General features: G+C 66.2%; 33 protein-coding genes and 1 tRNA gene. 24 read left to right on the top strand and 10 right to left on the bottom strand.

The window, feature by feature from the left end; genetic code table 11:
- Positions 1-243: 243 nt before the first annotated feature.
- The 5 genes from B1991_RS01925 to B1991_RS01905 all read right to left on the bottom strand — a co-directional run bounded on the left by B1991_RS01925 (position 244) and on the right by B1991_RS01905 (position 5,946).
- Positions 244-696: an RES family NAD+ phosphorylase gene (locus B1991_RS01925; protein WP_136257022.1), complete on the bottom strand. Its 453-nt coding sequence runs from the start codon at positions 694-696 to the stop codon at positions 244-246.
- The gene (locus B1991_RS01920; protein WP_136257021.1) at positions 693-1,313 is read right to left on the bottom strand and encodes an antitoxin Xre/MbcA/ParS toxin-binding domain-containing protein; all 621 of its coding nucleotides are present in this window, start codon (positions 1,311-1,313) and stop codon (positions 693-695) included. Before B1991_RS01920 ends, B1991_RS01925 begins: the two co-directional genes overlap by 4 nt.
- A 339-nt stretch (positions 1,314-1,652) precedes the next feature.
- A complete protein-coding gene (locus tag B1991_RS01915; protein WP_210772075.1) occupies positions 1,653-2,837 on the bottom strand; it encodes a YncE family protein in 1,185 nt (394 codons plus the stop codon).
- Between the two features lie 37 nt (positions 2,838-2,874).
- Positions 2,875-3,696 carry a creatininase family protein gene (locus B1991_RS01910; RefSeq protein ID WP_246031028.1) on the bottom strand — a complete coding sequence of 274 codons (822 nt, stop codon included), beginning with the start codon at positions 3,694-3,696 and terminating at the stop codon, positions 2,875-2,877.
- A 252-nt stretch (positions 3,697-3,948) separates the two neighbouring features.
- Positions 3,949-5,946 (bottom strand): bifunctional 2',3'-cyclic-nucleotide 2'-phosphodiesterase/3'-nucleotidase, encoded by a 1,998-nt coding sequence (locus tag B1991_RS01905; protein WP_136257019.1) that lies wholly within the window; start codon positions 5,944-5,946, stop codon positions 3,949-3,951.
- 125 nt (positions 5,947-6,071) lie between these two features.
- Between B1991_RS01905 and B1991_RS01900 the strand changes: the two genes are divergently transcribed.
- The 6 genes from B1991_RS01900 (at position 6,072) to B1991_RS01875 (ending at position 13,134) form a co-directional block, all read left to right on the top strand.
- Entirely contained in the window at positions 6,072-7,784 is a 1,713-nt protein-coding gene (locus B1991_RS01900) for an LTA synthase family protein (RefSeq protein ID WP_136257018.1), read from the top strand.
- 213 nt (positions 7,785-7,997) lie between these two features.
- Positions 7,998-8,225, top strand: coding sequence for a hypothetical protein (locus B1991_RS01895; protein WP_136257017.1), 228 nt, complete (start codon positions 7,998-8,000; stop codon positions 8,223-8,225).
- A gap of 59 nt (positions 8,226-8,284) precedes the next feature.
- Positions 8,285-9,358, top strand: a complete 1,074-nt coding sequence (locus B1991_RS01890; protein WP_136257024.1) for a glycerophosphodiester phosphodiesterase — start codon at positions 8,285-8,287, stop codon at positions 9,356-9,358.
- A 29-nt stretch (positions 9,359-9,387) separates the two neighbouring features.
- Positions 9,388-10,119, top strand: coding sequence for a lysoplasmalogenase (locus B1991_RS01885; RefSeq protein WP_136257016.1), 732 nt, complete (start codon positions 9,388-9,390; stop codon positions 10,117-10,119).
- Positions 10,116-11,381 carry a sterol desaturase family protein gene (locus B1991_RS01880; protein ID WP_136257015.1) on the top strand — a complete coding sequence of 422 codons (1,266 nt, stop codon included), beginning with the start codon at positions 10,116-10,118 and terminating at the stop codon, positions 11,379-11,381. Before B1991_RS01885 ends, B1991_RS01880 begins: the two co-directional genes overlap by 4 nt.
- Before the next feature lie 208 nt (positions 11,382-11,589).
- Positions 11,590-13,134 (top strand): amino acid permease, encoded by a 1,545-nt coding sequence (locus B1991_RS01875; RefSeq protein WP_136257014.1) that lies wholly within the window; start codon positions 11,590-11,592, stop codon positions 13,132-13,134.
- A 205-nt stretch (positions 13,135-13,339) separates the two neighbouring features.
- Here B1991_RS01875 and B1991_RS01870 read toward each other — a convergent pair whose 3' ends face one another.
- The gene (locus B1991_RS01870; protein WP_136257013.1) at positions 13,340-14,422 is read right to left on the bottom strand and encodes a GGDEF domain-containing protein; all 1,083 of its coding nucleotides are present in this window, start codon (positions 14,420-14,422) and stop codon (positions 13,340-13,342) included.
- 240 nt (positions 14,423-14,662) lie between these two features.
- Here B1991_RS01870 and B1991_RS01865 point away from each other — a divergent pair, with 240 nt between their 5' ends.
- From B1991_RS01865 to B1991_RS01815, 11 genes are all read left to right on the top strand, one after another.
- Positions 14,663-16,561 carry a M61 family metallopeptidase gene (locus B1991_RS01865; protein WP_136257012.1) on the top strand — a complete coding sequence of 633 codons (1,899 nt, stop codon included), beginning with the start codon at positions 14,663-14,665 and terminating at the stop codon, positions 16,559-16,561.
- Positions 16,562-16,804: 243 nt separating this feature from the next.
- A tRNA-Arg gene (locus B1991_RS01860) sits at positions 16,805-16,881 on the top strand.
- A gap of 228 nt (positions 16,882-17,109) precedes the next feature.
- On the top strand, positions 17,110-19,362 hold the full coding sequence (locus B1991_RS01855) for a type I restriction endonuclease subunit R (RefSeq protein ID WP_136257011.1): 2,253 nt from the start codon (positions 17,110-17,112) through the stop codon (positions 19,360-19,362).
- Positions 19,363-19,378: 16 nt separating this feature from the next.
- Positions 19,379-21,025 (top strand): type I restriction-modification system subunit M, encoded by a 1,647-nt coding sequence (locus tag B1991_RS01850; protein ID WP_136257010.1) that lies wholly within the window; start codon positions 19,379-19,381, stop codon positions 21,023-21,025.
- On the top strand, positions 21,022-22,230 hold the full coding sequence (locus B1991_RS01845) for a restriction endonuclease subunit S (RefSeq protein ID WP_136257009.1): 1,209 nt from the start codon (positions 21,022-21,024) through the stop codon (positions 22,228-22,230). Before B1991_RS01850 ends, B1991_RS01845 begins: the two co-directional genes overlap by 4 nt.
- A 33-nt stretch (positions 22,231-22,263) precedes the next feature.
- The gene (locus B1991_RS01840) at positions 22,264-22,485 is read left to right on the top strand and encodes an addiction module protein (RefSeq protein WP_136257008.1); all 222 of its coding nucleotides are present in this window, start codon (positions 22,264-22,266) and stop codon (positions 22,483-22,485) included.
- A complete protein-coding gene (locus B1991_RS01835; protein WP_136257007.1) occupies positions 22,482-22,787 on the top strand; it encodes a type II toxin-antitoxin system RelE/ParE family toxin in 306 nt (101 codons plus the stop codon). Before B1991_RS01840 ends, B1991_RS01835 begins: the two co-directional genes overlap by 4 nt.
- Entirely contained in the window at positions 22,784-24,769 is a 1,986-nt protein-coding gene (locus B1991_RS01830; RefSeq protein ID WP_136257006.1) for an AAA family ATPase, read from the top strand. Before B1991_RS01835 ends, B1991_RS01830 begins: the two co-directional genes overlap by 4 nt.
- Positions 24,769-25,656, top strand: coding sequence for a hypothetical protein (locus B1991_RS01825; RefSeq protein WP_136257005.1), 888 nt, complete (start codon positions 24,769-24,771; stop codon positions 25,654-25,656). The genes B1991_RS01830 and B1991_RS01825 overlap by 1 nt, the downstream gene beginning before the upstream one ends.
- Positions 25,657-25,734: 78 nt before the next feature.
- Positions 25,735-27,831 (top strand): ATP-dependent DNA helicase, encoded by a 2,097-nt coding sequence (locus B1991_RS01820; protein ID WP_136257004.1) that lies wholly within the window; start codon positions 25,735-25,737, stop codon positions 27,829-27,831.
- On the top strand, positions 27,831-29,246 hold the full coding sequence (locus B1991_RS01815) for a DUF7017 domain-containing protein (protein WP_136257003.1): 1,416 nt from the start codon (positions 27,831-27,833) through the stop codon (positions 29,244-29,246). The genes B1991_RS01820 and B1991_RS01815 overlap by 1 nt, the downstream gene beginning before the upstream one ends.
- A gap of 64 nt (positions 29,247-29,310) precedes the next feature.
- On the opposite strand, the gene B1991_RS01810 is transcribed toward B1991_RS01815, so the two are convergent.
- From B1991_RS01810 to B1991_RS01795, 4 genes are all read right to left on the bottom strand, one after another.
- The gene (locus B1991_RS01810) at positions 29,311-32,607 is read right to left on the bottom strand and encodes a S41 family peptidase (protein ID WP_136257002.1); all 3,297 of its coding nucleotides are present in this window, start codon (positions 32,605-32,607) and stop codon (positions 29,311-29,313) included.
- Positions 32,608-32,712: 105 nt separating this feature from the next.
- A complete protein-coding gene (locus B1991_RS01805) occupies positions 32,713-33,300 on the bottom strand; it encodes a hypothetical protein (RefSeq protein WP_136257001.1) in 588 nt (195 codons plus the stop codon).
- A gap of 130 nt (positions 33,301-33,430) precedes the next feature.
- A complete protein-coding gene (gene queF, locus B1991_RS01800; protein WP_136257000.1) occupies positions 33,431-34,255 on the bottom strand; it encodes an NADPH-dependent 7-cyano-7-deazaguanine reductase QueF in 825 nt (274 codons plus the stop codon).
- 119 nt (positions 34,256-34,374) lie between these two features.
- A complete protein-coding gene (locus B1991_RS01795; RefSeq protein WP_136256999.1) occupies positions 34,375-35,364 on the bottom strand; it encodes an aldo/keto reductase in 990 nt (329 codons plus the stop codon).
- 104 nt (positions 35,365-35,468) lie between these two features.
- Between B1991_RS01795 and B1991_RS01790 the strand changes: the two genes are divergently transcribed.
- The 7 genes from B1991_RS01790 (at position 35,469) to cas2 (ending at position 47,233) form a co-directional block, all read left to right on the top strand.
- The gene (locus B1991_RS01790; RefSeq protein ID WP_136256998.1) at positions 35,469-36,368 is read left to right on the top strand and encodes a LysR family transcriptional regulator; all 900 of its coding nucleotides are present in this window, start codon (positions 35,469-35,471) and stop codon (positions 36,366-36,368) included.
- Positions 36,369-36,489: 121 nt separating this feature from the next.
- Complete coding sequence (locus B1991_RS01785) at positions 36,490-38,475, top strand: glycoside hydrolase family 3 protein (protein WP_136256997.1); 1,986 nt, start codon at positions 36,490-36,492, stop codon at positions 38,473-38,475.
- Between the two features lie 54 nt (positions 38,476-38,529).
- Positions 38,530-40,098, top strand: a complete 1,569-nt coding sequence (locus tag B1991_RS01780; protein WP_136256996.1) for a glycoside hydrolase family 30 protein — start codon at positions 38,530-38,532, stop codon at positions 40,096-40,098.
- A gap of 78 nt (positions 40,099-40,176) precedes the next feature.
- The gene (locus B1991_RS01775; RefSeq protein WP_136256995.1) at positions 40,177-42,513 is read left to right on the top strand and encodes a S9 family peptidase; all 2,337 of its coding nucleotides are present in this window, start codon (positions 40,177-40,179) and stop codon (positions 42,511-42,513) included.
- A gap of 239 nt (positions 42,514-42,752) precedes the next feature.
- Positions 42,753-45,941, top strand: coding sequence for a type II CRISPR RNA-guided endonuclease Cas9 (gene cas9, locus B1991_RS01770; RefSeq protein WP_136256994.1), 3,189 nt, complete (start codon positions 42,753-42,755; stop codon positions 45,939-45,941).
- A 1-nt stretch (position 45,942) separates the two neighbouring features.
- Positions 45,943-46,890 (top strand): type II CRISPR-associated endonuclease Cas1, encoded by a 948-nt coding sequence (gene cas1 / locus B1991_RS01765; protein ID WP_136256993.1) that lies wholly within the window; start codon positions 45,943-45,945, stop codon positions 46,888-46,890.
- Positions 46,850-47,233 (top strand): CRISPR-associated endonuclease Cas2, encoded by a 384-nt coding sequence (cas2, locus tag B1991_RS01760; protein WP_342773757.1) that lies wholly within the window; start codon positions 46,850-46,852, stop codon positions 47,231-47,233. The genes cas1 and cas2 overlap by 41 nt, the downstream gene beginning before the upstream one ends.
- Positions 47,234-47,445 lie beyond the last annotated feature (212 nt).

The raw sequence follows: 47,445 nt of genomic DNA, 5'->3' as shown, positions 1-47,445 counted from the left end.
GTGGAAACGGGGTAGAACCCCTTTTCCCGCAATGTCGGGGGAGAGGGAGCAGAGTCGGTGCGAAGCCGAAGACGCGACGCTTTTTGATCTGGCTCCACTGAAGAGTGCGGGCCTCGATGGCCAGCTGTTCTGCCCGGGGACCCTGTGCGGCGGTGAGTTGAGGACCGCAAAGGGCTCAGGTTCATTTTCCTTCAGCAAAACAAAGGATCTGACGAATCTGAGTCTTTTGTTTCAGCGCCTCGATTACTCAACGACCCCAAGCAGCCGTCCGTCGAAGGTGAACGGCTCATCGATACTGAGGACCACTTTCGTCATGTCAGGGTGAGCGGGGTTGATGAGCACGTTGTCCGTGTGAGAAATGATCGCGCTGGGAACACGGCAAAGGAGGCTGTCGCAGCCGCGCAGCCAAGCGTCACCCAAGGCCCGCGACCCGTCCAAGTTGGGCGACCTGCCAACCATGGGCTCGCCACGTGCGTCATTCATCGCGTCATCAGGTACGTCGACGCCGAGAAGGCGGTAGCCATCCGGGATCTCCTGTGGCTCCACGTCTAGATGGACGAGCACCTCGACGAGTGCGCCGGACGGCGAGGTAGCGGTGTACAGCACGGGTCGTCCCTGGCTGTGCCATCGACCCGCCGCAAACAGGCCGCCGCGACCATCCAGACTGGCATGACGGCTCAGTCGCCAGAGCCTCAAGCGAAGATCCCGTGTTCGATCTGCAGCAATCGCTCGGTCACTACCTGGGTACCACCATCGGTATCAAGCAGGGACAACGGGGATTCACCGCGTGGCAGCCGGGACGACGGCCGTTCCATCCAATGCCGTGCCTTCTCTGCGTTGCCGAAGACCGCCTCAGCCTTGGCGATGATTCTGCTCAATCGGGCCAGGCGATCACTCTCCTGCAGGTCCAGGCGGATACTTCCACTGAGCTTGCGCTCGATAGTACTGCGCGGGCCGACAAGTCTCACGAGCTCGGCACGCGCATACCCTCGTTCAATCAGGATATTGAGTTCTTGGGGCAGCAGGCCGGAGCGCACCGCTTCAAGAGCCTCGACGTGACGTAATGGCTTGAGGATGCGCCTGGTCACCGTCTTGACGACCATTTTTCGCACGGCTGAATTCTTGCTCTTTATGCCACCCTTCATCTTGCGAGCCTGCAGGCGCATTTCCTGCAACTCGCGTCCATGCACGGGATTCCTGCCGGTCCCGCCTGCCTTCAAGGTGGACGCGGTCACGCGCTTGACTTTCGTGGTGACTTTCTTCCTAGGGCGACCGCCCTCAAGTGGGCCGGCACCTTTCTTCGGATCACCCATGACGCGCCTCCGTATTTCCAAGATGGACACATTGTATGCCCATTTGGGCACTTGACGCTGAACATCTTGGCAAGCAGGTTAATCGCATCCAAAAATGGTCTGAGCAGAATGGCACTTACATTGAGGTCGCCGACCCATGTCCCACCGCCGTTCCCGCTGAGCGTAGCCCGCGCAGCGGGTGCAGTCGAAGCGCCCCCCGTGGCCCTCTTCCGGTGCCGGCGTGCCCTTCGACTTCGGCCTTAGGTCTACGCTCAGGACGAACAGCCTTAAGCGGGCGTCATTGGGGGCTGAACGCACGTACTTTAGAAGGCTGCTTCTGACCGAAATCGGGCCATCGCCCTACCGCATGATCCCCGTATGCCCCAACGAATACCGCCCCGGCTGCGGCCACACGGTGAGGCCATGCGGTTCCATGCCGACCTTGATCTTGCGCACCTTGCCGGTGGTGGTGTCGATGGCGTAGACGACGTCGTCGAAGCGGCCGGAGAGCCACAGCATGCGGCCGTCGGCGCTGACGTTGCCCATGTCGGGGCTGCCGCCGTGGGGGATCGGCCAGGTGGCGACGACCTGGCGGGTGGCGAAGTCGATCACCGAGACGCTGCCCTTGCCGTGGGGGCCGCCATGGATCTTGTGCGTGCCGCGGTTGGCCACGTACAGGCGCGTGCCGTCGCGGCTGGGGTAGAGGCCGTGGGTGCCGGTGCCGGTGTGGATGAAGCCGATTTTCGTGAAGCTGTCGCCGTCGACCAGGTAGACACCGTCGGCCATCATGTCGGCCACGTAGAACACCTTGCCGTCGGGCGAGACGCGGATGTCCTGCGGCATGCCGTGGCGTTTCAGCCGCAGGTAGCCGAGCACCTTGTGTTCCACCATGTCGATCTTGGCCAGCTTGCCGCCGAATTCGCAGGTGAAGATCGCGTAGCGTCCGTCGATGGAAAAGTCGGCGTGATTGATGCCCTTGCAGCCGGGCACGGACAGGCGGAATTGCAGCGCCATGGTGTGCGGGTCGCGGAAGTCGAGCCGGGCGTCTTCCTCGGCGACCACGATGGCGTACTTGCCGTCGGGGCTGAAGTACATGTTGTACGGGTCGTCGACCGCCACTGCCTGGCCGGGCTTGCCGGTGGTCGGGTCGATCGGGGTCAGGCTGCCGTCGGGGCGGTCCTCGGCGTTGTTGGTGACCCACAGCGTGCGCAGGTCGTAGGCCGGCACCACGTGCTGCGGGCTGCGGCCGACCTTGAAGGTGTCGACCACCTTGAACGTCGCCGGGTCGATCACGCTGACGCTGTCCGAGCGCAGGTTGGGCACGTAGACGCGCGGCAGTGCGCCGGCCTCTGCGGGACTGAGCATGTGGGCGCCGGCGTCGCCGTAGAGGTTGGCCGGATCGGTCACCGGCGGCATGCCGGCGACGGTCGGCACGCCGCCGGCGAACGCCGCGCCGCTGGCGAGCCAGGCGAGCAGGGCGAAGCCGGCGCGGCGGCGCGGCGGGTGAGAGGTGTGTGCGTTGATGGTGAAAGTCCTCGGCAGCATGTCCGGTCCACGGGTATCGGTTGGGGGTGCGGGCAGCTCAGTGTCCGGCGACATCCTTGCGGATCGCCTCGACCGTCTGCGCCACGATCAGGTCCACGCCGAGCTGGCCCAGCGCGGCGGTGGCGCGACGCGGATCGCCGCCGTAGACGCCGTCGGCCGCGCCCGGCGCGCTCGCGTGGCGCAGTGTATCGGCGCGCACCATCGAGGGCGCGACCGCCAGCTGAAGCGAGGTGTCGGCCAGCGCCGCATGGCTGCCGATCTCGTCGTCGCGGTAGCCGTGCCGGCGCAGCAGCGCGGCGTAGCCGGTGGAGCTGGCGGCGTAGTACGCCGGCGGCGCGAACGCGCGCTTCGGCGAACCGGCCCAGTGCTGGTTGAGCCGGTCCACCACGCGGCGCAGGTCGCGCTGATAGCCGCCGTGGTCGCCGAGCAGCACGACGTGGCGAAAGCCGTGCGCCGCCAGGCTTTCGGCCGCCGAGGCCAGCACCTGCTCGAACGCGGCATCAGGCACGCTGATGGTGCCGGGGAAACGCATGTGCCCGCTCGGTGGCGCGATGCTGCCCTCGGGCACGTAGGTGACCACCGGCGCCACCAGCGCGTTGCCCAGCGCGCGCGCGATCCGCTCGGCCAGCGCCGCGGCGCGCGCGTTGTGCTTGCCCAGCGCGATATACGGCCCGCTCTGCTCGGTGCCGCCGATCGGGATGATGACGGTGGTGCTGCCGGCGTCGATGCGCGCGCGCAGCTCGGTCCAGGTCAGCTCCTGCAACTGCACCGTGGGCGGTTGCGCACACGCCGCCTGCGCCAGCATCAGCAGCAGGGCGAGGCCGAGGAGCTTGCGGTGATTCAGCAGGAACTTGCGCACGCGGGCGGGGAGGGCTGATCGATCATCCGCGCACATTGGAACAGCGTTGCGCGGTGCGCAAGTCTGTTGCTGCGCGGTGGGTGAGGAGCAAGAGCAAAGGCGTTACCCCCTTCCCGCCTCCCCCTGCGAGCAGGGGGAGGAGAAGTGTGGTCCGCGGTCTGTTTGCAGAAGAGCAGGTTGGTCGAGACGCGCCGCTCGTGCCCCCTCCCCTGCATCGCAGGGGAGGGTTGGGGTGGGGTCGCTCTTGCCGCTTCAGTGCGACAGGTCGATCGCGTAGACCGCGGTGCCGTCGCCGTTGTCCTTCAGCTGGCGGATGTGTTCCAGTCCCGCCGCCTTCGCCACGTCGAGCTTGTTCGCCGCGCCGGTGAACACCACCGGGCCGCGCGTCTTCAGCGGCGCGAAACGCCACGAGGTGGCTTCGAGGTCGGCTGCGCCGAGGTGCTGCCTGTGCTCGATCCAGTGGGCCAGGATCTCGCGCGTGCCGTCGGGCGCGGCCAGCACGATGTTGCTGCCGTCCAGGCCGGGGAAGTGGCCGCCGCCGCTGGCGCGGTAGTTGTTGGTGACCACGATGAACGGTTGCGTCGGCGCGACCGGCTTGCCCCGGAAGGTGAGCGTGGTGATGCGCTCGCCGGCCGGTTTGGACACGTCGATCACGTAGTGGATGCCGCCCTGGATCTGGTCGAAGTTGTAGCCGGTGTAGCGGCTGTTGATCAGCGCCTGCTCGCCGGTCTGCTCGGGGTCGATGCGGTTGAAGCGCCGCGCCGATTGCTCCAGCCAGGCCTTGAGGCCGGCGCCGTCGATCTTCACCGCGGCCAGGGTGTTGGGATAGAAGTACAGGTCGGCGGCGTTGCGCAGGGTCAGCGGTCCGGCGGCCACGTCGGTGTAGTCGGCGGGACCACCGAAGCCAGTGCGGAACGCGGCGGCGGCGGCGAGCACCGGCACGTCGGCCAGTTCGGGGTGGGTGAGCGGCAGTTCGCGGCGCACGTAGTCGATCTGCGCGGCGTTGACCGGCGCCAGCGCGGTCATGTTGCCCTCGTCGGCGAAGTAGCTGCTCATGCGCAGCGCGCTCGTACCGATCGGCGTGTTGACGTAGGCGACTGCGGCCTGCTGCACCTTCGCCACCAGCGGTGCGATCGCCGGGTCCGCCGGCACGCAGTCGCGCTTGTCCTTGCAGATCGGCCGCACCTCGCTGTGGCTGTTGTCCAGGTCGACCACCCAGCGGCCGTCCCGGCGGCTCAGTACCAGCGCGACCACGCCGAGATCCTTGCCGAAGAAGCCGCCCATCACCGCCGGCACGTTGCGCACGAAACCGCGGCGGGCGTCGACGTCCTTCATGCCGGCATAGCGCGGGCCGGGGAATTCGGTGTGCGAGTGGCCGAGCAGCAGCACGTCGATGCCGGGCACGCCGGCCAGGTACCAGCCGGCGTTTTCCATCTCGCTGGTGTAGGGGTGGGTGTCGAGGCCGCCGTGCAGCAGCGCCACGATCAGGTCCGGGTGTTGCGCCTGCAGCTCGGGCAGGTATTTGTGCGCGGCCTCGACCACGCCGGCGACGGTGACCTTGCCGGCCAGGTGGTGCTGGTCCCACTGCATGATCGGCGGCGGCGTGAAGCCGATGATGCCGACCTTCAGCGGCACCCGGATGTGGCTGCCATCGGGCGTGTACGCGTCGATGGTCTTCTGCACGATCGTCCACGGCTTGAAGATCGGCGCACCGTCGCGCGCGCTGTAGACGTTGGCCAGCACCAGCGGGAAATGTGGCCCGACGCAATGCGTGTGGCGGCCGCCGTCGACGTTCATCGGCGTGCCGGTGACCTGCGAGAGATAGCCCAGGCCATAGTTGAACTCGTGGTTGCCGGGGGTGCCGCCGTCGTAGCCGATCGCGTCCATGGCGCGGTACACCGCCAGTTCCTGGTCGCAGGCCACCGGCTTGACCAGTGCCTGGTAGTCGGCCAGCACGCTGCCCTGGATGGTGTCGCCCGAATCGAACAGGAAGTGGTTCGGGTATTCGGCGCGGGCGCGCTGGATCAGCGTGGCGGTGCGCTCGAAACCGACCGTGGGATCGTCCTTCGACTGGTAGTAGTCGTAGCTGAGCACGTTGGCGTGGATGTCGGTGGTTTCCAGGATCGCCACCTTGGCGCTCGCGCCGTCGGGCACGCGGCCAGAGCGCCACGGCAGCGCGGAGCAGCCGGCCAGCGCCAGCGCGGCCAGCGCCAGCAGGGGGAGGGCGAACGGGGTGGATCGGACAGACATGAAGGTTCCGGGAACGGACGCTGAGGGACAGCCAACGCTAGCAGATCGGACGGCTGCCGCGGCGCCTGGCGAGGTCGTAAGATGCCGGTCGCAGGCTCGGTCCTGCCGGGGGGGTGGTTCAGCTCATGCGTTCGATTCGATGGCGCCGCATCCGCGGCCCGGCGGTGTGCGCAGGGGCCGTGCTGCTGTTCGTGCTGTGCGTGGCCGGCACGGCCTGGCGCGAGCCGCTGCCGCTGCAGCGCGTGTTCGTCACCTCGCTGATGCTGTGCAGCGCCGTGGTGCTGATGGCCGTGCTGGCGCGCTTCGCCAGTGCGCTGCTGCTTGCCGGCGGCTTGTTCGTCGCGCTGAAGTTCATCGCGGTGATGAAGCTGCGCTACCTCGACGAGCAGCTGATGCCGGCGGATTTCGTCTATTACGTGCGCAGCAGCCTGCTTGACACCTTGCGCCATTATCCGCACCTGTACCTGCTCGGCATCGGCCTGCTGGTGTTGTTGCCGCCGCTGCTCTACCTCACCTGGCGCTGGGACTGGCGCGTGTTCTCCGCCTGGCGGGCACGACCGGCGTGGTTGCTGCGCGGGGCGGGCCTGCTGCTGGGCGTGCTGGCGTGGTGGTGGTGCATGTGGCCGGGCGGTCCGTTTGCCGAGGTGCACGCGCGCAACACCTGGGAAAAGCTCTCCGACGACGCGCACCTGACCAACTTCTTCGTCAGCTTCCGCGACGCGGCGGTGCGATTGCCGCCGATGAGCGGCGACGGCGAGGCGCAGCGCGTGTGGGGTGCGGCCGCGCAAGGGGTGCCATCCAGCCGTCCGCCACCGTACCCGGACATCGTGCAGGTGCTGGAAGAGAGCACGTTCGATCCGGCCAATTTCACCGACTGCCGCGTGCCGGCCTGCCGCGCGGCGATGTTCAGGACCGATGCGCGCACCCGCGGCAGCGGCGTGCTGCGCACCCATACCTTCGGCGGCGGCACCTGGGTCAGCGAGTTCGCCAGCCTGACCGGCATGCCGCAGGACGTCTTCGGCCCGGGGGGCATGTACGCGCCCTACGTGCTGGCGCCGCACGTGCGCGACTCGCTGCCGCAACTGCTGCGCCGGCTGGGTTACCGCACCATCGCGATCTATCCCACCGTCGGCAGTTTCATCAACGGCCGCAACGCGTATCGCGACTACGGTTTCGATCACCTGTACGACGTCAACGAGCTGGGCCTGGTCGAGTGGGAGGAGAGCGACCGGCAGATGTTCGCCGCGGCCCGGCGCATCTACGACAAGGTGAAGCGGCCGGGGCAACCGGTGTTCATCATGATCCTCACCCTGAACCAGCACGGCCCGCACGACGAGGACCCGATGTCGTCGCTGCCGCCGGCGTTCCGCAACCTGCTGCCGGGGCTGAAGCCGGCGGTGGCGCTCAACTTCGACACCTACCTGGCGCGGCTGCACGACTCGGACCTGGCCATGCGCGCGCTGGAGCACGACTTCCTCGATCGCCCGCAGCCGACCGTGCTGATGCATTTCGGCGACCACCAGCCGTCCTTCGGCGGCATGATCCGCGACCTGCCGCGCACGCTGCCGCCGGCGCTGCAACCGTATCGCGACTACCTCACCTACTACATGGTCAAGAGCAATTTCGCCGGGCCGGCGCTGCCGCAGTATCCGATGCTCGACATCGCGTTCCTGCCCGGCATGGTGCTGCAGGCGGCGGGCCTGCCGCAGGATGCGTACTTCGCCGCCTCCCACCGCCTGCGCGATCGTTGCGATGGCCGCTACGACGACTGCACGGTGCCGGGGCTGCTGCCGTCCTATTACGCGTGGGTGTTCGACCGGCTGCACGTGTACGAGTGAGCGGTCGCGTTCAGCTTCGTGATGACCGTGCGCGGCACGCATGGCCTGGTGACTGTCGCCCCGGGGCAGTTGCGGGCGGCGGCGACGGGTGGCCGTGCAGCGCGCCAGGCCCGTGCTGGCGCGGCTGGCGCCCGGTCGGCCCGTTCGGGCGAGGCCGCTGGCAAGTGTCTTGCTTCGCCTGTCCGCATGACCCGCCGCATTCCCGACCCCGCCATGTCCGCCACGCCCCCTCCGGGCGAGGGCGGGGCCGTGGCCGACAAGGCCGCCGCGCTGGAGCGGCAGATGGAAGAGCTCGGGTTGTCGGCGGAGGAGCGGGTATTCCTGCGCGCGCTGCACCAGAGCGAGCGGCAGATCAACGACGCCTTCGACGAGGCGCGGCAACCCGGCGACCTGCAGCAGCAGGTGAGCCGCGTCTATCGCCAGATGTATCGGCCCGACTGAGGTTCCCCGCGCGCGGGGCTATGCTGGCCTCCTGATCTGCCGCGGAGTGCGCCGTGCCGATGGTCTCCACGCCTCGTGAAAAGCCGCTGGCCGCGCGCGTCGGCGTGATCGGCCATCGCGGCGCGCCGGCGTGGCAGCCGGAGCACACGCTGGCGTCGTACGCGCGGGCGATCGCCGACGGCGCGGATTTCATCGAGCCGGACCTGGTGATGAGCCGCGACGGCGTGCTGGTGGTGCGCCACGAGAACGAGATCGGCAGCACCACCGACGTGGGCGAGCGGCACGAGTTCGCCGCGCGCCGCGCGATCCGGCACATCGATGGCGTGGCGGCGAGTGGCTGGTTCACCGAGGACTTCACCCTGGCCGAGCTGAAGACCCTGCGCACGCGCGAACGCCTGCCGCAGTTGCGCGGCACCGCGCACGACGGCCAGCTGCCGATCGCCACGCTGGAGGAAGTGATCGAGCTCGCCGCCGCCGAATCGGCTGCCTGCGGACGGCTCATCGGCATCGTGCCGGAGATCAAGCACGGCACCCATTTCCGCCAGCTCGGCCTGCCGATGGAAGACCTGCTGCTGGCCACGCTCGCCGGGCATGCGCACACGCGCACGGCGACGGTGGAGATCCAGTCCTTCGAGATCGGCAACCTGCGCTACCTGCGCGAACGGCTCGGCAGCGCGCACCCGAACATCCGTTTGCTGCAACTGCTCGACGTGCCGCCGGCGCAACCCTACGACGTGGCCGTCGCCGGCGGCACGCTCGATTACGCACGGATGATGACCGCGGAGGGCTTGCGCGAGGTCGCCGGCTACGCCGATGCGATCGGCCCGGAGCTGCGCGCGATCATCCCGTGGAATGCCGACGGCCATCTCGATCCGCCGACGCGCCTGGTGCGCGACGCGCATGCGGTCGGGCTGGAAGTGCATCCGTGGACGTTCCGCCCGGAGAACACGTTCCTCGCCCCGGTGTTCCGCCGCGGCGACGCTCCGCAGGCGCGCCACCGCGCCGGCCTGGTCGCGCAGATCGACGCCTACCTCGACGCCGGCATCGATGCGTTCTTCACCGACGATCCGGCCAGCGGGCGGCAGGCAGTCGACGCGCACGTGCGGGCCGGCGAGGGCGAAAGCTCGCTATGATCGTGTCGTTGCCACGACGCCCGTCGCCCATGTCCACTGTCGCCAGCACGTCTCCCGCATTCCGCCGCGCCCTCGCGCCGATGGTGGCGTGCGCGGCGCTCGCCGCCATGCTCGGCGGCGTGCTGGGCGAGGGCGCCGACGCATGGCAATGGCTGCACTGGATCGCCAAGCCGCTGGCTACCGTGCTGGTGATCGCCACGGCGCTGGCGTGGCCGCCGATCACCTCGCGCTATCGGCGCCGGATCGTGGTCGGGCTGGTCTGTTCGCTGTTCGGCGACGTGTTGCTGATGTGGCCGGCGGATCTGTTCGTGGCCGGCCTGGTGGCCTTTCTCATCGGGCATCTGTACTTCATCAGCGGCTTCCTCGGCGACAGCCGCCCGGGCACGCGTCCGCTGGCCTGGCTCGGCTGCCTGCTGCTGGCGGCACTGAACCTGGCCTGGCTTTGGCCGTCCATACCGCCCGCGCTGCGCGGCGCGGTGGTGGTCTATGCGCTGGTGCTGGCGGCGATGGCGGCGCAGGCGCTGGGACGCGCGTGGTCGCACGCCGGCGATGCGCTGGCACGACCGGCGCGGCGTGCGGCGATCGGCGGCCTGCTGTTCATGCTCGGCGACAGCCTGCTGGCGTGGGACCGCTTCCACGGCGCCTTGCCGCTGGCCGCGGTGTGGGTGCTCGGCAGCTACTACGCGGCGGTGTGGTTCATCGCCCGCTCGGTGGCGCGGGACGATGGCGCGGTGGGCGCGATGCAGGCATCGCTGGCATGAATACCTCCGAGCTCATCATCACCTGGGCGACGCCGTTCTTCTTTGCGCTGATCGCGCTGGAGTTCGTCGTCGCGCGCGTACGCGGCCAGCGCGTCTATCGCGGCAACGACACCGTCAACAGCATCGGCCTGGGCGTGATGTCGCAGATCGCGGGGGTGTTCACCAAGCTGCTCACGCTGGGCATCTATGCGTGGTGCGTCGAACATCTGGCGCTGTTCGCGCTGCCGGCAAACAGCCTGTGGGTGTGGATCAGCGCGCTGCTGCTGTACGACCTGCTCTATTACTGGCTGCACCGGATGGGGCACGAGGTGAACATCCTGTGGGCGGCGCACGTGGTGCACCACCAGAGCGAGCAGTACAACCTCTCCACCGCGCTGCGCCAGACCAGCACCGGCGGCCTGCTCGGCTGGATCTTCTACCTGCCGATGGCGCTGCTCGGCTACCCGCTGGAAGTGTTCATGGCCGTCGCCCTGATCGACCTGCTGTACCAGTTCTGGGTGCACACCGAGCAGGTCGGCAAGCTCGGCTGGTTCGACCGCGTGTTCTGTTCGCCGTCCAACCATCGCGCGCACCACGCCACCAACGATCGTTACCTCGACCACAACTACGGCGGCATCCTGATCCTGTGGGATCGCCTGTTCGGCACCTTCGTGGAAGAGGACGATGCCGACAAGCCGGTCTACGGAACCCGCGCACCGCTGCGCAGCTGGAACCCGCTGTGGGCGAACGCCGAGGTGTACTGGGCGACGGCGGTGGACGCATGGCATGCGCGACGCTGGCGCGACAAGTTGCAGGTGTGGTTCCGCCCGCCGGGCTGGCGCCCGGCCGACGTGGCGGCACGCTTCCCCAAGCCCGCGTACGACATCCGTCGCGCCGTCTACGACCCGCCGATGGCGCCGGCGATGGTCGCGTACTGCCTGTTGCAGTTCGCCCTGCTGCTGGGCATGGCCACGCATTTCCTGGGGCTTACCGCGCACGCGGATTTCGCCACCTTGCTCGGCTACGCGCTGTACATGGTGGCCAGCCTGTGCGTGATCGGTGCGCTGATGGAAGGCCGCCGCCGCGCGTTCTGGCTGGAAGGCCTGCGCACCGTGCTGACCGCGGTGCTGCCGCTGCTGCTCGGTCGCTGGTTCGGCGTCGACCCGCTCGACGAACGCGCCGCCGCGACGATTGCCGTGCTGTTCGGCGCCAGCGCCGTCGCGCTCCCCTGGCTCGCCGGCCTGCGCCCGCCCGAACCCCTGCACGCTGCTCCCAACCCGTAGGGCGGGCACCGCCCGCCGACTGTCCACCGTTCGTGGCAAGAAGCGGCGGGCAGTGCCCGCCCTACGCGTCGAACCGTCCGTGGCCGACGCAGGAGTGTGCGCACGCGCGCCGCTCATTTGGCCATCCAAACGCCACAGCGCCAACCCGCCGCCTGGCCAGATACTCGCGACTTGTTATGCTGTGGGCTGATTTCAAGGGGAGTGCCCTATGGGTTTCTTCAGCAAACTGGTACGCAGCAAGTCGGTCGCGCAACTGCAGACCGAGGCCGGCGCGAGCCGGGATTTCCGCCGCACCATGGGCGTGTGGCAGCTCACCGCCATCGGCGTGGGCGCGATCGTGGGCGTGGGCGTGTTCGTGCTGGCGCCGAACGAGGCGGCGCTGAACGCCGGCCCGGCAATCATCCTCAGCTTCCTGGTGGCCGGCATCGGCAGCGCCTGCGCGGCGCTGTCCTATGCCGAGTTCGCCGGCATGATCCCGGTCACCGGCAGCGCCTACACCTACGGCTATGCGGTGCTGGGCGAATTGCCCGCGTGGATCATCGGCTGGGACCTGCTGGTGGAGTACGCCCTGATCGTGGGCGTGGTCGCGGCAGGTACCTCGAACTACCTGCAATCGCTGATCGCCCAGATCACCGGCCTGCACCTGCCGGTGTTCCTGCAGGCGGCCTACGATCCGGCGCATCCGGACAGCGGGCGCGGCATCAACCTGATCGCGATGCTGGTGGCATTGGGTGTTGCGGCGCTGCAGGTGGCACGCACCGAGGTGGGCGCGCGCTTCAATACCGTGGTGGTGGCGCTCAAGGTGCTCGGCGTGATCGTGGTGGTGGTGGTGGGCGCGTTCTACGTGAACACGGCCAACTGGACCCCGTTCATCCCGCCGCTGGTGCACGACGCGGCGGCCACCGGCGGCACCCGCTACGGCGTGGGCGGCATGCTGGCGGCGGCCAGCATCGTGTTCTTCGCGGTGTTCGGCTACGACACCCTGACCACCGCGGCGGAGGAGTCGAAGAACCCGCAGCGCGACCTGCCGCTGGCGGTGGTCGCGTCGCTGGGCGTGGCGATGGCGATGTACCTGGCCATCTCGCTGGTGCTCACCGGCATGGTGCCCTACAACGGCTGCGTGGATCCCTCGCAGGCGCCCGGCCAGTGCACCGAGATGATCCTGGCCAGCTCGGCGCCGGTCAGCGCGGTGTTCGCCGCGCGCGACCTGCACTGGATCAGCGGCATCATCAACGTCGCCGCGGTGTGCGGCATCGCCAGCGTGGTGTTCGCCTTCATGCTGGGCGCGGCGCGCATCTGGTTCGCGCTGTCGCGTGACGGCCTGCTGCCGGGGTGGTTCGCCAAGTCGCATCCGAAGTACGGCACGCCGCACCGCCCGACCCTGATGCTGGGCGTGTTCACCGCGCTGGCGGCGGGGCTGCTGCCGATCCGCGAGCTGGCCGAGCTGGTGAACATCGGCACCTTGTCCGCGTTCATCGTGATCTGCGCCTCGGTGCTGATCCTGCGCATCCGCCAGCCGGAGCTGGAACGGCGCTTCCGCACGCCGGCACTGTGGCTGCTGGCGCCGCTGGGTATCGTGTTCTCGCTGTTCCTGATCATCGGCTGGCCGTGGGTCACCGAGGGGCAGTTCCACCTGATCGGCGGGCTGGACATCCTCACCATGTGGCGCTTCGTGATCTGGATGGCGATCGGCCTGGCGATCTATTTCCTCTACGGCATGCGCCACAGCAAGCTCGCCACCGGCGAGTCCTGATCCGGCTCAGGGTCCGTGAAGAAAACCACTTCCCGTGGTTTTCTTCTATTGCGAGTCCGGTACATGCCCGGACTCGCTCACATGAACCAGCCACTTGCGTGACTGCTCCATGTCCGGCCATCGGGCAACTGCTCCTGCGTTGCCTCAACTCGGGCATCCATGCCCTCGCCACGGCCGGCCTGAGAGGTCGAAGAATCACAGCCTCTCAGGCGCTGGCGAGGGCCGTGACCACCCGGTCGCGGCCTTCGCGTTTGGCCTGGCGCATGGCCAGGTCGGCGCGGGCCAACAGGCTCTCGACGCTGTCGCAGCAGCCGGGCGTGCACACCGCCACGCCGATGCTGGCGCTCAACCGTCCGCCCGGGTGATGGCTGGCGGCCACCGCCAGGCGCAGTTGCTCGGCGCGCACCAGCGCCTGCTCCAGGTCCACGCCGGGCAGCAGCATGGCGAATTCCTCGCCACCGATGCGGCCGATCAGGTCGCGACGACGACCCTGCGTGCGCAAGCGCGAGGCCAGTGCCACCAGCGCAGCATCGCCGGCGGCGTGGCCGTATTCGTCATTGATCCGCTTGAAGTGGTCGGCATCCAGAAACAGCATCGCCATCGGCTGGCGCAGCTGCTGCGTTTCGTGCAGCGCGATGCGGCCAAGGTCGAGGAAGCGGTTGCGCAGCAGCACGCCGGTGAGGCCGTCGGTCTCGGCGCGTTCGCGCAGCAGGCGCTCCAGCTTGAACTGTTCGAGCAGGGTACGCGCCATGAACGCGCGCAGCACCGTCGCCAGCGACACCGAGATGGCCATGTACACCGAGTACTGCAAGGTGCGCTCGCCGTCGCCCAGGTGCAGCAGCATCGGCAGCGGCCCCAGCGCACACAGCGCCATCGCGATGAGGAAATCCCAGCGGCCGAACCAGATCACCGACGAGGCCACCGGCAGCAGCAGGCCCGGCAGCGGCTGGCGCACGCCGGCCGCGCTGCCGAAGCCGGTGAGGTTGATGCCGATCTGCAGCAGCACCACGCACAGCAGGGCGAGCATGCGCAGGGTCAGCGGCTCGTGGCACTGCCGCGCGGCGATCACCACCAGCAGCATCGGCGGGGCCGGGATCAGCTGCCACAGCAGCTCGTTCGGAGTGGCGCCGAGCAGGCCGCGCACCACCACGGCCAGCAGGTAGGCGCACAGCGCCAACGCCATCAGCGCATGGATCATCGGCCCCATGCGCTGCGCCAGATAGCCGGCGTAGTCGCGGCGGAACGCGGCGTCTTCGCTGAGTGGTGGCTTGGCGGCAGGGGCAGGCATGGCGGCGGTCGGAATATCCGGCGTGGTTTGCCGGGGAGCAAAGCACGATGGATGCCAACCCCGGGATGCGCCTCGCGGCCATGCCGGCGCGGCGATCGTGACCTTCGGCAGGGGTAGGCGCCGACGGTGCGCACTAGCATCGAAAGCCCGCATTCGTCCCGGTCGCCAGCCCATGCCGGCCGCTTCCCCGCGCGCCCGGCGAGGCCGGCGCCGCGTCATTCCATCAACCCGGAGCCGCCCTTGAAATTCACCCGCCTCGCCGCCGCCGTCGCTACCAGTGCCTTGGCGCTGGCCAGTTTCAGCGCCATCGCCGATGTCCCGGCCGCGCAGAATGTGCCCTATCAGGGCAGCCTGAAGATCAGCGTGGACGCCAGCGACGTCGCCCGTCGTATCTTCCGCGTGCACGAGGTGATCCCGGCGCAGCCCGGTCCGCTGACCCTGCTTTATCCGCAGTGGCTGCCCGGCAACCACTCGCCCACCGGCCCGATCGACAAGCTGGCCGGCCTGGTGGTCACCGCCAACGGCAAGACCCTGCCGTGGACGCGCGATTCGCTGGACGTCTTCGCGTTCCACGTGGTGGTACCCGAAGGGGCGACCCAGGTGGAGGCACAGTTCCAGTTCCTCTCGCCGCAGGACCGCCGCCAGGGCCGCGTGGTGATGACGCCGGAAATGCTCAACCTGCAGTGGAACGCGGTGTCGCTGTACCCGGCCGGCTACTACACGCGCCAGATCCCCGCCCAGGCCAGCGTGAAACTGCCCGCCGGCTGGCAAGCCGGTACTGCACTGGAGGTTGCCTCGCGCGAGGGCGACACCATCCACTTCAAGCCGATCGACTTCGAGAACCTGGTCGATTCGCCGATCTACGCCGGCAAGCATTTCAAGCGGCTCGACCTTGATCCGGGCGCCAAGGCGCCGGTACACATGGACATCGTCGCCGACGCGCCGAAGTACCTGGAGGTGACGCCCGAGCAGCTCAAGGCGTTCCGCAACCTGGTGCAGCAGATGTACAAGCTGTACGGCGCGCACCACTACGACCACTACGATTTCCTGGTCTCGCTGAGCGACAAGATGAGCGGCAACGGGCTGGAGCACCACCGCTCCAGCGAGGACGGCACCTCGGCCGATTTCTTCACCGAGTGGAAGAAGAACGTCGCCGCGCGCGACCTGTTCTCGCACGAGTTCAACCATTCGTGGGACGGCAAGTACCGCCGCGGCGCGGATCTCTACACGCCGACCTTCAACGTGCCGATGGGCGACAGCCTGTTGTGGGTGTACGAAGGCCAGACCCAGTTCTGGGGCCAGGTGATGGCCGCGCGCTCGGGCCTGTGGAGCGCGGAGCACACCCGCGACACGCTGGCCTACGTGGCCGCCACCTACGACAAGGGCCGCCCCGGCCTGGCCAGCTGGCGCAACGTGCAGGACACCACCAACGATCCGGTGATCGCCCAGCGCGCGCCGCTGCCGTACCGCAACTACCAGGCCAGCGAGGATTACTACTCCGCCGGCGAGATGATCTGGCTCGACGTCGACGGCAAGCTGCGCGAACTCAGCCACGGCAAGCGCTCCATCGACGATTTCGCCCGTGCCTTCTTCGGCATGGACAACGGCCAGTGGAACGTCAACACCTACACCTTCGAGGACGTGGTCAAGACCTTGAATGGCGTCGCGCCGTTCGACTGGGCCGGCTACCTGCGCACGCGCCTGGACGGCCACGGCCCGCTGACCGGCGGCATCGAATCGCACGGCTGGAAACTGGTCTACACCGACCAGCCCACCGACGCGGTCAAGGCCGCCGAGAAACGCCGCCACATGGCCGACTTGACCTACTCGCTGGGCCTGTCGATCGGCAACGACGGCAGCATCGCCGACGTGCTGTGGGACGGCCCCGCGTTCAAGGCGGGCGTTTCCCCCGGCATGCACGTGATCGCCGTCAACGGCCACGACTACGACGCCGACGACCTCAAGGACGCCATCACCGCCGCCGCCAAGGACAACAACGCCACCATCGAACTGCTGGTGAAGAACTTCGACCAGTACCAGACCGTGCGCATCGCCTACCACGACGGCCTGAAATACCCGCACCTGGTCCGCGACACCAGCAAGCCCGACACCTTGGCCGACCTCCTCAAGCCGCTCTGAGTAGGGCGGGCACTGCCCGCCATGCTCCTCCGCGCTCGACACTGGCGGGCAGTGCCCGCCCTACGGCGCTGAATGTAGGAGCGCACCCTGTGCGCGATGCCTTCCGTCGCGTGACGAAGAGCATCGCGCACAGGGTGCGCTCCTACACGATCAAGGGAGACCGGATGCCGACGCGCAACCAACTCGGCTATACTGCCGCTCCCCGCGGTACCGGCCACCGGCCCCCGCGCGCGGCCACACAATGCGCCTGTAGCTCAGCTGGATAGAGTACCGCCCTCCGAAGGCGGTGGTCGTGGGTTCGAATCCCGCCGGGCGCACCATTTTTTCTCAATTGCGCAGGGGCAAAGATTCCAGTCGTGTTGTGTCGGGACCGGGTAGTACTCGACAGATTGCGCCAAGGTTGTTGACATCGGTATCCCGGGGTTCGCATACTCCGTCCTACTTCAGGCTTCCCCACCATCGGTGCGGAGGCCTTTCGCGTTCTCGGCGTCCGAAAATATGGCGATCTACGCCATACTTGCCGGGTCACACCAACAGGGAACGCATCCGTGGCGAACACCAGTGAAGCAGACGCACGCATCCTGATCGACGATCAGTTGCGTGCTGCCGGCTGGGATCCGGCCGACAAGTCGCAGGTGCGCACGGAAGTGGCGGTCGCGGGGTACGGGAGTGTTGCGGCCGCTGGCAGTGGTGCGCCCTTCGCGCGCACATCCGACGAGGACGACCAGCCGCTACCGGGCCGTTCGGACTATGTGTTGCTGGATCAGCGCGGCCGTCCGCTCGCAGTCGTCGAGGCCAAGAAGCAGGCGATCAATCCCTATGTCGCCAAGCAACAAGCGTTGCCCTACGCCAGGCAAATCGGCGCGCCCTTCATCTTTCTTGCCAATGGCGACCTCATCTACTTCTGGGATTACCAGAACGAAGATGCGCACGTCGTCGACTCGTTCTACTCACGCCGCGACCTCGAGCGCATCGTGCAGATGCGTGCCGATCGCAAGCCACTTGCCACCATCGCTATCCCGGAGACCTACACGCGCCAAGGCGAAACCCGCACGCTGCGGCCGTACCAGACCGAAGCCATGCAGGCGATGGATCACGCGGTGGAGCTGGGCAAGCGGCGCTTCCTGATCGAGCTGCCGACCGGCTGCGGCAAGACCGACCTCATCGTGTTGTACCTGAAGCGCCTGTTCCAGGCTGGCCAGGCCGAGCGCGTGCTGTTCCTCGTCGATCGCGAGCAGCTTGCCAAGCAGGCGATCGAAGCCATCCAGGACATGCTGCCCGGCTACTCCAGCTACTGGCTGAAGTCCGGCACCGTGCGACAGGAAAAGCAGATTACCGTCTGTCTGCTGCAGACCATGATTGGCAGATACGAGGAGTACACCAGCGGCTACTTTGACGTCGTCATCGCTGACGAATGCCATCGCTCTATCTACGGCGCCTGGCAAACCGCGCTGACCCGCTTCGATGCTTTCCACGTCGGCCTCACCGCCACGCCGGCCGTATACATAGAGCGCAACACGTTCGATTTCTACCACTGCAAGAACGGCACGCCCGATTTTGCCTACACCATCCAGGAAGCCCTCAAGAACGGTTTCCTGATCCCCTACAAGTTCGCCACCGGCATTACCCAATTGATGTCGGCGGGCGCGGACAAGGACGACCAGCACTACGACCCGGAGAAGTTCGAGCGCGAGTGGACCAACGAAGCCACCAACAAGAAGATGATGGCCGAGTTCGACCGCCTCGCTTGGGATAACTACAAGGAACTCGCACCCAGCCAGCAGGTCGGTCCCGGCAAGTCGGTGATCTTCGCCATCACCAAGCATCACGCGGCGCGACTCGCGCAATACCTCAACGAGTTGCATCCCGAACACAAAGGTCGCTACGCGGAAGTCATCACCTCGGACATTGTCGACCCGGCCGATGCCATCCGCCGCTTCAAGCGCGAGGACTACCCGCAAATCGCCGTCAGCGTCGGCATGCTGGATACCGGCTTTGACTGTCCCTCCTTGCTGCACCTCGTGATGTGCCGGCGCGTACGCAGCCCCATCCTTTACCAGCAGATGCGTGGCCGCGGCACGCGAACGGCGCCGAAGATCAAGAAGCGGCGTTTCGTGATTTACGACTTCTTCGGCAATCACGAATACTTCAACGACTCCGATACCGACATTTTCACCGGTACCGGCGGTGGTGGGACCAAGCCGGGGCCAAGGCCGACTGAGCCGCGCGAATTGATTGAACTTGGCCTCGAAGACGAATGGCTCCAGGCCGTGCATTACATCGAGGTCGGCCCCGAAGGCGAACGCGTGGACAAGCGCGAGTACGTTACGGACTGGGAGGAAGCAGTTCGCGAGCGGGCGGCAAACGACTCTGCGCTGGCCAAGATCAAGGCCGGTGAGCCCCTTACCGACGAAGAAGAAATCGACCTCGCCAAACGCCTGAACCAGCCCGATCGTTACTTCAACGAGGACAATCTGCGTCGCGCCTACAAGCAGCCCAGCGGCAATCTCGTCGACTTCATCCGCAGCGCGTTGGGCATGCTCAAGCTGAAGAGTCGCGAGGAACGCGTGGAAGAAAACTTCCGTGCCTGGCTCATCAGCAAAAGCTTCACCCCGCCGCAGGCGCAGTACCTCGCGCTGTTGAAGACCCGTGCCGTCGTGCGCGGCAAGGTGGAGCTGGACGATCTGGTTCGTCCACCCCTGTCCATCCTCGGCGCCCTCAACACCGGCGTGGAGCTCTTCGGCGAACAGGGCTTGAAGAACATCATTACCGAAATCAACGACACGGTCGCCGCCGCGTAACCGAACGGAACAAGCAGTGAATCAGGAACTTCGTCGCAAGCTCGACCACATCACCAACACGCTCTGGGCCGGTGGCGTCACCAACCCGGTCACGTATATCGAACAGATTTCCTACCTTATCTTCCTGAAGCTGCTGGATGAGGAGGAAAGCGAACGCGAGCGCCTCGCACGCATGGGCGGCAACGGCCATGGCAACCAGCGCAGCCTGTTCCCCGACCAGGCCGAGCGCTATCGCTGGAGCAAGTGGCGCTTCAAGAGCGGCCCCGAGCTGCGCGACTTCGTGCGCGACGAAGTGTTCCCGTACATGGCGTCGCTCGCCAAGGACGAGCCACAGGTTGCCGAATACTTCCGCGATGCCGTGCTGGAAATCGTCGACCCCAACGTGCTGAAGCAGGTGGTGGACGAGCTGGACGGCTTCGAGTTCAAGAAACTCGGCCCTGACGTCAAAGGCGACATCTTCGAATACCTGCTGACGCATCTGGGCTCCAGTGCGCTGAACGGCCAGTTCCGCACGCCGCACCAGATCCGCGCCTTCATGGTGGCGATGGTCGACCCCGACCTTGGCGACTCCGTCTACGACCCGGCCTGCGGTACCGCGGGCTTCCTGATCGACGTAGTGGACTACCTGCTGGCCAAGTATTCCGACAGCGTCACCGAAGTGCCGATCTACGGCGAGAACTGGCTGGAGAAACGCAACGAGTCGGTGGCGCAGGCGAAGCAGGCCATTCCCAACCTGCAGACCTACCGTAAGGGCGCGGGCGAGAAGATTCCCGACTGGCAGGTGCTCGAAGCGTCCATTTTCGGCACCGACGTGTCGCGTCAGATGATGCGCATCAGCGTGATGAACCTGGTGTTGCACGGCATTCGTCACGCGCGCCTGAAGCGCGCGAACGCACTGTCGGAGATGGGCGGCCTGAGCGAGGATGACCTTGCTCGCCAGTACAACGTCATCCTCGCCAACCCGCCGTTCGCCGGCCAGTTGCCCAAGGATTCCATCCGCTCGGATTTGCCGACCACCAGCAAGAAAAGCGAGCTGCTGTTCCTCGCCCTGATGATGCAGCACCTTGCGCCCGGCGGCCGCTGCGCCGTGGTGGTGCCGGAAGGCCTGCTGTTCGGCTCTACTGGCGCGCATGTGGAACTGCGACGGAAACTGGTGGAAGGGTTCGAGCTGCGGACCGTGGTCAGCCTGCCCGCTGGCGTGTTCAAACCGTACGCGGGTGTCAAGACCGCCGTGCTGGTTTTCAGCAAGCCAAAGTCTGAAGCCAGCAAGAGACACGACAAGGTGTGGTTCTACGAAGTCCGCAACGACGGCTACGACCCGGACCGAATTTCCGGCGGCGGGCGCGTGGAGACGCCAGAGCTCAACAACATCCCCGACCTGCTCGCACAATGGGCCAAGTACAAGGCCAGCGGCTTCAAGCAGCCGCCGGGCGCCGAAGCGAACGCGCTGCTTCCCGCAGGCAGCGTCGAGCCCACATGCTGGTGGACGACTAGGGAGCGACTGGCCGAAGCCGACTACAACCTCGGCGCCGGTCAGTGGAAGCCCCGCATCGCCGAGCCGGTGAGCGAAGAAGACCCGCGCGAGTTGATCGAGGAAGTGCTGAGCGACTATCGCAGCGTGGTGGCGGGGTTGGAGAAACTGCTCAAGGAAGTGGCGGAATGACGTGGGCCACGATTCCGCTTGCGAAGGCGGCCGATCTCGAGAGTGGATTCGGCTTTCCGCGAGAGCATCAAGGCGAATTCAATCAATCGGTCCCCTTCTTCCGGGTGAGCGACATGAACCTCGCGGGCAACGAGGTTTACATGGCGAACCACTCCAACACGGTGTCACGAGCCACCTTGGCAGCGTTGCACGCACGCACGTTTCCTGCCGGTACCGTCATCTTTCCGAAGATCGGCGCTGCGATCGGTACGGAGAAGAAGCGGATTCTCACGAAGCCGTCCACCTATGACAACAATGTCATGGGTGCCGTGCCGAAGGATGGTGTCGCCCCGAAGTTCTTGTACTACTGGTTTCTTCGCATCAATCTGACCGAGTACGCAAACGCGTCGCACGTACCGTCCATCCGCAAGTCCGTGATGGAGGAGATTCCGTTTCCGCTACCCGCGCCTTCGGAACAGCGCCGCATCGTCGAAATCCTCGATCAGGCCGATGCTCTGCGCGGTCGCGCACGCGAGGCCGACGTCAAGGCCGCCCGCATCCTGCCCGCACTGTTCCTCAAAATGTTTGGCGACCCCACGGCCAACCCGATGGGCTGGCCGACAGCAGACTTTTTCGGCGTGTTCGATGACGTCACTGCAGGCCACACGAAGGTTCAGGCAAGGGACTTTCAACCATCCGGTGCAGTTCCCATCGTCGATCAAGGTCAGAATTACGTCGCTGGATACACCGACGATAAGTCGATCGCCCACAAGGACCCGCTGCCGGTAATTGTTTTCGGCGACCACACGCGTACTTTCAAGTACGTCGATTTCCCGTTTGCGCTTGGGGCTGATGGGGTGCGTGTTTTATCTGCAAAGGACGGCATCGATCCGTTGTTCGCTTACTGGCACTGCCGCCTGCGGGAGCTTCCAAGTGCTGGCTACAGCAGGCATTTCAAATATTTGAAGGAGAAGCGGTTCATGCGGCCGGCTGCGAATCGGCAGAGTGACTTCGCTCGGGCAGCATCGGAGACGACCAAGCTCACGGCAGCCATTGGAACCGCGACAGAGAAGGTAGAAAAGCTCTTCACACTGCTCCTGCAACGCGCCTTCTCCGGTCAGCTCACCGCCAAGTGGCGCGAAACGCACATGCAGGAACTGCTGGCCGAGATGCAAGAACAAGCCCTCCTGTTGAACTTGCCTACGTCTGCGAAAGGCGCCAAGTGAGACACTGCCGCTACCGATCAGCGAGGTGACGCCATGACCGAAACCGTCAAAACCCTTTCCGAGCGTGCTCGCGCGCTGCCGCCCGCCGAACGGCTGGCGCTGGTCGATGACATCCTGGGCAGCCTCGACGAAACCAGCCACGAGATCGACCGCCTGTGGGCTACCGAAGCCGAAGACCGTCTGGCCGCATGGCGCCGTGGCGAAATCCGCGCGATCCCGCTGGCCGAGGTACTGCGCAAGTACGGACGCGCATGACGCTCGCGCTGCTCGAAGCCGCGCAGCAGGAACTCGATGACGCCGTCGCCTGGTATGCGGCGCAGGCGCCGGGCTTGGGCGACGCGTTCCTGGTCGAAGTGCTGCGTGCGTTCGAACTGATCCAGCATCATCCCGGCGCATGGCATCCGCTGAGCAACCACACCCGTCGTTGCCGCCTGGCGCGTTTTCCGTACGGTGTCATCTACACACAAGCAGGGCACGACCTGCTGGTGCTGGCCATCGCCCACCTGCATCGCCGGCCCGGTTACTGGCGCGACCGCCTGAAGGAACCCACTCCGTGACCCAACGCAGCCTCACCGCGCTACGCATCGGCAATTTCAAGGCCTTCGCCGACACCCAGCGCATCCCCCTGAAACCCATCACCCTGATCTTCGGCCCCAACAGTGCGGGCAAGTCCAGCCTGATCCAGAGCCTCGCATTCGCCCACCAGGCGCAATTGGGCCGCGACATGCACGGCCGCCAGCGGCTGGACGTGCATGCCACCGAAATTGGCGGCGACTCCATCGAACTGGGCGGCTTTCGACAATTTGTGCATCGCCGCGATCCAAGCCGGCGCGTCAGTTGGGGAGCCGAACTGACGGTCGCTGGCTTGGGCAACCGGTTGCGCGAATTGCTGGATGGCGTGAAGCAGGTAGCCGTGACGGTCAGTATCGGGGTGGAACTCGATGATCAGGACCGGGCAAAGCCGGGCGCAGCGCCCCGGGTGGACAGCGTCGAGTTGCTGGCCGATGGCGCGGAAATTCTGCACATGAGCCGGCGCCAGACCAAGGAGGCTGCCGGCCTGCTCCGCGTGGACCGCTTGGCTACCTCGCATCACGTCTGGCGCACGATCTTCCAGGCTATTGTCGAGTCGACCACGACGGCGACGACGGTCACCGACGACGATTGGGCGGGGGTGGATGCTGCAGTTGCCGGATTGTTGCCGGAACTCGACGTGCTCTGTCCGCGCTTGCTGCCAAGTACCGTGAAACTGAGGAATGTGCCCGTCGAAGGCGCTCCAGGCGCTGAGCTCTTGGTGCCGGTGGCACGCGGCACTCGCACGGAAGACATCGCGCGTGCGCTGCGAACCTATCTCCCCGGCCTTCTCGACGAACTGGTGACGGGATTGGAAGGCCACTTGTGTTCCCAATTGGGGCGCTTCCATTACCTGGGCCCTGTACGCGAACGACCGACCCGCCATGCCGTGGCACCGGAACAGCGCGATGCCAACTGGGCAGCCGGAGGTGGCTTTGCCTGGGAACTGCTGACCCACGATGGGGCGGTGCGGGAGCGGGTGAATCAATGGCTGGGAGGCCATCCGGGCAAATCACGCTTGGTAGCCCAGGTTGAGGCAGGACTCCGTCCCGATGGCCGCAAGAACTGGATGCGGACACCCTACGAGCTGATCGTGGACGGCTATGTCGCCAACAGCGATTTGGACAATGCCCTGGTCGCCGCGTTCTACGAGCGTCCGCTGACCTTGCTGCAGCGCCGCGAGTTGCTCACCAAGGACTTTGCCCGCGTGTGCGCCGAGCTGCAGGAGCAGTACGAAACTGACCAGGCACGGGCCGAGGACTACGCCAAGCAACTGGAACCGTGGATTGAGCGCATCCAGCATGCTAACTCGCCCGACGATGCCGATCGCATCCTCACCGAGGCCATGGACCACTTCGAAGCCATCGAGGCCGAACGCCGCGATTCCCCCGAGGGACAGCAGGAGGCCTACGAGGAGATGATGGCTGAGGACGCGCCCATGGACGCCGCCATCCAGCGGGCCGGGGACTTCATGCAGGTGCTGAAAATGCGCGGTGCTGCCACGCGTGAAGAACTACGTCTACGGGATCTGAACCGCAACACGCCTGTTGCGCTCTGCGACGTGGGCTTCGGTGTCTCGCAGGTGTTGCCGGTGCTGACGCTGGCGTATGCATCCCAAAACGATCTGATCGCCATGGAGCAGCCGGAGATCCATCTGCATCCCGCCTTGCAAGCCGAGCTGGCCGACGTCTTCATCGAGTCCGCGCTCGGCGAGCGCCAGAACACCTTCATCCTTGAGACCCACAGCGAGCACGTGATCCTGCGTTTGCTGCGACGGATTCGCGAGACGACAAACGGCGAACTGCCCAAGGACTTTCAGCCCCTGCGTCCGGACGATTTGCAAATTCTGTATGCGCAACCGGAAGGTACGTTGTCACGCATCATGGAACTGTCTGTCGATACTGAGGGTGAGTTTGTCGGCAAATGGCCGGGCGGCTTTTTTCCCGAGCGGGCCAAGGAGTTGTTCTGATGATCAAGGAATTTGCGCTCGATCCTGCGGTCCCAGCGCAGTCTTTCAAGGACTGTCGGTACTTTCTGGACGCCCTTCGGATCGAGAATGGAAGGGTGCTCTCACGATTTCCCAAGACTTGGCAACGCATGGTCTACGAAACAGCTCTAGCTTTGCACAACGGGAAGATGGAGCTTAGCCGGATCGAGGCGCGCCTCGCGGGGATGCCAAAGTGTGCGCTTTTCTCATGCAGCCGACCCTCAGGAGACCCGAATGCACCATGGCTTGCGCGCGCGATAGCAGAACAATCGCACTCGCCGTTCGCCGCAATCATCACAAATGTCGCCGATCCTAACCTGCCATTTGTGCTTGCCGCCGACGACGTAGACACGTCGCCGCTATTCCAGGCCGTGGGGCAACGCGAGATTCCTCGCACATCCCAGGAAATCGTTGCGTGCGTAGGACTTCTCTTGCGGGTGGCCAAGGTAATCAAACTTATCGATCCCTACTTCAGGGCAAGCAGCCCCCGCTGGCGGCGCGGCTTGCAGAAATTGATCGAGATCGTGTCAACAGGAGCGCTCATCGAAATCCATCGCGAAGACGGTGGCGAGTTGCCGGCCAACGTACGGAGCTGGTTCGATGGCCCCGTACAGCGAGTTCTGAAGCCAGGTGTCGTGGTGAAGATATTCCTGCACCCCAAGGCGAAGATGCACAACCGCTACATCCTCACCGATCAAGGCGGCGCCTCATTCGGAACTGGCCTCGACGATCACGAGGACGGCGATGAGGGGATCACCGGCGACGACGACGTGACGTTGCTCAACGAAGAGCAGCGGAGCACGAAATGGCGGAAGTATGAGTCGGCAGAACAGCCTTTTCTGGTACTGCGCTCTCCGGATCATGAGTAGTGCGGTATCGGCAAGGAAGCGAAGTGTTCGCGAAAACGTGATGAGGTGTGGTCTGCTGACGAACCAGACAGGAGCGACGTGGGAATCGAACTCAACAGGGAACAGATCGAGGCGCTAAAGGCGGTCCAAGTCTTCCTGCGCGACGACGCGCTCAATGCCTTCATCCTCCGCGGCAGCGCCGGCACCGGCAAGACCACGCTGATCGCGAAGCTAGTGGGGGCGCTGGCGGAGATGAATCTGTCGTGCCAGCTGTTGGCGCCCACCGGGCGTGCAGCGCGCATCATGGGCAACAAGGTTCGAGCGATCGTTGGCGAAACGGGATACGAGAGCAGGACGATTCATTCCGCGATCTACAGCCTGAAGCAGGTTGAGGTCAACGAAGAGGCGGAGTCGGCGAACGATCCCGGCTTGCGCATGATCTTCCCGTTACGGTCGGATGAGCCCGGCGTCTCGCTGTTCGTCGTCGACGAATCCTCAATGGTTGGCGACAAGGAGGCCAAAGGCGACCTTGTGCGGTTTGGCTCGGGCCGCTTGCTCATGGATCTGGTGACGTTCTCCCGGGCCAGGCGCCCCGGTCGCGGCGGCGATCAACTTGCCAAGCTGCTGTTTGTCGGCGATGCGGTACAGCTCCCGCCGGTAGGCGAGACCTTTTCGCCGGCCCTGTCGGAGCAATACCTGAAGGAGGAGTTCGGCTTGCGCGTGGCTGCGTTTGAACTCAAGACGGTGATGCGGCAGGCCCAAGGTAGCGCCATCCTGGATCGTGCCACGGCACTGCGTGATGCGGTAACGGCGGAGAGCTACAACGAATTCTCGCTACAGTCCGACCAGCAAGACATTCGACAAGCCGATATGGCAGGGGCGCTGGAACTGATCCTACACGGGATCAAAAGCAAGGAGTCGACTGTCGCCGTGGTGCACTCCAATGCGGCGGCACTCGACTACAACCGCAGCATCCGTCAGCGGCGGTGGGGCGATGCCGAGCTAGTCGTGCAGACGGGAGACACGCTGCTGGTCAACAAGAACTCACCCGCAACCAGATTGAGCAATGGCGACCTGATCCGGGTCATGCGCGTGGGCAACGCCGAACGTGTCGCCGTGTCCATCAGGGGGGGCTTTCGTCCAGAGCTGCGCTTCCGTGACGTGGCCGTGGCTTTCCGCGCAGCTGATGGCCAAGTTGTCCAGCGCGATTGCTGGATTCTGGAAAACCTGCTCGACTCGCCCCATCGGGAACTGGGGCCAGTGGAAGTCCGCGCGCTGCTGGTGCACTTCCGTCAGCGGCACCCGAATCTGCACCCCAAATCGGACGAGTTCCGCGCCACGATCAGGGATGACCCGTATTTCGGCGCGTTGCAGGTGAAGTACGGCTACGCGATGACCTGCCACAAGGCGCAGGGTGGCGAGTGGGACACGGCCATTGTCGACTTTTCGGCCATGATGGGGACTCGCAACGCGACCTTCTTCCGTTGGGCCTATACCGCCATCACGCGTGCCAGAAAGACGTTGGTCGTCGTTAACCCGCCCAACTTCAGTGCGACCAGCGCGATAGTTTGGGCTGCGGCCGGCCAGACGTCTTCAGCCCCGGCGCAGCCCGGTCTGGAAGAGATCAAAGTTGATCCCGACTGGGATCGCTTTTCGTTCTCTGCGGGGATCGCGCCGCTGATGGTGATCCACCAGCAGTTGCGTTCCGTGTGGAGGGCACAGGGCATCGAAGTCGATCAGCTGCAGCATCTGCAGTATCAGGAGCGTTACACGCTGAGTCGTGACGGCAAGCGGGCAATTGTCCAGTACTACTACGACGGCAAATATCGCGTTGGCAAAGCGGGCCCCGTACCCAATGCATCGTCAGACCGCGAGTTGGCCGAGGATGCGCTCACCTCGATGCAGTCGCTTGGCCGGGGCGGGTCACCCGGCCAGTTGGAGCCGTTCATCAGCGAGTTTCTGGTCAAGCTCGATGCGGCTCTGGTCGGCTCGGCGATCCGGCGCAATGCATGCGAGTCGTTGCCGTATCGCTTGCGTGTGGGCGTCACCGATGGCCTTCGCCGGGGCAAGATCGACTTTAGCTACAACGGCAAGTCCACCTGGACCATGGCGCAGGAGGTCGGCGGCCCGGGGAGTAGCCAGGGGCTGTACGAAGAGGTACAGAACCTTATGGCCGAGACCGGAGAGTCCGAGTAATGGGTTCGAGGGAGATATTTGCGCTGCGCAAGCAAGGGCGCAGCGATGAAGCCTTGGCCATGGCGCGTGCCGAATTTTCACAGAACAAGGATGATGTCTGGTTTCTGCGGGCCTATGCGTGGCCGTTGTATGACAAGGCAAAAGCTCTCGTTGAACGTTACGAAACCAAAACGTTGCCAGCCGCGGCACTATCCGGCCAATTCGAAGCACTCATGCACGAGTTCGCCGATATTGCCGATCCCTTGCGAGGCGATCCCGCCTTCTCGCAAATGCTGCGACTGGTCGGAAAGGTATCTCGTGACTGGGGTGATTTCCTCCTGTTCGCTAGATGGGCGGGGCTCGAAGGCTTCTCGCCGGAGGACAAGCAGCCATTCGTCAACAGCGAGGGCAAGACGATCGACAGCCTGCAGGTGCGGTTCACTCGGGCGGTTTGCCGGGAGACTGCCACGCGCTCGACAGACGTCCGTGCGGATACGGAGTTGATTGCTTGGGGCGAAGAGGTTCTGAAGCAGGCCTTGCTCGCCCAGCCGAACGATCAGTGGCTGAACTACTACCAGAGTCGCCTGCACCTTGGCCGAGGCCAATGGGACGATGCAATCAAGCGGTTGATGGCGGTACTGCACCGCCAACCGCGAGCATCATGGGCCTGGGCTCTCCTTGCCGAGATTCTTGAGGCGACTCGGCCGGATGATGCACTCACTTGCCTTGTTCAGGCAGTGCATCTTGCCCGCCAAGAGCAGGAAGTTGCCAAAGTACGTATCCGGCTGGCAGGCCAACTTGCCCAGGCGAGTCGATTTGACGAAGCGGCGCAGCAAGTAAAGCTGGCTGCAGCGTACCGGGCAAAAGAGGAAGTTCGCGTGCCTAATTCGCTTCAGCGCTTGCTTGCCAGCGACTGGTACAAGCAAGCGGAAAGAGAGCAGCGTTTCCGAGATTTGCCCAAGGTCGATGCTGACGCGCGGAACCTGTTGCGCGAGTTGGGTCGACAGGGACTTGAGTATGCCCTTGGCGTCATTGACAACATTAACTCCGCCAAGGCGCTGAGCCATGCTGCGATCGCCAAAGACACGGGATTCGTACTGCCATACCGTGATTTCCCGGAAATTGCACAGCTCCCGTTGGGCACCGTGATCGAAATTGGACATGTCCGGGGCGAACCCAAGGCACTCGACTGGCGTCAATCCACAAGCGAGGAACTTCCGGGCTGCTGCGAGTTCATGGCCGGAACGCTCACGCGTCGCGCGGATCAGTCGTTCGCGTTCATACGTTGCACGCATGGGGATGTCTTCGTGCCGCCCGTCCTCGCTAATGCATTCACGCCAAGCGAATCCCACGAGGTGACGTGTCTTGCCGTCTGGGGAACGAACAAGCAGGGCAAGGTAGGCTGGCGAGCACTAACTCTTCGGAAGAACGACTGAAGGAAATCGTGCCGCGTCAGGCGGCCGCTAGAGTTAACGGTAACGCCATACCGTTAACTAACGCTCACTCCAAGGAAAGCTTGTCGATGCCAAGCTTCTCCAAACGCTTGTCCCAACCCTCTCCTGTCGGGAGAGGGGCTTTCAATGGCGGCTTCAATCGGCACCCACCCACCGTCCCCAGCAAACTCCCCACCGCCGCATCCAGCTCGCTGTCCTTGCCCTGGAACGATTCGCCCAGCGCGCGGCTGACCGGGATGTCGACCGGGCGGGGGTGGTCTTCCATGGGTTGGCCGTGGCTGTCGGTGATGGTGATGAAGGGCAATCGCACGGTGCCGCCGTCGATCAGCTTGCCGGCGGAGGTGTAGATGATCCAGCCGGCGGTGGGTTCGCCCACGATCTTGCCCAGGCCGAGCGCGCGGTAGCCTTCGGAGAAGTCCTCGCCGTCGGAGAGGGTGATGCGGTTGGTGATCAGCACGGTGGGGCGTTCCAGTGCGCGCTGGCCGAGGATGCTGCGCGCCGGTTCGGCCTGGTCGAAGCCGCGGAAGGTCATGTTGAGGTAGGGCCGGCGCGCGAGCACGTCCAGCGCGTAGGCGTTGACGAAGCCGCCGAAGTTGTTGCGGATGTCGATCACCACGCCGTCGCGGGTGGCGTTCTGCGCGTCCAGGTCCTTGTAGAAATCCTGCAGCGACGCATACGACATGTCGCGCAGGTGCACGTAGCCCAGACGGCCGCCGCTGGCTTTCGCCACGTAGGCGCGGTTGTCCGCCGTCCACGCGCGGTAGACCAGTTCGGAGAGATCCCTGGAGTCGATCGGCTTGACCGCGACCTCGCGGGCACGCGTGCCCGCGGCGTTGGCGGCGATGCGCAGGCTGACCTTGTCGCCGATGCGGTGCGCCAGGCGTTGGGCCAGGTTGCTGGCGGCGTCCAGCGGTTCGCCGTCGATCGCCAGCAGGTAATCGCCGGGCTCGATGCCGCCGGCCACGGCGGCTGGCGACAGCGGCAGCACGCTGGCGATGCGAAGGCGGCCGTACGCCTCGTATTCCGCGCGGTCGAACAGCAAGCCCAGCCGGCCGGTGATCGACTCGCGCTTCTGCGGCGCGCGCGCGCCGGAATGCGAGGCGTCGAGTTCGCCCACCATCAGGTTCAGCAGGCGGTACAGCGCGGCGGGCGTGGCCGCGTTGGCGACCAGCGGCGCGTAGGTGGTGTGCACCGCGTTCCAGTCCGTGCCGTGCATGGCCGGGTCGTGGAAGGTGTCGCGCAGCCAGCGCCAGGCCTGCTCGAACACCACCCGCTTCTCGCTGTCGAAATCCACCTCCATCGCGGCGTCGACGGCCAGCGCCTCGGGCTTGGCCTCGCCCTTGTCGTCGAGCTTGAACGACTGGATCTTGCCGGCGTCGAGGTAGAACACCTGCTTGCCGTCCGCGCTGAACTGCGCGTCCTGCTTGTCGCCCGGCGTATGCGTGAGCTGGCGGGCCACCGGCGGCTCCTTCGCCAGCGGATCAAGCGACCAGCTGTAGAGGTTCGTGGTGCCGGCGACTTCGGCGGTGAGCAGCAGGGATTTGCCGTCCGGGCTGATCTGCACGGCGCCGACGTCCAGGCCCACCGGCAGCAGGCTCAGCCGCTCGCGGATGCCGTCGGCGTCGATGCGCACGGGCTTCACCGGCGGCTTGTCGTCGGCGTGGTCGCTGTCCTGGCCCTTGGGCTTGTCGTCACCGGACTTGGCCTTGAACAGATCCTGGAAACGGTCCTCGCGGAACACCGGCGTGCGCGGCAGCAGGTCGATCTGCGCGACCTGGCCCTCCTCGGTGCGCTGGCCGGTGGTGAACAGCACGCTGCGCCCGTCGGCGCTCCACGACACGTTGTCCGCGTCGGTGTTGGCCAGCGAGCTCAGCATCACCTGCTTGCCGTCGGCCAGCGCCACCGCGTGCACGTTGCGGAACATGCGCGGACCGAAGTCGAGGTAGGCGAGCCAGCGCCCGTCCGGCGACCACGCGAACGGCGCGGCGGAGTCGAGCGGGCGCGGCAGGTCGATGCGCGCCTTCACCACGCTGCGCAGCTTGCCGCTGGCGATGTCCAGCACGCACAGCTCGCGGTCGTTGCGCAGGAACGCCAACTGCTTGCCGTCGGGCGAGAAGCGCGGGGCAGTGTCGCTGCCGGCGGTGGAGGTGAGCGCGGTTTCCTTGCCGCTGGCGAAGTCGTACAGGTAGAGCTGGCCGTGGCCGTCGCGGCTGGAGCCGTAGACCAGCCGGCGGCTGTCCGGCGCCCAGGTCAGGTCGTATTCCTCGGCCGCGGTGCGGGTAAGGCGGCGCGCGTGGCCGCCCTTGGCGGCGTCGGTGGCGAACACCTCGCCGTGCGCGATCAAGGCCAGCTTCTTGCCGTCCGGCGACAGCGCGATCTGGCTGTAGCCGTGGCCGAGGTTCTCGTGTTCCGGTTGCGGGCCGCGGATCGCGCCGGTCAGGGTGATCGTCAGCGGTACGGCGTGGCCGCTGGCCGGGTCCAGCGTCCAGATGCCGAAGTCGCGCTCGAACGCCAGCAGCTTGCCGTTCGCCGCGATGCTCGGCCACAGCACGCGGCCGTCGGTGAAGCCGGTCAGCGCCGATTCGCTGCCGCCGGCCAGCGGCACCCGCCAGATGTTCTCCGCGCCGCTGCGGTCGCTCATGTAATAGAGCGTGGCGCCGTCCGGCGCCCACATCGGCCATTGCGCGCGCGCGTCGTCCGCGGTCAGTCGGCGATACTGGTGGCCGCCGTCGTCGCGCAGCAGCCATACCGCGCCTTCGTCGATGTGGCTGCGGCCGTGGCGCCACCATTGCCAGTCGCCCATGCCGCCGCCGACCACGGCCAGCGAGGCGCCGTCGGGCGAGGGCGCGGCCATCGACTCGTTGCGATAGCGTTCCAGCGACACCGGCATCGGCGTGCCGCCGCTGGCGTGCACGCGGTAGACGCCGGGCATGCCGCCGACGTTGTCGCGCGCGGAACTGAAATAGATCCACTGGCCGTCGCGTGACCACGCATCGAGCTGGTTGCCGCCGTCGGCCCAGGTCAGCCGGCGCACCACGCCGCTGGTCAGATCGAGCAGATAGATGCCGTTGGCTTCGCCGCTGCCGTCGGACTGGAATGCCAGTTGCCGGCCGTCCGGCGAATACAGGGGGCGCGAATCGTTGCCGCCGTCATCGGCCACCAGCAGGTGCGCGGTGCCGCCCTGGCTGGACACGCTCCAGATGCCGCCGTTGGCGACGAAGGCGATCTGGCTGCCGTCCGGCGAGACCGAGGGTTGCGACAAGGCCACCGCCCCGGCGGCCAGCGTGGACAACGGTGCCAGCAGCAGGCAGCAAAGCAGCCACAACAGGTAGCGCAGGCGCATGTGGATTCCCCGGGCGAAAGGCCGGCGCCCAGTGTAGACGCGGCCATCGGGCCGCGCCTGCACCATTGGTCATGGGGCGAACCTGACCTGGGGAGTCCTTTCCGATCAGCTCTTGCCGATGCGGAAATCCTGGCTGGCGGCGGGCTTGCCGTCGACGGTGATGTCCACCGTGTACTTGCCTTCCGGCCACAGATCCGGGTTGTGCACCTGGAAGGTGGTGATCGCCGGGCCATCGGTGGCGATCGACTGGCTGATCTTGCTGACCAGTTGGCCGCGGCCTTCGAGGTAGCGCCAGGTGGCGTCGATGGTGGCGTCGGTGCTGCTGCCTACGGTGGCCACGCTGGCGTAGAGCGTGTGGGCGTCGGCGTCGAAGTGATCGGCGGCATGGGTGACCTGGTGACTCTTGTCGATCGCATCGCCCACGGTCAGTTTGGAGAAAGCCAGCGGGGCCGGTGCGATGGCGGCGGCGGTGGCTACCGTGGTGGCGGGGGCAATGGCGCTGCTGCCGGCCGGCGCGGCGGCGGCCGTGTGCGCCGGGGCGGGCGTCGGCATCACCGAGGCCGCGGGTGCGACGCTGCCGGCGGGCGGCGGGGCCGGGGCGGATTCATCGTGCTTGCCGCAAGCGGCGAGCAGCAGCAGGCTGGCCAGGGCAGCCGCTTGCCACAGGGCCGTCGTGACGGTTGGTCGTTTCATCGGAACTCCACGGGTGGATGGTCGGCATGACTCACCTTGCCGAGGCTAGCGCCGCGCAAATGAAGCGCCGATTAGCGGCCGCGCGCGCCTGCCCGAACTTTTCACGCGACGGTGACGGTTGCCGGCGCGACTACTGGCGTACCGTGCGCGGGTTGCCCGGCGTGGCCGGCGTGCTGCTGCGGAACGGATTGATGTCGAGCCCGCCGCGGCGCGTGTAGCGCGCATGGACGCGCAGCTGCAGCGGCGCGCAGCGGCGGGTGAGGTCGACGAAGATGCGCTCCACGCATTGCTCGTGGAATTCGTTGTGGGTGCGGAACGAGACCAGATAGCGCAGCAGGCCGGCGTGATCGATCGGCGCGCCGCGGTAGGCGATCTGCACGCTGCCCCAGTCGGGCTGGCCGGTCACCGGGCAGTTCGAGCGCAGCAGGTGCGAGACCAGCGTTTCCTCCACCGCGGTCGCCGTGGTGTCGGCCTGCAGGAAGTCCGCGTCCGGCGGTCCGTAGCTGTCGACGGCGATGTCCTGCTCGTCGAGCAGCTCGCCATCCAGCTCCACCACCGGCAAGGCCGCGGCGCGCAGCGGCGACAGCTCCACGCCGACCACGGCACCGGCCGCGGCGGACAGGTCATGGCGCAGCGTTTCGGCGAGCGCGTCGATGTCGGCGATGGATTCCTGCGCGAAGCCGTTCAAGTACAACTTGAACGATTTCGATTCGATGATGTACGGCGATGCCGCCGGCACGCGGAACTCGGCCAGCGCCACCTGCGGCTTGCCGCGCGGGTCCAGCCACGACAATTCGTAGGCGTTCCAGATGTCCACGCCGTGGAACGGCAGCGCTTCCGCCACGCCGATCTCCGCGCGCTTGTCGGCGCGCGGGATCGGAAACAGCAGGCTGGGGTCGTAGCGGTCGGCATAGACGGTGTCCTTGCCCAGCGGGGAATGTTCGGGGGTGCTCATCCCGCCGAGTTTACCCCGCCACCTCTCGTAGGAGCCCGCTCGCGGGCGATGCTTTTGCTTTTGCGATCCCGGCTTCAAGAGCATCGCCCGCGAGCGGGCTCCTACGGGGTCTTGCGAGGCTACGCGTTGACCATGCGCATGCCTTCCTCGACGTAGCGCGTGCCGCTGACCGCGTCGGGCGGAAACACGGCGTCGATCGCCTTCAGCTCCGCGGCGCCGAGCTGCACGTCGAGCGCGCCGAGGTTCTCATCCAGCCGGCTGCGCTTGCGCGTGCCGGGGATGGCCAGCACGTCCTCGCCCTGTGCCAGCACCCAGGCCAGCGCCAGTTGCGCGGGCGAGCAGCCCTTGTCGGCGGCGATGGCTTTCACCTGCTCGACCAACTGCAGGTTGCGCGCGAAGTTGTCGCCGATGAAGCGCGGGCTGCTGCGGCGGTAGTCGTCGGCGTCGAAGTCGTCCGGCGAGCGGATCGCGCCGGTAAGAAAGCCGCGCCCCAGCGGCGAATAGGCGACCAGGCTCACCCCCAGCTTGCGGCACGCGGCGAGCATGCCGTTGGTCTGCGGGTCGCGCGTCCACAGCGAGAACTCGCTCTGCAGCGCGGCAATCGGATGCACCTTGCAGGCGCGCTCCAGCGTGGCGCCGGAGGCCTCGCTCAGGCCCAGGTAGCGCACCTTGCCGGCAGCCACCAGCTCGGCCATCGCGCCGACGGTCTCCTCGATCGGCACGTTCGGGTCGACGCGATGCTGGTAATACAGATCGATGGTGTCGATGCCGAGCCGCTTCAGGCTGGCGTCGCAGGCGGCATGCACGTACTCCGGGCGGCCGTTGACGCCGCGTACCGCCGGGTCGCTCGGGTCGAGCACGATGCCGAACTTGGTTGCCACGAAGGCCTGCTCCCGACGCCCCTTGATGGCCTTGCCGACCAGTACCTCGTTGGTGTGCGGGCCGTACATGTCGGCGGTGTCGAGCAGGTTGAGGCCGCGCTCCAGCGCGTGGTGGATGGTGGCGATCGATTCGGCGTCGTCGTGCGCGCCGTAGAACGCGCTCATGCCCATGCAGCCGAGGCCGAGGGCGGAAACACGGGGGCCATGACCGAGGGTGCGGGTCTGCATGCGGGTTGCTCCGGTGGGTGAGGGTGGACGCATGGTGCGCCATGGCGGGCAACCGATAAATACTCAATAATGACCATCACCATCCAATCAGCGACAACAATGCAATGGACCGGCTGAAGGCCATGCGGTTGTACACGCGGATCGTCGAGCTGGGCAGCTTCACCGCCGCGGCGGACGATCTCGGCCTGCCCCGCGCCACCGCCACCCATGCGATCAAGCGCCTGGAATCGCGGCTCGGCGCGCAGCTGCTGCAGCGGACCACCCGCCGCGTGCGGGCCACCCGCGACGGCGAAACCTATTACGGCCACTGCCTGCGCCTGCTCGCCGACGTGGACGAGGTGGAGGCGGATTTCCGCGAGGCGCGGGTGCAGCCGCGGGGGCGCCTGCGCGTGGACCTGCCGGCCTCGCTGGCCAGCCTGCTGGTGATCCCCGCGCTGCGCGAGTTCTTCGCCCGCTACCCGCAGATCGGCCTGGACATCGGCACCGGCGACCGCTTCGTCGACCTGGTGGGCGAAGGCGTGGACTGCGTGCTGCGGGTGGGCGAACTGGCCGACTCGGACATGGTCGGTCGCCGCGTGGGCCGTTTCGAGCTGGCCACCGTGGCCAGCGCCGCCTACCTGCGCCGTCACCCGATGCCCGACTCGCTGGCGGCATTGCAGGATGGCCATGTCGCGGTGAACTGGATCTCGCCCACCACCCGCCGTGCCGAACCGCTGGAGTTCATGGTGGGTCGCAGGCGCCGCGAGGTGACGCTGCCGGGCTGCGTCAGCGTCAGCAGCGCCGAGGCCTATTACGGCTGTTGCGAGGCGGGCCTGGGCATCGCGCAGATTCCGCGCTACCGCGTCGCCGCGGCATTGAAGAGCGGCCGCCTGCGCGAGCTGCTGCCCGCCTGTCCGCCGCCCTCGCTGCCGATGACCGTGCTCTACCCGCAGCAGCGGCAGATGCCCGCGCGGCTGCGCGTGTTCGTCGACTGGCTGGTGGAGCTGACTGCGACCCTGCGCTGAGGGTTGTCCGACGCCCGCACGCAACCACCCGACGTGGCACGCCCGTGAACCGCGTCCGCATCGGCCCGGCCGCATTGGCGGTACGCTGATGCAGCTTTGCCGCATTCCGAGGAGGCGTTCCATGCCTGGCATCCGATTCCCGTGGCTCCCGACGCTCGCCCTGCTGGCGACGTTCGCTGGTGCTGCCCATGCCGCCGACACCCCGGTGCCCGGCCGCCTGGCCGACTGGCCCGCGATCCACGGCGAGCGGCCCGCCGACCCCGTGCTGGAGCAGCGCGTGCGCACGATCGTCGCCGGCATGAGCCTGGCGCAGAAGATCGGCCAGATGACCCAGGCGGAGATCAAGTCGATCACCCCGGCGCAGGTGAAGCAGTACTACATCGGTTCGGTGCTCAACGGCGGCGGCTCCTGGCCGCAGAAGAACAAGCACGCCGGCATCGGCGACTGGCTCGACCTGGCCGAGCGTTACCGCGACGCCTCGATGACCACCGACGCGAAGGTGAAGATCCCGGTGATCTGGGGCACCGACGCGGTGCACGGCGACAACAACGTGTTCGGCGCCACCCTGTTCCCGCACAACATCGGCCTGGGTGCGGCGCATGACCCGGCATTGATCGAGGCCATCGGCGAGGCCACCGCGCGCTCGGTGCGCGCCACCGGCATCGACTGGGCCTTCGCGCCCACGCTCGCGGTGGCGCAGAACGTGCGCTGGGGCCGCACCTACGAGAGCTTTTCCAGCGAGGCGCCGCTGGTGCGCGAGTACGCACGCGCCTACGTCACCGGACTGCAGGGCAACTTCGACGACCACCACGTGATGGCCACCGCCAAGCACTTCATCGGCGATGGCGCCACCTGGAACGGCGTCGACGAAGGCCAGGCCCGGGTCAGCCGGCAGGACATGATCAACGTGCACGGCGCCGGCTACGTCGGCGCGTTGCGCACCGGCGTGCTGAGCGTGATGGCCTCCTACAACAGCTGGGACGACGTGGCCGACGGCGTCGACTACGGCAAGATGTCCGGCGCCCGCGCCCTGCTCACCGGCGCGTTGAAGGAGAAGATGGGCTTCGACGGTTTCGTGGTGTCCGACTGGAACGCGATCGGCCAGCTGCCCGGCTGCAGCAACGCCAGTTGCCCGCAGGCGATCAACGCCGGCATCGACATGGTGATGGTGCCCGACGACTGGCAGGCCTTCATCGCCAACACCACCCGACAGGTTGAAGACGGCCAGATCCCGATGAGCCGCATCGACGACGCGGTGAGCCGGATCGTGCGCGCCAAGCTGCGCATGGGCTTGTTCGACCAGCGGCCCTCGCAGCGCGAAGGCGCCGGCGACGCCGCCGCCCTGCAGCACCGCGAGCTGGCGCGCCGCGCCGTGCGCGAATCGCTGGTGCTGCTGAAGAACAACCACGGCACGCTGCCGCTGAAGGCGGGCGCGAAGATCCTGGTGGTCGGCAAGAGCGCCGACAGCCTGCCGAACCAGACCGGCGGCTGGTCGCTGACCTGGCAGGGCACCGACAACGGCAATGCCGACTTCCCTCACGGCGAGACGATCCTGGCCGGCCTCCGCGCCGCCGACGGCGCGGCGAACGTCAGCTACAGCCAGACCGCCGCCGGCATCGACCTCGCACCCTTCGGCGCCATCGTGGCGGTGATCGGGGAAACGCCGTACGCGGAGATGAAGGGCGACATCAAGTTGCCGGCCACGCTGCGCCACAGCGATCGCTACCCGGAAGACCTCGCGGTGCTGCAGGCGGTGGCCAAGGCGCACAAGCCGGTGGTGACGGTGTTCGTGTCCGGACGTCCGCTGTTCGTCAACGACCTGCTCGATCTCTCCGATGCGTTCGTGGCGGCGTGGCTGCCGGGCACCGAAGGCGGCGGCGTGGCGGACGTGCTGTTTGCCCGCGCCGATGGCGCGGGGCCGCACGATTTCCACGGCACGCTGTCGATGCCCTGGCCTGGCGTGCCCTGTCCGTACCAGAGCGCCGGCCACGACCAGGCCTGGCTGTTCGCTCCCGGCTACGGGCTGCGCTACGCGGCGGCGCACGAGGTGAAAACGCTGCCCACCTGGTCGAGCGTCCACACCTGCGCCAAGCCGGGCGCACCGTGATGAGGCACGCTCCATCCGCGATGCGCGAAGCCGCCGGTCCGGCCGGCATGCCGCATGGATGAGGCGCGCGGTATCCCGCGCTGGCTCGCCATCGCGTCGTTCGTGCTGATCTCGGTGCTGGCCCTGCTGGCGCTGCGGCTGGCGCAGCGCCAGCCGTCGCTGTTCGTCGCCGTGGTCGCGTCGGTGCTGCAGCCGAGCGGCCCGGGGATCCAGCTGTGGCTGAGCACCCAGGACCGCCGCCTGCGCCTGGCCCGCCAGCTCGACGTGCCGGGCGGCGAGGCGGGATCCTCGCCCGCCGACGTGGTCATCGACACCAGCCGGACCTACCAGACCGTCGTCGGTTTCGGCGCGGCGGTAACGGATGCCTCGGCCTGGCTGCTGCAGAACAAGCTGAGCGCGCCGGCGCGGCACGCGCTGCTGCTCGAACTGTTCGGCCCGCCGCCGGGGCTCGACTTCAACATGGTCCGGCTGACCATCGGCGCCTCGGATTTTTCGCTGCAGCCGTACACGCTGGACGACATGCCCACCGGCGAGGTCGACCCCGACCTGCAGCACTTCAACGTCGCCGAGAACCTGCCTTACCTCATCCCCACCATGCAGGAGGTGCTGGCCGTCGACCCGCAGCTGCGCATCATCGCCTCGCCGTGGAGCGCGCCGGCGTGGATGAAGACCAGCGCCAACCTGATCGGCGGCAGCCTGCTCGAAGAGTACGAGGCGGCCTATGCGCAATACCTGGTGAAGTACGTCGACACCTACCGCAGCTACGGCATCCCGATCTTCGCGCTGACCCTGCAGAACGAGCCCGGCTTCGTGCCGCTGACCTACCCCGGCATGCTGCTCTCCGCCGAACAGCGCGCGCGCATCATCGCGCAGTACCTCGGCCCGGCGCTGACCTCGCGCCGGCCCGCCACGCGCATCCTCGGCTGGGACCACAACTGGGACGAGCCGCGACAGCCGCTGGACGTGCTGTACGACGCCGAGGCGGCCCGCTATGTCGACGGCATCGCCTGGCATTGCTACCGCGGCGTGCCCGGCGCGCAGACCGAGGTGCATCGTGCCTTTCCGCGCAAGGACGCCTACATCACCGAGTGTTCCGGCGGCGACTGGGAATCCAGCAAACACGGCGAACTGCTCTGGTTCGCGCGCGACCTGCTGCTCGGCGGCCTGCGCAACTGGGCGCGCGGCGTGGTGTACTGGAACCTGGCGCTGGACGAGAACCACGGCCCGCATTTCGGCGGCTGCGACACCTGCAAGGGCATCGTCACCATCGACTCGCGCACCGGCGCGGTGAGCCGCAACGACGAGTACTACGCGTTCGCCCACTACAGCCGCTTCATCCGCCCCGGCGCCGTGCGCATCTGGTCCACCGACACCGGCGACGACATCAAGAATGTCGCCTTCCGCAACCCCGACGCCGGCTCGATCGTGCTGGTACTGATCAACGGCAAGACCACGCCGCACGAAGTCTCCGTGCAGCAAGGCGAGCTCGGTTTCCGCTACACCATGCCGGCGGAAAGCGTGGCGACCTTCGTGTGGCAGCCGGCAGCCGAGGCGCCCGCCGATGCGGCAAAGCCGACTGCCGACGCGACGCAGGGCGGCGAACCCCCGCCATCGCGGGACTGAGGCGGGCGGAGATTCTGCGGCTGCCCCGCTCGGGTTACGATCATGAACTTCGCTTGCCAGCAAAACAGAGGAGCACCCATGCACACGACATTCGGCAAGGCACGCCTCGGCGCCGCCCTGGTACTGGGCCTGCTGTCGGGAACGGTCGCCGCCCAAGGGCGCGTCCTGACCGCCGCGGACTACGCCCACGCCGAACGCTTCATGGCGTACAACACCACGCCGCTGGTCGACCACGCGGTGACCAAGGTGCATTGGCTGGACGACGGCCACTTCTGGTACGTCGATCACGACGCGCGCGGCGACCACTTCATGCGCATGGACGCGGCCGGCGGCAAGGCCGTGCCGCTGTTCGACCAGGCGAAGCTGGCGGCGGCGCTGGGCAAGGCCGGCGGCAAGCCGGTCGACGCGATGAAATTGCCGGTGACCGGTTACGAGGCCAGGCCCGACGGTCGCATCGACGTCACCGTGCGCAGCAAGCACTACGTGTGCGACCTCGCCGCCGTCGAAGCCAGTTGCGTCGATCGCGCCACCCTGGTGAAGACCGGCAAGGAACCCGGCGCGCGGTCGCCGGACGGCAAGAGCGAGGCCTTCATCCGCGACTGGAACCTGTGGCTGCGCGACGTCGCCAGCGGCAAGGAAACGCAGCTCACCACCGATGGTGTGGAGAACTTCGGCTACGCCACCGACAACGCCGGCTGGAAGCACACCGACAAGGCGATCGTGGAGTGGTCGCCCGATTCGACGCGCATCGCCACCTTCCAGCAGGACCAGCGCAAGACCGGCGAGATGTACCTGATCAAGACCAAGGTCGGCCATCCCGAGCTGCAGAAATGGAAGTACCCGCTGGTCGGCGACAAGGACGTGACGCTGATCGAGCGGGTGATCATCGACGTGCCCACGCACCAGGTCGTGCGCCTGCAGATGCCGCCGGACCAGCATCGCTCCACCCTGTGCGACGACGTCAGCTGCGGTCCGGACGGCGGCTGGGATGACGTGAAGTGGGCGCCGGACGGCAAGACGCTGGCCTTCGTCTCCACCTCGCGCTACCACAAGCACGCCTGGTTCCGCATCGCCGACGCGGCCACCGGCAAGGTGCGCACGGTGTTCGAGGAAACCTCGCCCACGTATTACGAAAGCGGCAACGGCGCGGTCAACTGGCGCTACCTGCCGGCCACGCACGAGGCGATCTGGTTCAGCGAGCGCAACGACTGGGGCAACCTGTATCTCTACGACCTCGACACCGGCAAGCTCAAGCACGCGATCACCACCGGCACGGGCAACGTCACCGAGGTGCTCAAGGTCGATGCGAAGACGCGCACCGTGTGGTTCCGCGGCGTCGGCCGCACGAGCGGCGTGAACCCGTACTACCAGCAGTTCTTCAAGGTCGGCCTGGACGGCGGCAAGCCGGTGCTGCTGACGCCGGAAGCGGCCAACCACGAGATCACCATGTCGCCGGACGGCAAGGCCTTCGTGGACGTCCATTCGACGCCGACCACGCCGCCCGTCACCATGCTGCGCGCTGCCGACGACGGCCGCACGCTTGCCACCGTCGCCCGCGCCGAGATCACGCGGCTGAAGGCCGCCGGCTGGGTGCCGCCGGTGCCGATCACGGTCAAGGCGCGCGACGGCAAGACCGAGCTGTACGGCATGATGTTCAAGCCGTCGCACTTCGATCCGTCGAAGAAGTACCCGATCATCGACTACATCTATCCCGGTCCGCAGACCGGTTCGGTGCGCGGGCGCAACTTCTCTTCCGCGCGCGCCGACCACCAGGCGATGGCCGAGCTGGGCTTCATCGTGGTGGCGATCGACGGCATGGGCACGCCGTGGCGCTCCAAGTCGTTCCACGACACCTGGTACGACGACATGGGCGACAACACGCTGCCCGACCAGGTCGCCGGCCTGAAGGAGCTGGGCCGGCGCTATGCGTGGATCGACCTCGACCGCGTCGGCATCTGGGGCCACTCCGGCGGCGGCAACGCCTCCACCGGCGCGATGCTGCGCTATCCGGATTTCTTCAAGGTCGCCTGGTCCGAAAGCGGCAACCACGACAACCGCCACTACGAGGACGACTGGGCCGAGAAGTACCAGGGCGAACTGGTCACCGACAAGGACGGCAAGAGCAACTACGACGACCAGGCCAACCCCAACCATGCCGCCCGGCTCAAGGGCCGGTTGATGCTGGTGCACGGCACGCTGGACGACAACGTACCGCCGGGCAACACCCTGCTGATGGTCGACGCACTGATCAAGGCGAACAAGGACTTCGATCTGCTGATGATCCCCAACGCGCACCACGCCTACGGCGATGCCACCCCCTACGTCACCCGCCGCCGCTGGGACTACTTCGTGCACTACCTCGCCGGCAACACGCCGCCGAAGGAGTACGAGTTGAAGGCGTGGCCGTGGAAGTGAGCGTGGCCGTTTGATCAGGGCAACGACAGGGCCGGGTGTTTACCCGGCCCTTTTTTCATGTCGCGGAATCTGAGACTGCCAGGCGTTAGATACGACAAAGGCCGGTTGCCCGGCCTTGTCTGATTTGGTGCATCTTTCAGCTTTTGGCTGATCAGCTTGTTAGCGGAAAGAGCGCATTTCCTGATCTGCTAGTGTGGCCGAGAGTACGAGTGCCACAGGGAAACGTCAAGGGGGACGGCATGGCAAAGATCGACTATCGGCTGGCGCTGGATTTGGGCGCCAATTCACTGGGCTGGTGCGTCTATCGGCTCGATACGCGGGGCGAGCCAGACAAGATCATGCGCATGGGCTCGCGCATCTTTTCGGATGGGCGCGATCCCAAGACACTTGCTTCGCGTGCAGCTGACCGCCGACTGGCCAGGCAGGCGCGCCGTCGCCGTGATCGCGTGCTCAAGCGGCGGCGCAAACTGATGCAGGCCTTGGAGAAATACGGTTTGATGCCTGCCGATGTGGCAGCACGCAAGTCATTGCAGGCGCTCGATCCGTTCGAACTGCGTGCCCGTGGGCTGGATCAGCCGCTGAAACTGCACCAGCTGGGTCGCGCCCTGTATCACTTGGCGCGCAAGCGCGGCTTTCGTAGCAGCAAGAAGGACGCGCGCGACGATGAATCCGCCAAAGAATCGGGCAAGGTCAAGCAGGCCATAGCCGCCTTGCGGGAGCGTGTTGTGGCAGCGGGTTGCCGCACCGTGGGTGAGTACCTCGCCAGACAGCACGCCGAACGCGAGCCCGTACGCGCCAGACGCAGCAGCGATGGCGGTTATGTGCTCTATCTGCAACGCGCGATGGTGGAGGAGGAATTCGATGCCTTGTGGCGGGCGCAGCAGCCACACCATCCGGACACGCTGACCGACGAGGCCCGCGAGGAGCTGCGCGATATTCTCTTGTTCCAGCGGCGGTTGAAGCCAATCGAAGCGGGTCGCTGCCCGTTTGAATCCACGCAGTACCGCGCCCGCCTGTGCGCGCCCATGCAGCAGCGCTTCCGCATGTTGCAGGAGCTCAACCATCTGCGCGTGCGCGACGGCATCGACGAGCGCGTGCTCACGCTGGACGAGCGCAACGCCATGCTCGCCGAGCTGGAGAGCGACGCCGGGCCCAAGCCGGTGACTTGGTCGCGCCTCGCCAAGGCCGCTGGCTTGCGCAAGGTGGATTTCAACCTGGGTCGTGACGAGAAGCGAAACGGTTTGAAAGGTGACGCGGTCGGTGCGCGCTTTGCCGCCGACACGGCGCTGGGTGAGACTTGGTGGCGGCTTGGACCCGACCAACAATACGCCTTGGCCGTGCTGGTGGCGCTGGCGGATCAGGTCGGTACGCTGGAAGCGGCACTGCTGGCCCTGCCGGCCCCTTCGCCTGCCAGCGAGGAAATTCTGAAGGGCATTTTCGCCAAGGAAGAACGCGAAGCCGTTGCAGCGTCGCTGCAATCGTTGCCGCTGCACTTGAGCGAGTCACAGGCGCGCTACATCGCCGGCTTCAACCTGCCCGACGACTACGGCAGCCTGAGCCTGAAAGCGCTCGCGCGCATCGTGCCCGAACTGGAGCGGGAGGTGGTGACCTATGACGAGGCCGTGCGGCGCGCCGGTTACCTGAGTCACTCGCAATTCCACACGGGAGAAATCTTCGACCGTCTGCCTTACTACGGGCAGGTACTGGCGGGCTACACCGCGCCGACACCCACGGCAAAGAACGCGGATGAACGCCGCTCCGGCAAGATTCCCAACCCCACCGTGCATATCGGCCTGAACCAGGTGCGGCTGCTGGTGAACGCGCTCATCAAGCGCTACGGCCCGCCGCGTCAGATCGTCATTGAGCTGACCCGCGAGTTTGGCGCCTCCGGCGAGAAACGTCGGGAAATCATGAGCAAGCAGAAGGAGAACCAGGATCGCAACGACGGCTACGCCGCGCAGCTGACCAAGCTTGGAGCTCGCAACAGCCGCGAAAACCGCCTCAAACTGCAGCTTTGGGATGAACTTGGCAAGGACGACGCCATGGATCGCTACTGCACCTACAGCGGCAAGCGCCTGAGCAAGGCCATGCTGTTCAGTGACGAGATCGAGATCGACCATATCTTGCCATTCTCGCAAACCCTGCACGACGGTATCGGCAACAAGATCCTCTGCACGCGGCAAGCGAATCGCGACAAGGGTAATCGCACGCCATTCGACGCATGGGGCCACACGGAACGCTGGGCCGAGATCGAAGCGCGCGCCGAGCGCCTGCCGGCACACAAGCGCAAGCTGTTTCGCGAAGGTGCACTGGAAGCCTTTCTCGGCGATCAGGATTTTCTCGCCCGCCACCTCACCGACACTGCCTACCTCGGTCGGGCGGCCAAGCAATACCTCACCTATGTTTGCCACAAGGACGACGTGTGGGTTTCCAGCGGCAAGCTCACCGGCATGATTCGAGGCAAGTACGGACTGAGCAAATTGCTCTCCGATGATGGCAGCAAGAACCGCGACGACCATCGCCATCATGCATTGGATGCCGCGGTGATCGGGTTGTGCAGCCGAAGCCTCATCCAGCGCATGGCCACGGCAGCGGCGAGCGCAGAAGAGCATGGCGAGAACCGCCTGCTGGAACGGCTTGAGTTGCCGTGGCCGGGCTACCGTGAAGAACTGGGCGCCTGCCTCGCCACCATCGTGGTGTCGCACAAGCCCGACCACGGCAAACAGGCGGCGCTGCACAACGACACGAATTACGGCTTGCGGGGTGCACCAGACAAGCGCGGCAACCCGCTGGTAGGGCGGCGTCGTCCGTTGGACAACATCAAGAGCGCCACCGATGCCGAGTCCATCGCCAGTGAAACCCTGCGCGAGGAAATTCGCCAGTTGCTGGCGCCGTTGAGCGCGGGGAAGGAAACCAAGGCCGCCCTCGAAGACTATGCCGCACGAACCGGCGTGCGCCGGGTCATTTGTGAGGAGCGCCTGTCGGTCATCCCCATCAAGGACCGCCGCAATGGCCAGCCTTACCGCTACGTCAAGGGCGATGGCAACTACTGCTACGAGATCTTCCGCAAACCCGATGGGCGGTGGGATGGCGAGGTCATCAGTTCGTTCGAGGCCAACCAGAGGACGTTCGACGAGTCGCCATCGCATGCGCAAAACGGCATGCCGCTGGTGATGCGCTTGCACAAGGATGACGTGCTCGCTGTTGAACTTGATGGTCGGACAAACATTCTGCGGGTAGCGCAGTTCTCAGATGGAAAGATCCTTCTTGCCTCGCATTGCGAAGCGAATGTTGCAGCTCGGAACAAAAATACTTCGGATGCATTCAAGTTCACTCAGTTGGCGCCATCAAGACTTGCAAGCGTAAAAGCCAGACCGGTTGGAGTAGACATCCTCGGCTACGTCAACGATCCCGGCTTCAAGGACTGATGTGATCGGCCGCATCGTCGAGATCGCCGGCGACGGGCGCTACCTGTCACTGGATCGAGGCTTCCTCGTCGTGAGCTGCAAAGGCGAGGAAGTGGGGCGCACGCCCATCGACGATGTGGCGGCATTGATCGGCAACGCGCACGGTTTGGTCTACAGCAACAACTTGCTGGTGGCATTGGCCGAGCGCGGCGCGCCCTTCGTGCTGTGCGGCGCCAATCACCGCCCCGCCGGCCTGCTGTGGCCGGTGGAGGGGCATCACCGCCAAGCCGCGCGCATGGATGCGCAGCTGCGTGCCAGCCAGCCCGTACGCAAACGCCTATGGAAGGCGGTAGTGCAAGCCAAAATCGGCATGCAGGCGGCGGTGATCGGTCTATTCGGCGGGCCGGAACCGCCGTTGCGTCGGCTGGTAGGCAAGGTGCGCAGTGGTGATCCCTCCAACATCGAAGGACAGGCAGCGCGGTTGTATTGGGGTCTGTTGATGGGCAAGGCGTTTCGTCGCGACCGGGACGCGCCCGGTACAAACGCCATGCTCAACTATGGCTACACCGTGCTGCGCGCGCTGATGGCACGACAGGTGATGGCGGCCGGCCTGCACCCCGGCATCCCGCTGCACCACGCCAACGAGGGCAATGCGATGCGCCTGGTCGATGATCTGATGGAGCCCTTCCGGCCACTGGTGGATGCCTGCGTGCGGCGCTTGGTGGAGTCCGGCCATGCGGAGCTTGGTTCGTCCGAGCGCCGTGAGCTGGCCATACTCGGCGCGCGTAGTTTGCACACCAGTCATGGCATCAGCCCGGTGGGCCTGGTAGCACAGCGCTTCGTCGCCAGCCTTGCTCAAGCTTACGAGTCACCGGCCGCGTCAATCGAATGGCCGCCGAGCGACAAGACCGTCTTGGCCTCATTGTGGGATGAGTCGCATGACACGCGCGAAGACGAGGACGCCACCTGAGCGGCGGCCGGCGCCACCACTCTGCGCGTACCGACTGATGTGGATGCTGGTGATGTTCGACCTGCCCGTGGATACCGACGAGAACCGCAAGGCGGCCAACGACTTTCGCCACGACCTGCTCGATTTCGGTTTCGAGCGCTGTCAGTATTCGGTTTACCTGCGCTTCTGTGAGGGCCGCGAGCAAGCGGACACCTGGACGCGCCGTGTGCAGGCCGTGCTGCCACCCGGTGGCAAGGTCTACTGCCTGTACTTTACCGACAAGCAGTACGAGGGCATCGTCCGCTTCGAGCGCCGCCAGCGTCGCAAGAAGGTGAAAAATCCCGACCAATACCAGTTGTTTTGAACCGCCATGGCGCGAATTACGCTAGCTCAACATCCGCGCAAGCCGTTTCGAATCATTGGCTTGCGCGGATGCAGAGCGTAACAGATCAGGAAATGCGCTCTGGCCGGAACCTGGCCGGGTTCCTGAAAGATCTGGTGACGGAGCGTAACAGATCAGGAAATGCGCTCTGGCCGGAACTAGGTGTAGCTCACGTCCTCGACGTGGATGAAGAG

This window comes from Rhodanobacter lindaniclasticus (genome assembly GCF_004799035.1).
In the GTDB taxonomy this organism is placed as follows: Bacteria; Pseudomonadota; Gammaproteobacteria; order Xanthomonadales; family Rhodanobacteraceae; genus Rhodanobacter; species Rhodanobacter lindaniclasticus.
The sequence above is the reverse complement of the archived record's forward strand: the minus strand, read 5'-3'. Positions and strand labels throughout refer to the sequence as shown.

Excerpts from the sequence above, each read along its gene's own strand:
- B1991_RS01920 (WP_136257021.1), bottom strand. The coding sequence starts at position 1,313 with ATGGGTGATCCGAAGAAAGGTGCCGGCCCACTTGAGGGCGGTCGCCCT.
- B1991_RS01915 (WP_210772075.1), bottom strand. The coding sequence starts at position 2,837 with ATGCTGCCGAGGACTTTCACCATCAACGCACACACCTCTCACCCGCCG.
- B1991_RS01905 (WP_136257019.1), bottom strand. The coding sequence starts at position 5,946 with ATGTCTGTCCGATCCACCCCGTTCGCCCTCCCCCTGCTGGCGCTGGCC.
- B1991_RS01900 (WP_136257018.1), top strand. The coding sequence starts at position 6,072 with ATGCGTTCGATTCGATGGCGCCGCATCCGCGGCCCGGCGGTGTGCGCA.
- B1991_RS01895 (WP_136257017.1), top strand. The coding sequence starts at position 7,998 with ATGTCCGCCACGCCCCCTCCGGGCGAGGGCGGGGCCGTGGCCGACAAG.
- B1991_RS01890 (WP_136257024.1), top strand. The coding sequence starts at position 8,285 with ATGGTCTCCACGCCTCGTGAAAAGCCGCTGGCCGCGCGCGTCGGCGTG.
- B1991_RS01885 (WP_136257016.1), top strand. The coding sequence starts at position 9,388 with ATGTCCACTGTCGCCAGCACGTCTCCCGCATTCCGCCGCGCCCTCGCG.
- B1991_RS01880 (WP_136257015.1), top strand. The coding sequence starts at position 10,116 with ATGAATACCTCCGAGCTCATCATCACCTGGGCGACGCCGTTCTTCTTT.
- B1991_RS01875 (WP_136257014.1), top strand. The coding sequence starts at position 11,590 with ATGGGTTTCTTCAGCAAACTGGTACGCAGCAAGTCGGTCGCGCAACTG.
- B1991_RS01870 (WP_136257013.1), bottom strand. The coding sequence starts at position 14,422 with ATGCCTGCCCCTGCCGCCAAGCCACCACTCAGCGAAGACGCCGCGTTC.
- B1991_RS01845 (WP_136257009.1), top strand. The coding sequence starts at position 21,022 with ATGACGTGGGCCACGATTCCGCTTGCGAAGGCGGCCGATCTCGAGAGT.
- B1991_RS01840 (WP_136257008.1), top strand. The coding sequence starts at position 22,264 with ATGACCGAAACCGTCAAAACCCTTTCCGAGCGTGCTCGCGCGCTGCCG.
- B1991_RS01835 (WP_136257007.1), top strand. The coding sequence starts at position 22,482 with ATGACGCTCGCGCTGCTCGAAGCCGCGCAGCAGGAACTCGATGACGCC.
- B1991_RS01825 (WP_136257005.1), top strand. The coding sequence starts at position 24,769 with ATGATCAAGGAATTTGCGCTCGATCCTGCGGTCCCAGCGCAGTCTTTC.
- B1991_RS01815 (WP_136257003.1), top strand. The coding sequence starts at position 27,831 with ATGGGTTCGAGGGAGATATTTGCGCTGCGCAAGCAAGGGCGCAGCGAT.
- B1991_RS01810 (WP_136257002.1), bottom strand. The coding sequence starts at position 32,607 with ATGCGCCTGCGCTACCTGTTGTGGCTGCTTTGCTGCCTGCTGCTGGCA.
- B1991_RS01805 (WP_136257001.1), bottom strand. The coding sequence starts at position 33,300 with ATGAAACGACCAACCGTCACGACGGCCCTGTGGCAAGCGGCTGCCCTG.
- queF (WP_136257000.1), bottom strand. The coding sequence starts at position 34,255 with ATGAGCACCCCCGAACATTCCCCGCTGGGCAAGGACACCGTCTATGCC.
- B1991_RS01795 (WP_136256999.1), bottom strand. The coding sequence starts at position 35,364 with ATGCAGACCCGCACCCTCGGTCATGGCCCCCGTGTTTCCGCCCTCGGC.
- B1991_RS01790 (WP_136256998.1), top strand. The coding sequence starts at position 35,469 with ATGGACCGGCTGAAGGCCATGCGGTTGTACACGCGGATCGTCGAGCTG.
- B1991_RS01785 (WP_136256997.1), top strand. The coding sequence starts at position 36,490 with ATGCCTGGCATCCGATTCCCGTGGCTCCCGACGCTCGCCCTGCTGGCG.
- B1991_RS01780 (WP_136256996.1), top strand. The coding sequence starts at position 38,530 with ATGGATGAGGCGCGCGGTATCCCGCGCTGGCTCGCCATCGCGTCGTTC.
- B1991_RS01775 (WP_136256995.1), top strand. The coding sequence starts at position 40,177 with ATGCACACGACATTCGGCAAGGCACGCCTCGGCGCCGCCCTGGTACTG.
- cas9 (WP_136256994.1), top strand. The coding sequence starts at position 42,753 with ATGGCAAAGATCGACTATCGGCTGGCGCTGGATTTGGGCGCCAATTCA.
- cas2 (WP_342773757.1), top strand. The coding sequence starts at position 46,850 with ATGAGTCGCATGACACGCGCGAAGACGAGGACGCCACCTGAGCGGCGG.